The organism is Lyngbya sp. CCAP 1446/10 (assembly GCF_026130175.1).
Taxonomy (GTDB): domain Bacteria; phylum Cyanobacteriota; class Cyanobacteriia; order Cyanobacteriales; family Microcoleaceae; genus Microcoleus.
The window spans coordinates 1-47,069 of sequence record NZ_JAIGNI010000046.1; the positions used below are offsets into that span (position 1 = coordinate 1).

The 47,069-nt window shown below is 45.3% G+C and carries 47 protein-coding genes; 22 read left to right on the top strand and 25 right to left on the bottom strand.

Annotated elements, in window-relative coordinates; all coding sequences use genetic code 11:
• Positions 1–132 precede the first annotated feature (132 nt).
• From K4039_RS18785 to gmk, 5 genes are all read left to right on the top strand, one after another.
• Positions 133–2,235 carry a M3 family metallopeptidase gene (locus K4039_RS18785; RefSeq protein ID WP_265237396.1) on the top strand — a complete coding sequence of 701 codons (2,103 nt, stop codon included), beginning with the start codon at positions 133–135 and terminating at the stop codon, positions 2,233–2,235.
• Between the two features lie 131 nt (positions 2,236–2,366).
• Complete coding sequence (locus K4039_RS18790; protein WP_265237398.1) at positions 2,367–2,582, top strand: hypothetical protein; 216 nt, start codon at positions 2,367–2,369, stop codon at positions 2,580–2,582.
• A gap of 5 nt (positions 2,583–2,587) precedes the next feature.
• Complete coding sequence (locus K4039_RS18795; protein WP_265237400.1) at positions 2,588–2,923, top strand: type II toxin-antitoxin system PemK/MazF family toxin; 336 nt, start codon at positions 2,588–2,590, stop codon at positions 2,921–2,923.
• Positions 2,924–3,525: 602 nt separating this feature from the next.
• Positions 3,526–3,792, top strand: coding sequence for an extracellular matrix/biofilm regulator RemA (gene remA / locus K4039_RS18800; protein ID WP_265237402.1), 267 nt, complete (start codon positions 3,526–3,528; stop codon positions 3,790–3,792).
• 78 nt (positions 3,793–3,870) lie between these two features.
• Complete coding sequence (gene gmk / locus K4039_RS18805) at positions 3,871–4,434, top strand: guanylate kinase (RefSeq protein WP_265237404.1); 564 nt, start codon at positions 3,871–3,873, stop codon at positions 4,432–4,434.
• Positions 4,435–4,565: 131 nt separating this feature from the next.
• On the opposite strand, the gene K4039_RS18810 is transcribed toward gmk, so the two are convergent.
• Entirely contained in the window at positions 4,566–5,294 is a 729-nt protein-coding gene (locus K4039_RS18810) for a hypothetical protein (RefSeq protein WP_265237406.1), read from the bottom strand.
• 109 nt (positions 5,295–5,403) lie between these two features.
• Here K4039_RS18810 and xseA point away from each other — a divergent pair, with 109 nt between their 5' ends.
• Complete coding sequence (gene xseA, locus K4039_RS18815; RefSeq protein WP_265237408.1) at positions 5,404–6,564, top strand: exodeoxyribonuclease VII large subunit; 1,161 nt, start codon at positions 5,404–5,406, stop codon at positions 6,562–6,564.
• A gap of 5 nt (positions 6,565–6,569) precedes the next feature.
• A complete protein-coding gene (xseB, locus tag K4039_RS18820) occupies positions 6,570–6,797 on the top strand; it encodes an exodeoxyribonuclease VII small subunit (RefSeq protein ID WP_265237410.1) in 228 nt (75 codons plus the stop codon).
• Positions 6,798–7,403: 606 nt separating this feature from the next.
• On the opposite strand, the gene K4039_RS18825 is transcribed toward xseB, so the two are convergent.
• From K4039_RS18825 to K4039_RS18835, 3 genes are all read right to left on the bottom strand, one after another.
• Positions 7,404–11,657 carry a WD40 repeat domain-containing protein gene (locus tag K4039_RS18825; protein WP_265237412.1) on the bottom strand — a complete coding sequence of 1,418 codons (4,254 nt, stop codon included), beginning with the start codon at positions 11,655–11,657 and terminating at the stop codon, positions 7,404–7,406.
• Between the two features lie 107 nt (positions 11,658–11,764).
• Positions 11,765–11,974: a CsbD family protein gene (locus K4039_RS18830; protein ID WP_265237414.1), complete on the bottom strand. Its 210-nt coding sequence runs from the start codon at positions 11,972–11,974 to the stop codon at positions 11,765–11,767.
• 332 nt (positions 11,975–12,306) lie between these two features.
• Complete coding sequence (locus K4039_RS18835) at positions 12,307–13,143, bottom strand: PHP domain-containing protein (RefSeq protein WP_265237416.1); 837 nt, start codon at positions 13,141–13,143, stop codon at positions 12,307–12,309.
• A gap of 181 nt (positions 13,144–13,324) precedes the next feature.
• On the opposite strand from K4039_RS18835, the gene K4039_RS18840 reads away from it, so the two are divergent.
• Entirely contained in the window at positions 13,325–13,651 is a 327-nt protein-coding gene (locus tag K4039_RS18840) for a hypothetical protein (RefSeq protein ID WP_265237418.1), read from the top strand.
• A 121-nt stretch (positions 13,652–13,772) separates the two neighbouring features.
• The gene (locus K4039_RS18845) at positions 13,773–14,099 is read left to right on the top strand and encodes a hypothetical protein (protein WP_265237420.1); all 327 of its coding nucleotides are present in this window, start codon (positions 13,773–13,775) and stop codon (positions 14,097–14,099) included.
• Between the two features lie 319 nt (positions 14,100–14,418).
• Here the strand turns inward: K4039_RS18845 and K4039_RS18850 are convergent, their stop codons facing one another.
• The gene (locus K4039_RS18850) at positions 14,419–14,883 is read right to left on the bottom strand and encodes a hypothetical protein (protein ID WP_265237422.1); all 465 of its coding nucleotides are present in this window, start codon (positions 14,881–14,883) and stop codon (positions 14,419–14,421) included.
• Positions 14,884–14,938: 55 nt separating this feature from the next.
• Here K4039_RS18850 and K4039_RS18855 point away from each other — a divergent pair, with 55 nt between their 5' ends.
• Both K4039_RS18855 and K4039_RS18860 read left to right on the top strand, forming a co-directional pair.
• The gene (locus K4039_RS18855) at positions 14,939–15,559 is read left to right on the top strand and encodes a histidine phosphatase family protein (RefSeq protein WP_265237424.1); all 621 of its coding nucleotides are present in this window, start codon (positions 14,939–14,941) and stop codon (positions 15,557–15,559) included.
• A 55-nt stretch (positions 15,560–15,614) separates the two neighbouring features.
• Positions 15,615–15,998, top strand: coding sequence for a VOC family protein (locus tag K4039_RS18860; protein WP_265237425.1), 384 nt, complete (start codon positions 15,615–15,617; stop codon positions 15,996–15,998).
• 85 nt (positions 15,999–16,083) lie between these two features.
• Here the strand turns inward: K4039_RS18860 and K4039_RS18865 are convergent, their stop codons facing one another.
• A complete protein-coding gene (locus tag K4039_RS18865; protein WP_321161629.1) occupies positions 16,084–16,344 on the bottom strand; it encodes a hypothetical protein in 261 nt (86 codons plus the stop codon).
• 72 nt (positions 16,345–16,416) lie between these two features.
• A complete protein-coding gene (locus K4039_RS18870; RefSeq protein WP_265237427.1) occupies positions 16,417–17,088 on the bottom strand; it encodes a phosphoribosyltransferase in 672 nt (223 codons plus the stop codon).
• Between the two features lie 191 nt (positions 17,089–17,279).
• Here K4039_RS18870 and K4039_RS18875 point away from each other — a divergent pair, with 191 nt between their 5' ends.
• Both K4039_RS18875 and K4039_RS18880 read left to right on the top strand, forming a co-directional pair.
• Positions 17,280–17,966: a uracil-DNA glycosylase family protein gene (locus K4039_RS18875; protein ID WP_265237428.1), complete on the top strand. Its 687-nt coding sequence runs from the start codon at positions 17,280–17,282 to the stop codon at positions 17,964–17,966.
• Between the two features lie 135 nt (positions 17,967–18,101).
• Entirely contained in the window at positions 18,102–18,467 is a 366-nt protein-coding gene (locus tag K4039_RS18880) for a hypothetical protein (protein ID WP_265237429.1), read from the top strand.
• Here K4039_RS18880 and K4039_RS18885 read toward each other — a convergent pair.
• Genes K4039_RS18885 through tyrS form a run of 3 tightly spaced genes read right to left on the bottom strand, consistent with a single transcriptional unit; the run spans position 18,464 to position 21,054 of the window.
• Positions 18,464–19,066 (bottom strand): hypothetical protein, encoded by a 603-nt coding sequence (locus K4039_RS18885; protein ID WP_265237431.1) that lies wholly within the window; start codon positions 19,064–19,066, stop codon positions 18,464–18,466. The two genes, K4039_RS18880 and K4039_RS18885, sit on opposite strands and share 4 nt — an antisense overlap.
• A gap of 36 nt (positions 19,067–19,102) precedes the next feature.
• Positions 19,103–19,813 carry an orotidine-5'-phosphate decarboxylase gene (gene pyrF / locus K4039_RS18890; RefSeq protein ID WP_265237432.1) on the bottom strand — a complete coding sequence of 237 codons (711 nt, stop codon included), beginning with the start codon at positions 19,811–19,813 and terminating at the stop codon, positions 19,103–19,105.
• A gap of 29 nt (positions 19,814–19,842) precedes the next feature.
• Positions 19,843–21,054 (bottom strand): tyrosine--tRNA ligase, encoded by a 1,212-nt coding sequence (gene tyrS, locus K4039_RS18895; protein ID WP_265237433.1) that lies wholly within the window; start codon positions 21,052–21,054, stop codon positions 19,843–19,845.
• Positions 21,055–21,260: 206 nt separating this feature from the next.
• Here tyrS and K4039_RS18900 point away from each other — a divergent pair, with 206 nt between their 5' ends.
• Positions 21,261–23,180: a transglycosylase domain-containing protein gene (locus tag K4039_RS18900; protein WP_265237434.1), complete on the top strand. Its 1,920-nt coding sequence runs from the start codon at positions 21,261–21,263 to the stop codon at positions 23,178–23,180.
• A gap of 187 nt (positions 23,181–23,367) precedes the next feature.
• Here K4039_RS18900 and K4039_RS18905 read toward each other — a convergent pair whose 3' ends face one another.
• The 3 genes from K4039_RS18905 to K4039_RS18915 form a co-directional block, all read right to left on the bottom strand.
• Positions 23,368–23,691 (bottom strand): DUF1825 family protein, encoded by a 324-nt coding sequence (locus K4039_RS18905; RefSeq protein ID WP_265237435.1) that lies wholly within the window; start codon positions 23,689–23,691, stop codon positions 23,368–23,370.
• 317 nt (positions 23,692–24,008) lie between these two features.
• Positions 24,009–24,602, bottom strand: coding sequence for a signal peptidase I (gene lepB, locus K4039_RS18910; RefSeq protein WP_265237437.1), 594 nt, complete (start codon positions 24,600–24,602; stop codon positions 24,009–24,011).
• Positions 24,603–24,933: 331 nt separating this feature from the next.
• Complete coding sequence (locus tag K4039_RS18915; protein ID WP_265237439.1) at positions 24,934–27,411, bottom strand: ATP-dependent Clp protease ATP-binding subunit; 2,478 nt, start codon at positions 27,409–27,411, stop codon at positions 24,934–24,936.
• Between the two features lie 181 nt (positions 27,412–27,592).
• Here K4039_RS18915 and K4039_RS18920 point away from each other — a divergent pair, with 181 nt between their 5' ends.
• A complete protein-coding gene (locus K4039_RS18920) occupies positions 27,593–27,796 on the top strand; it encodes a hypothetical protein (RefSeq protein ID WP_265237441.1) in 204 nt (67 codons plus the stop codon).
• A gap of 930 nt (positions 27,797–28,726) precedes the next feature.
• Here K4039_RS18920 and rimI read toward each other — a convergent pair.
• The gene (gene rimI, locus K4039_RS18925; RefSeq protein WP_265237442.1) at positions 28,727–29,353 is read right to left on the bottom strand and encodes a ribosomal protein S18-alanine N-acetyltransferase; all 627 of its coding nucleotides are present in this window, start codon (positions 29,351–29,353) and stop codon (positions 28,727–28,729) included.
• Between the two features lie 163 nt (positions 29,354–29,516).
• Between rimI and lysA the strand changes: the two genes are divergently transcribed.
• The 3 genes from lysA to K4039_RS18940 all read left to right on the top strand — a co-directional run bounded on the left by lysA (position 29,517) and on the right by K4039_RS18940 (position 32,779).
• Positions 29,517–30,935 carry a diaminopimelate decarboxylase gene (lysA, locus tag K4039_RS18930; protein WP_265237444.1) on the top strand — a complete coding sequence of 473 codons (1,419 nt, stop codon included), beginning with the start codon at positions 29,517–29,519 and terminating at the stop codon, positions 30,933–30,935.
• A gap of 183 nt (positions 30,936–31,118) precedes the next feature.
• On the top strand, positions 31,119–32,012 hold the full coding sequence (gene cdaA / locus K4039_RS18935; protein WP_265237446.1) for a diadenylate cyclase CdaA: 894 nt from the start codon (positions 31,119–31,121) through the stop codon (positions 32,010–32,012).
• 20 nt (positions 32,013–32,032) lie between these two features.
• Entirely contained in the window at positions 32,033–32,779 is a 747-nt protein-coding gene (locus tag K4039_RS18940; protein WP_265237448.1) for an isoprenyl transferase, read from the top strand.
• Between the two features lie 112 nt (positions 32,780–32,891).
• On the opposite strand, the gene K4039_RS18945 is transcribed toward K4039_RS18940, so the two are convergent.
• Positions 32,892–33,098, bottom strand: coding sequence for a DUF3143 domain-containing protein (locus K4039_RS18945; protein WP_321161630.1), 207 nt, complete (start codon positions 33,096–33,098; stop codon positions 32,892–32,894).
• Here K4039_RS18945 and K4039_RS29830 point away from each other — a divergent pair.
• Positions 32,998–33,315 (top strand): hypothetical protein, encoded by a 318-nt coding sequence (locus K4039_RS29830; protein ID WP_321161631.1) that lies wholly within the window; start codon positions 32,998–33,000, stop codon positions 33,313–33,315. The two genes, K4039_RS18945 and K4039_RS29830, sit on opposite strands and share 101 nt — an antisense overlap.
• Here the strand turns inward: K4039_RS29830 and K4039_RS18950 are convergent.
• From K4039_RS18950 to K4039_RS18965, 4 genes are all read right to left on the bottom strand, one after another.
• Positions 33,312–33,791, bottom strand: a complete 480-nt coding sequence (locus K4039_RS18950) for a J domain-containing protein (protein ID WP_321161628.1) — start codon at positions 33,789–33,791, stop codon at positions 33,312–33,314. The genes K4039_RS29830 and K4039_RS18950 overlap by 4 nt on opposite strands.
• Positions 33,792–33,832: 41 nt before the next feature.
• Complete coding sequence (locus K4039_RS18955; protein WP_265237451.1) at positions 33,833–34,726, bottom strand: Rpn family recombination-promoting nuclease/putative transposase; 894 nt, start codon at positions 34,724–34,726, stop codon at positions 33,833–33,835.
• A gap of 69 nt (positions 34,727–34,795) precedes the next feature.
• Positions 34,796–36,370: a chloride channel protein gene (locus tag K4039_RS18960; protein ID WP_265237453.1), complete on the bottom strand. Its 1,575-nt coding sequence runs from the start codon at positions 36,368–36,370 to the stop codon at positions 34,796–34,798.
• 564 nt (positions 36,371–36,934) lie between these two features.
• Positions 36,935–38,302 carry a hypothetical protein gene (locus K4039_RS18965; RefSeq protein WP_265237455.1) on the bottom strand — a complete coding sequence of 456 codons (1,368 nt, stop codon included), beginning with the start codon at positions 38,300–38,302 and terminating at the stop codon, positions 36,935–36,937.
• 150 nt (positions 38,303–38,452) lie between these two features.
• On the opposite strand from K4039_RS18965, the gene K4039_RS18970 reads away from it, so the two are divergent.
• Positions 38,453–38,617: a hypothetical protein gene (locus K4039_RS18970; RefSeq protein WP_265237457.1), complete on the top strand. Its 165-nt coding sequence runs from the start codon at positions 38,453–38,455 to the stop codon at positions 38,615–38,617.
• 380 nt (positions 38,618–38,997) lie between these two features.
• Here K4039_RS18970 and K4039_RS18975 read toward each other — a convergent pair whose 3' ends face one another.
• From K4039_RS18975 to K4039_RS18990, 4 genes are all read right to left on the bottom strand, one after another.
• Positions 38,998–39,879, bottom strand: a complete 882-nt coding sequence (locus K4039_RS18975) for an SH3 domain-containing protein (protein WP_265237458.1) — start codon at positions 39,877–39,879, stop codon at positions 38,998–39,000.
• A 26-nt stretch (positions 39,880–39,905) separates the two neighbouring features.
• Positions 39,906–40,721: a M15 family metallopeptidase gene (locus K4039_RS18980; protein WP_265237460.1), complete on the bottom strand. Its 816-nt coding sequence runs from the start codon at positions 40,719–40,721 to the stop codon at positions 39,906–39,908.
• A 40-nt stretch (positions 40,722–40,761) separates the two neighbouring features.
• Complete coding sequence (locus tag K4039_RS18985) at positions 40,762–42,444, bottom strand: peptidoglycan-binding protein (protein WP_265237461.1); 1,683 nt, start codon at positions 42,442–42,444, stop codon at positions 40,762–40,764.
• Positions 42,445–42,568: 124 nt separating this feature from the next.
• Positions 42,569–43,312, bottom strand: a complete 744-nt coding sequence (locus tag K4039_RS18990; protein ID WP_265237463.1) for a hypothetical protein — start codon at positions 43,310–43,312, stop codon at positions 42,569–42,571.
• Between the two features lie 473 nt (positions 43,313–43,785).
• Between K4039_RS18990 and K4039_RS18995 the strand changes: the two genes are divergently transcribed.
• Positions 43,786–45,081 (top strand): NB-ARC domain-containing protein, encoded by a 1,296-nt coding sequence (locus tag K4039_RS18995; RefSeq protein WP_265237464.1) that lies wholly within the window; start codon positions 43,786–43,788, stop codon positions 45,079–45,081.
• Between the two features lie 5 nt (positions 45,082–45,086).
• Here the strand turns inward: K4039_RS18995 and K4039_RS19000 are convergent, their stop codons facing one another.
• Positions 45,087–45,605: an isoprenylcysteine carboxylmethyltransferase family protein gene (locus tag K4039_RS19000; RefSeq protein WP_265237466.1), complete on the bottom strand. Its 519-nt coding sequence runs from the start codon at positions 45,603–45,605 to the stop codon at positions 45,087–45,089.
• On the opposite strand from K4039_RS19000, the gene K4039_RS19005 reads away from it, so the two are divergent.
• Positions 45,597–45,773: a hypothetical protein gene (locus tag K4039_RS19005; protein WP_265237468.1), complete on the top strand. Its 177-nt coding sequence runs from the start codon at positions 45,597–45,599 to the stop codon at positions 45,771–45,773. The genes K4039_RS19000 and K4039_RS19005 overlap by 9 nt on opposite strands.
• A gap of 202 nt (positions 45,774–45,975) precedes the next feature.
• Here the strand turns inward: K4039_RS19005 and K4039_RS19010 are convergent, their stop codons facing one another.
• Positions 45,976–46,920: an aldo/keto reductase gene (locus tag K4039_RS19010; protein WP_265237469.1), complete on the bottom strand. Its 945-nt coding sequence runs from the start codon at positions 46,918–46,920 to the stop codon at positions 45,976–45,978.
• Between the last annotated feature and the right edge of the window lie 149 nt (positions 46,921–47,069).

Consider the following 47,069-nt stretch of genomic DNA (forward strand, 5'->3'; position numbering starts at 1 on the left):
CTTCTCCCCTTCTCCCCCTCTCCCCCTCTCTTCCTCTCCCGGCTGGAGTCCAATTTCTTGGACAACTGTGTTACAAATTGAAAAGGTAATCTGTCTAGTTCACCTGTTTTCAACCTGTTACAAGAAAATTAAATGACCGCAACCGTAACTGTTACTGATAACCCATTACTAATTGGCAAAGGATTGCCACCGTTTGACGCGATCGCATCCTCACACGTAGTCCCCGCCGTTACCCAACTGCTGACCGAACTAGAAGCCTCGCTAGCTAGCTTAGAAGCGTCTGTTGAGCCGACTTGGAGCGGCTTAGTAGAACCGCTGCAACTGCTCGGAGAGCGTTTAAATTGGACTTGGAGCATTGTCGGACATTTGATGGGTGTGAAAAATAGCCCGGAATTGCGATCGGCACACGAAACAGTGCAGCCGGAAGTAGTAAAATTTTGGAGCAAGCTCAGTCAAAGCAAACCGCTTTATGAAGCTTTTAAAGCGCTACGGGCTAACAAAAACTGGAACAGCTTAGACTCAGCTCAACAGCGAATTGTCGAAGCTGCCCTTCGAGATGCTGAACTTTCCGGCGTTGGTTTAGAAGGCGAGCAAAAAGAGCGTTTTAATGCCATTCAATTAGAAATGGCCGAAATTACTACGCAATTTTCCAATCACGTCCTCGACGCTACCAAAGCTTTCAGTATCACCCTCACAAACAAAGATGAAATTGATGGTTTACCGCCGAGTTTGTTGAGTTTAGCAGCTCAAGCCGCTCGCGCTGCGGGTGCAGAAAATGCGGATGCTGAAAACGGCCCTTGGCGGATTACTTTAGACTTTCCGAGTTACGGCCCTTTCATGCAGCACAGTACCCGCCGGGAGTTGCGCGAAAAGTTGTACAAAGCTTTGATTGGCAGAGCAAGTAGCGGAGAATTGAATAACTGGCCTTTGACCGATCGCATTTTAGCACTGCGCCACGAAAAAGCAGCTTTACTGGGATTTAGCAGTTATGCCGAATTGAGCTTGGCGAGCAAAATGGCTCCCGATGTTGCAGCAGTGGAAGCTTTGTTAGAAGAATTGCGCTTAGCTAGTTACAATGCTGCTGTCAAAGATTTAGAAGAATTGAAAGCTTTTGCTGCCGCCAAAGGCGCTGCGGAAGCTGGGGATTTGAAGCACTGGGATATTGGTTTTTGGTCGGAAAGGCAGCGGGAGGAAAAGTTTGCTTTTAGTGCCGAAGAATTGCGTCCTTATTTTGCTTTGCCGCAGGTATTGGACGGATTATTTGGATTGGTAAAGCGGTTGTTCGGCGTGAGAGTAACGGCGGCGGACGGTCAAGCTCCTGTCTGGCACGAAAGTGTGCGCTATTTCAGAATAGATGATGAAGCCGGAAATGCGATCGCCAATTTTTATTTAGACCCCTACAGCCGCCCGGAAGAAAAGCGCGGCGGTGCTTGGATGAATGAGTGTGTAGTACGCGCTAAATTTGTGGAAGCGGGAAAGACAACAACGCGGTTGCCGGTGGCTTATTTGGTGTGCAACCAAAGTCCTCCGGTTGACGACAAACCGAGTTTAATGACTTTCTTGGAAGTAGAAACTTTATTTCACGAATTCGGTCACGGTTTGCAGCATATGCTGACAACGGTAGACTATCCGGGAGCTTCTGGCATCAATAATGTTGAATGGGATGCAGTGGAATTGCCCAGTCAATTTATGGAGAATTGGTGTTATGACCGCGCGACGTTGTTCGGGATGGCAAAGCATTACCAAACTGGGGAAACTTTGCCGGAACACTATTACCAAAAACTGCTAGCAGCGCGCCACTACATGAGCGGTAGCGCCATGCTCAGGCAAGTACATCTTAGCAGTGTTGACATCGAATTGCACCACCGCTATCGATCGGGCGGCAGCGAAACTGTGGCGGATGTTCGCAAGCGCATCGCTAAAACTACGACTGTTTTGCCTCCTCTGGAAGGAGACGCATTTTTGTGCGCTTTTGGACACATTTTTGCGGGCGGTTATGCGGCGGGCTATTACAGTTATAAATGGGCGGAAGTCCTGAGTGCTGATGCTTTTGGGGCGTTTGAGGAGGCGGGTTTGGAAGATGAAAGTGCGATCGCCTCTACAGGTAAACGCTTCCGAGATACAGTGTTAGGATTGGGCGGCAGTTTGCACCCGATGGAAGTGTTTAAAACTTTCCGGGGACGCGAACCGAGCACTAAAGCTTTGTTGAGACACAGCGGTTTAGTTGCGGCTTAATTAATTGTGTAAAAATCGGGATTAATGCGGGTTAATTTATCTGCATTAATCCCTGTTTTTAGCTGAATTTACTTCGCCTCGCTGCACAAAACGGCTGATTCAGGTTAAGATAAGGGACAGGAGGTTGTACTATGCCAACGACTGCTCAAGAAATTTATACTGAAGTTGTCCGCAATCTGTCGCTGACGGAACGTTTGCGCTTAGCGAATCTTATACTCAACGATTTAGTTGAGAAAAATGTGTCGGTTATCGATCGAAGCGATACTTGGACTGAGGACGATCGAACCGATATAACAAGCTTCTCTTTACAGTACGCAGCTATGCTTTTCCCTGAAAGCCAGGATTAACAAGCGTGACATTCAATCCCGGTGAAGTAGTCACAGTAGATTTTCCCGGTGTGACGGGTATTAAACGCCGTCCTGCTGTGGTTCTCTCGTCAGCAACTTATCAAGCAACTCGTCCCGATGTCATAGTCGGACTTATAACCACTCAAACGATGGATCTAGGGGCTACAGACTGTACTATTCAGGATTGGGCCGCAGCAGGTTTACGGGTTGCATCCGTTTTCCGCAGCTTCATCGTCACTCTACCGCCGTCTGCTAACTTGGTTCGGATTGGGCATCTATCAGATCGTGATTGGAAAGATATTTGTGCGTGCGTAAAACTAGCTTTTGCAGAGTTGAATTAGCCTGATTCACCGTTTTTTCGGTAGCGTGAATTGCCTCAAGGATTCCGCCATCAAGTAACAGGATGGACTAATTGTAGAACATCATGCAAGAAACATCTGTAGTTTTACACATGATCCCCAATCTTTTTGTGCAAAATTGGGGATGATGTACGCGCGGCGTAGCTATCCCGTAGGCGATCGCCCGCCGGTTGTAGCTTAGGTTGAAGGCTCATCAAAGCAGCATCAGTGTTAATACTGTCAGTATAAACTGCCCTTTGCAAATATTTATGTAATTTATCAGTGATTATACTTAACTTTCACTCAACCAGGAATTAACTTTATATTTTGCAACATTTATGGGCTGTTTTTTCGATACAGTTAAGGCTTTTATTGGCAACTAAAAATCCCGGACTTTACCGAATCTTTAATATCAGCGGTCAACAGCGCTACTTTTTTAAAGTTTTGATAAAGACGGGCGGAATAGAACTCAAAAAATAGAAAAAAAGATAGTAAAAACCAAAAAATTGAGTTATGAATAATTTTCAATTTGTCAAAAAACCTTGATATATATGATAATAAGTAAGGATTGATAGTTACTCGTTCACCCAAAATTTAAAATTTTCATGGATATTCAATTAATTAATATCGGTTTTGGTAATATTGTGTCGGCTAACCGAGTGATTGCCATTGTCAGTCCTGAGTCAGCGCCAATTAAGCGTATAATTACTGATGCGCGGGAGCGGGGACAACTGGTTGATGCTACCTACGGCCGCCGCACGAGAGCGGTAATTATTACAGATTCGAGTCATGTCATCCTCTCGGCGATTCAGCCGGAAACGGTGGCTAATCGTTTTGTCATCAACAAAGACGGTCAAAGTCGGGATGATTGAGGTTTGTCAGTTGCAATTTGAGCACTTACAGTCTAGAGTAAGCGAAAACTTAAATTCTGACACGTTTCTCTTCTAAAAATGAAATCCGGTAAATTAATTGTTCTGACTGGGCCTAGCGGTGTGGGGAAAGGCACCCTAGTGCGATCGCTCCTCAACCGCCATCCCGAATTGGATATTTCGGTATCGGTGACAACTCGTGAACCCCGCGAGGGAGAAATTGAGGGACAACACTACTATTTTGTCAGCCGCAGCCGTTTTGAACAAATGGTTGAGGCTGACGAGTTAGCAGAATGGGCCGAGTTTGCCGGCAATCTTTACGGTACTCCATATTTTGCTCTCAAACAGGGCATCGGTGAGGGAAAATGGGTAATCCTAGAAATTGAACTCGAAGGAGCAAGGCAAATTAGAAATAAGTTTCCAGAGGCTTTGCGACTGTTTATTTTACCTCCATCTTGGGAAGAATTGGAGCGCAGGCTGCGGAGTAGGGGTCAAGATTCCGAAAGTGCGATCGCCCGTCGGTTACTGCGGGCTAAACAGGAAATTGAAGCTGCGGGCGAATTTGATTTCCAAGTTGTTAATGATGATTTGGAAGTTGCTTTGAAAGGACTAGAATCGGTATTGTTTGTTAGTTGTGGAAAATGAGGTGCTGACAATTTGACATTACCAACTACTAATTACCAGAAAGAATTGGTTGAAAGCCGGAACCATTTTAGGGGGAAATTAAAAAAACACTATTCATTAATCCAATCCTCTTAATTCCAAGTCAAGTGCTGTCAACTGTCAACTGTCAACTGAATCAACCATTTCTCGGTTCTGGCTAAAACCTCGGTACTTTTTTTAATAGCAACACAAGCTTTTAAATTCAATTCCAGAGTCTCCGACGCGGGGAAAGTTTTCCTCAACGGTTCGATTTCGCGAGCAGGACAGCCCAACATTTCCATATAAGCTAGCGTCCATCCAATAGCTGCAATGTCTCCTACATAGCCTGATCCGGCGCAAAGGTGACAACCCAATTCGCCATCTGATCCGCACTCAGGACAAACCCAATTGCTGAGTTGTAAATTGAGTTGATTTGTGCGGGATGCTGATGCAATTGTTAAGGCTTTAATATGGTTTTGAACTACTTGTTTAAAACTTTGGTTGTGGTTGCTGCGGTGGTAGGAATTGTTGGGCTGCCCGATCGCACTTCCTGGCGGTTGGGGCGAAGCATGAGATGCTGTTTTGTTCTCAATTTTGACTCCAGATTCGCCCAGATTCGCCGTTAGCTGAATACCATAGTCTTTGGGTTCCGTAGTCTGAGAGTGGTTGAGTGCGCTGTTAGAATCGGGATCTGAAGTTGTAAAGGATGATTCTATGTTATCAGCAAAATCTTGCATCGAGAGGTGATGTTCGATCGCCAAAGACCAAGTTCTTTTATGCCGAAGATCGCCATATTTTCTGGCTTCGGCATCAGTAATGCCGATCGCCGCAGCCTCTTGGCGCAGCATATTGATTGAAGTCATTGTATCTGATATCATTAGTTTGTTTGCAGTTAATATACGATCGCTCGCTCGACCTACAAATAAATTACCTTAAATATAGTAACCTAGGTTTCTGGAATTAGAAATATCAATGAATGCAATTTTTCCTGAGACAACGTTGTCGGTGGGCGGACTAACATCATACCTGCAAGAGTTGCTGGAGGGCGATCGCCAACTGCGATCGGTTTGGCTAATCGGCGAGGTGTCCAACGTTTCCCAACACGCCAGCGGCTGCTTTTTCACTCTCTGCGATCCCGACAAAAGCGCTGCGATTCGCTGCGTGGTGTGGAATTCTCAGCGGCAAAAATTGGTGCAAATGCCCGTAAAAGGTGAGCAATTGCTGGTTTTCGGAAGCATCCGGGTTTACAAAAATCGCGGCGAGTACCAGTTGACAGTTGTGCAATCGCTACCGGCTGGGGAAGGATTGGAGGCTTTGCGGTTGCAGCAATTGCGATCGCGCTTGGAAGCCGAGGGTTTCTTCGATCGCGCCAGAAAGCGCCCGATTCCCGCACACCCGCAAATTGTGGCCGTGGTGACATCGGATAGCGCTGCTGCGTGGGGGGATATTCAGCGCACGTTAGCGCAGAGATATCCCGGTTTGCGGGTGTTGCTGTCGCCGACTTTGGTGCAGGGAGATTTGGCTCCGGCTGCGATTGCTAGGGCGATCGCCCTGGTAGAATTGGACGGTAGGGCGGATGTGATCATTTTAGGGCGGGGCGGCGGTTCTGCGGAAGATTTGGCTTGTTTTAATGATGAAAGAGTGGTAAGGGCGATCGCCAATTGTGCAATTCCAATTATTACAGGAATCGGACACGAAAGAGACGAATCTCTCGCCGATTTAGTAGCAGATCAACGAGCCCACACTCCGACAGCCGCAGCGGCCCAAGCTGTACCAATTTTAGCAGAGATTTACTCGGAACACCAGCAAAGAATGCTAAATTTAGCAAGTGTTGTAAAAGCCAGATTTCAGACAGAATTAGAGCATTTGCAACAGTTACAAAACCGACTAAAACGGTTGCCTGCGACATCGCGAACTTTGCGGCAAACAACTGGTAAACTGGAAATATTGCAAGAAAAGTTAGCAGCCCTAAATCCGGCGGCGGTTTTGGAAAGGGGTTATGCGGCGGTAATGCAGGCTGACGGTAAGATTGTCCGCCAAACTGACGGTTTAGAGTTGGGAGACGAGTTAACTGTGAGGTTGAGTCGGGGCGTGCTGAAGGTTAAGATTGTGGAAGTTTTGGATGCAGAATAAATGCTATGGTTAAGTCGAAGTTGCGCCAGTCTGACTGGAATTATGAGGAAACGGTCGATCGCATTGAGGCGATTATCGATCGGGTGGAATCGGGAGAATTGCCACTAGAAGAGGTTTTTGAGCAGTTTGCGGTGGCTGTGGAGTGTTTGCAGGAGTGCGAAGGTTTTCTGGCGCGGGGGAAGGATCAGATGGATTTGGCGATCGGGCTTTTAGCCCAGACACCCGATTTTTAATCCTGCTAATTTTAATCGCAACCAACCCAGAAACCGGGTTTTTTCCACAACCTTCGCAACCAACCCAAAAAATCAAAAAACCCGGTTTCTTAGCCCCCACAACCAACCCAGAAACCGGGTTTTTCCCACAACCCTCGCAACCAACCCAAAAACCCCGAAAAAACCCGGTTTCTTATCCCCCACAACCACCCCAGAAACCGGGTTTTTTCCACAATCCTCGCAACCAACCCAAAAACTCCGAAAAAACCCGGTTTCTTATCCCCACCCACCAACTCAATGCAAACCCTGACAAATGAACCCCGACCAATAAATCAAATCAGCAAAAGTTCTATTGGTGCGGCTTAGATTATTAGCCCCAAGCTGCGCCGCAAAGCTTGGAATGTGGTAATTTGGATCGGCTGCATAGTTTGTGGGTGAGTGTCGGGTCTACTCATTGCCTCTCGCTATATTATCACATTAGTGATTAACTGTTTGCCAAGTATTTAAAATTAAACACCTTAGTTAGTTTACTCTGTTAATTATGGTATTTTATTCATCACTTAAAACTTATTCCTCCATTAGATACTAGAAAAAGTTCCTAGCATCCATCTAATTTCAAAAACCATATCAAAATACATCATTAATACTATAACCATCGTAGTAAAAAAGCTGGCTTCTGTAAAACCACTTCTCGATTTTATTAGGAAATTTATCGCAATCAAAATACTCTTGATAAAAATAATTACCTCTTATATCGATATCATTCTCATAAATATATTCAGCAAAATAATACTTAGAAAAATAATTATCTTTGAAGACATCATCATCAAAATCATCATCAAAATCATCATCAAAATCATCATCAAAATCATCATCAAAATCATCATCAAAATCATCATCAAAATCATCATCAAAATCATCATCCCGCTCAACTTTCTCTGTAGGTGCAGGTGCAGGATTGGGTAGAAGTGTTAATTTCTGATCCTCAACTACATTTATGAATGTAGAATCATAAATCTCTCCAACAATGACGCTTATTTTAACTTGACCGATACTTTTTCCAGCGATAAATTTACCATCTGAATTTATATTGCCACTTGTTGCACGCCAGATGATATTCCCAGGCACCATCACATCCCCTTGCTGATCAAATCCTCTAGCACGAAAAGTTAAATTCTGATTAGGCTTAAGTTGTACTTCTTTAGGGGACTTGCGTATAAATAAAATCCCAGCCATACAATTGTATTGTCGAAAGAGCAACCAAAGGATTGGTATAGTATTAAGCTGCAAGCCCCTAGGATAAATTTCTAATCGTCTCAATACAGGAACTACAATAACTTCAACAGAAGCACTAATCTTAGCTGCATTAATAAATAGTTGACCCGCAAAGTCGAGAATCCGAGCGACAATCTTAAAGATGTTTTTCTGTAACCACGTTTCTATATCAAAACCAAGGATCTCGGTTTCTTCATTTGTAAAATCTGTTTCTGTATTTTCTGCTTGTTCTGTTTGTTGACCCGTCGTAAAATTACTTTTTATAAGCTCGAAAGCCGACTTGAGGATGAAATTACTTGGGGTAGAATTAACAAATGAAAATACACGATATAAAAGCCTCATGTATATTCCCAAGATTAAGAGTTTAGCCCTTACCCCAGATTCCGATATTTCAGTAACATTAGCTGTTACCTTAAATGTACCTTTCGCATTATGATCGGCAGTAAAATTACCGTTTTGGTTGATTTTTCCACCTGTTGTTTCCCAAGAGATTTTTCCAGTATCTATTCGATTGCCATATTGGTCTAAGCCTAGTGCTGTAAATTTTTGGCATTCATCAGGCTTGAGCTTTACTACTTTTTGAGGAGAAATCTCTAATCGCCTTAAAACTGGGAGCAACGTAACTTTAACTGATTGACTAATGCCTTCGACCGTAGCATTAACCGTAACTTCACGCTTTTCATAACCTCCTATAAAAGTTCCATTGCCGTTAATTTTTCCCCCTTGAGTACATTGCCAATCTACTTGATAAATCTGTATTGGTTCATCTTGTTGATCAAATCCTATAACATCAAAAGTGAAACTTTCTTCAGGTTTAAGTGCTGCTTCATTGGGAAAAATAGATAATTCTCTCAATACAGCAATCACTGTAATATCAGCAAAGGTACTGATATTGTATTCCGTGGAAGTAGCAGTTACTCTAAACTTACCTTTAGCATTTATGTCAGCTATAAAATTGCCATTTTGGTCAATCGTACCACCTGTTGCTTGCCAAACTATCCGCCCAATTGCGATGTCACGATCCCACTCATCTAAACCCTGAAGCTGGAATTTTTGATTTTTTCCAGGCTCAATTTTTACTTCCTTTGGTGAAATTAATAATGTCGTTAGTTTTGGCGGTTCAACTACAGTGACATCGGCAGAAATGCTGATTTCACCCAGAGTGGCAGTAACAGTTATTTTCTCTTCTTGATAACTAGCGCGGAACATTCCATTATTCAGAATTGACCCGCCCGTTGTACTCCAGGTTACTTGTCCAATATTTATGTTGTCACCATACTGATCCAAACCTTTAACTTCAAACTGAAAATTTTGCCCAAACTCTAATTGAGCTATTGAGGATGTAATAATTAGTTCTGCTAGCTTCGGAGGTTCAATAATCGTAATTGGGATAACTCGACGAATTGAACTGACAGAAGCTATAATTTCAAAGTTATCTTGATTATTTCCAGCTACAAACTTGCCATTTTTGTCAATCGTTCCACCGCCACTACTTACTGACCAACTAATTTCTCCAGTTTGTATATTGTTACCATACTGATCGACTCCCTTAACTTGAAAATTAAATTTCTGACCAAACTCTAATTGAGGTATTGAAGATATAATAATTAGTTCTGCTAGTCTCGGAGGTTCAATAATCGTAATTGGAATAACTCGAATAATTGAACCGGCTGAAGCTATAATTTCAAATTTACCTTGCTTGCTTCCAGCTATAAAATTGCCATTTTGGTCAATACTTCCACCTCCGCTTACTTCCCATAATACAGTTTCCTGCATGGGATTACTGCGTTGATCTAAAACTTGTGCTGTGAATTTTTTCGTTTTACCAAACTCTAAATTAATACTAGAAGGAGTAATAGAAAGCTGAGTGATTATAGGATGCTCAATAATAGTAATATTGACAGAAGTATCAAAAATGCCTATCTTTGCTTTGACTTCAAATCTTCCTTCTCTTTGACCTGCTGTAAATAAACCATGTTCGATTTTGCCGCCAGTAGTTTCCCAGGTAATATCTTGCTCGTTCAGGTTCATCTCTCTATTATTCTGGTCTAAACCTTTAACAGTAAAATGCTGCTCTTGACCACAAAATAGTCTTTGGAAAATTTCAGAAATAACAATTTTGCTTAGTTTAGGATAAGAACATCCTTTAATAGCATGAAGTGGTTTTCCGGTTTCTGCCTCCAACAATGTTACCCAATCTTTACCTGCGACAGCAAGAGTTTTTCCATTAGAGATAAGTGCTACAGAGCTAATAAAACCAGACTCTTCTGGTAAAGTATAGATGATTTTATTATAATTATCTCGTAAATCAAATATTTTAATGTTTTTGGAAAAGCCTACTACAAGTATATTTTGATTTACATGATAAGCTAGAGAATTAATTGATTGATTGTGAGAGTAAGTATTGGTGCATTCTAAATTTAGAAGAGGTAACGTAGACAAATCTTTATTATCTAATGCGCCAACAATAACTCTACCTAAAACCCAAGCCCCTACAGCTATAGGCCCTCCTAATGAAAATCCCGCTACAGTAGCTGCTACATCTACTAAACCTTTCCCCAAAACAGAAGCTGATTGATTTGAAGACACTTCTTCAGTTTTGGATTGCCAAAATTTGATAACCCCATCACGACTTCCACTAATTAAGGTTGTGTTGCCTGAAGTAATACTTAAAGATTGAATCCAAGCGGAATGTCCTTCAATACTGCGTATGAGTTGACCGCTATCTAAATTCCATAATGTAATTTTATTATTAGTGCTTCCACAAGCGATGACTTTTCCATCATGGCTAATACATAAGCTCAAAACATAAGATAGTTCCTTTTCATTTTTTATGGTTTTACTTAGCTTACCTGTATTTAAGTCCCATATTTTGATGGTTTTATCTGCGCTGCCGCTAACAATCTTTTTTCCATCAGCAGGGATAGCAACAGCAGTAATCCAACTAGAATGACCATTGAGCGTGCGAATAGCCGACCCTGTTTTTAAATTCCATACCTTAATAGTTTTATCTGCACTTCCGCTAACCAAAGTATTTCCATCAGGACTAATAGCAACAGACAAAACCCAGTGCGAATGTCCTTCAATACTACGAATTATTCCCCCCGTTTGCAAATTCCATACCCAAATCTTTTTCCAACTCCCTCCTACTAAAATAGTATTATCTGGGCTTATTGCCAGAGAAGTAATAACATCTGTTGGGCAAGGTGTTAAACTTTCTGGTGTATTTGCCCTCAAACAATAATTATCAGCACGAAAAACGCTGTAGGCAAATTGTTTAACTCGATCGGATTTATCTTTGATTGATTGTTCAATCAATAGTTCTAAGCCTGGTTGACCATGATTGAGAGTTTTTGATAAAGCAGCGAGTCTTTCTTGCTCATTTTGACTAGATAACTGCTTCTTAACTTCTTCAAGTCCTTTAGACATTTTATTTTTCTCGAAATTATTAAATTTCTGCTTTTTTGGTCGATCGCACTCAACAACATTATCTATCATTGTTGGCTGTGCGCCGCCATCCCAGAGTCCAAACAACAATGTCATTACGAGCTCGCGAAACAATCCCAGAATCCCGGCGATTGCTTCACTAAGAGCTCGCAATGACATATCGGACATATCGGTTGGGTGGGGGCGGGTTTACAAAATTATTCATTTTTACCGTAAATTGTTGGTAAACCCGCCCCTACCGCAAATCGCGGTTTGATGTCCAGTTTCTACAATTTGTCGATCGCCTTTTTAGCCTTATCTGCGATATTTTTCACAGCATCTTTAGCATCTTCTGCTGCGTGGCGAGCGGCCGATTCCGCTTGTTTCGCCTTGCCTTCAGCCTGATCTTTTTTGTTCCCCGTGATGTTGCCGAAAATTTCCTGAGCCTTGCCTTCTACGTTTTTGCCGATCGCCTTTGCTCTGTCTTCTGTACTCATAATAAGCTCCGCCGAGTAGTTGAAATTTACTGCTATCCTAACATTAGCTCAACAGCAATTCCTCGCTAACTTCACATTAATTTATGTTTGGTTTGATTGCGAGCGGTTTTTAGTAGGGTGCGTCAGAATGAGTTAATTATTTCGATTTACTCTGATATAAACTGACGCACCCTACAGAACTATCCTGCAACCGCAGATGATGGCAGATACACACAGATGCACGCAGATAATTTTCAGATAGTTTTTGAGCTATCGCGATGTTTTGTAGGGTGCGTTAGAATGGCTTGATTGTTCCCATTTACTCGAATTAAAGCTGACGCACCCTACATTTATTACTTCAAACTCGCCGCCGCAACCTTAATCGGTTCCAGCAATTCTAACGGTATATGCAGCATATTCAATTGGGTACTTTCAACACCTTTCCTTTCATTCCTTTCAGGATCGGGGCCGTGATAATCGCTGCCACCAGTTACCAGCAAACCGTATTCAAGACACAAATCTTTCAACTTTTTAATTTGGCTGGAACTGTGGGTGGGATGGTATACTTCGACTCCCATTAAACCTGCATCTACTAATTCTTTTAAAACTTCCTCAACAGCGCCGCCGCGAAATAAATAAGGGTGCGCCCATACTGGTACTGCGCCGCAACTCTTGAGTAAATCTATGCCTTCGGCGATCGAGAATTTGTCGTAATGCACGTAGGCGGGGCCGTCCTCTCCCAGCCAGCGATCGAAGGCTTCCCGCGATGATTTGGCGTGACCAGCTTTTACAAGGGCAGAGGCAATGTGAGGCCTTCCCGGTGCCATTCCTGGGGATGTTGTTGGCAGTTCGATCGCATATCCCAACGCTGCTAATTTCTCTACCATTTCCTGCGATCGCCTCAATCTTCCTTCTATGCGATCGTTCAAAGGAACGCGCAACTTATTTGCATCGGGATAAAAACCTAAGATGTGCAAAGATCGACCGTTGTGCACTGTGCTGAGTTCGAGTCCGGGGACTATTTCGATACCGTACAAAGCAGCGGCGGCGAAGGCTTCATCCCAACCCGACATCGTATCGTGATCGGTGACGGCCAAGGCGCGAACCCCCGAAGATGCGGCGGCTGCTACGAGTTCGGCTGGGGTGAGAGTACCGTCGGAATAAGTTGTGTGACAGTGGAGTTCTAGCATTGTTTTTCTGATTAACTATTTATCTACTTTGCGAACTCTATTAATCGCACCTTCTCGCAATTTGGGAAGCACCAGCGATATTTAAATACTTGGGATGTTCAGCAAAATTGGCATGATATCAATTCCGGTTGTATCGGAATGATTTAACCGCAGAGAACGCAGAGGACACAGAGAGAGAAGAATGATGTATGATTCCGATGCTGACGGAATTGGCATGACTCAAGCTTTGTTTTGTTCGACTGTCTTGTCTATCTGCAACCTCTGTTCCTATAAATGCTATCACAAAAACTGTACGGAAACTCCCCAACCTACCAAGTATATAATTGCCAGTCGCGCTGTCTTCGCTGCTGAAAGTGCGATCGCCTTTGCCAGAAATCTTCGGGCGATTCCCCACGGGATAGCTTCGCTTCATGGGCTTTGTGCTGTGCTAGTTAGCAAATTGGCTCAAATCAGCCTCTCCAGCCGCTTCACCCCAAGCGCCATAAAGTCATACACCATCACGATTTGAGCGTTTTGGCGATCGAGCTTTTTTGAGGTTTAAGCTGTGGAGGTTACGATAGTGGCATTGTGCGATCGCTAGCGTTGATGATTTTTTTATAAATTAATAACATAACATTCAGGTACAGCGTATGAAATCCACACTTTGCTTTCCCGAAACCTCTGTTCAATCTCAGGTAGATACTTTTGATAATAGTGCTATTGAATCTTGTATCGTAGCCGCTTGGATTGACTTAGTAGGAGGAGATTTTGACAGTTTGGGAGGAGATGATTGGCTTAATTTGTGCGGCGACATTGACGACGGCGAAATTTACCGGGAATGGTTTTTGTGGCAAGACAGCGAAGTCACTCAAGAGTGGGAAGCTTACGATCCAATTACTAATTACCGAGTTGTGGCATCTAGCCGAGAAATGCTGGTTTCTAAAATCGACAAAATCGAAGATACCAGAAAAATTTAGCCTTTCGCGAGAATGTTACATCTTGATGTTAAAATTTAAGAATTCTGTCAAACTCGGTTTCTCCTCAATATTTTGGATCGAACGCGATACATCGTGAAACCGGGTTTTTCAGGCAAAAAATATAGGTTTTGTTTCGTTGAAATGGCTCAACCTACTAATTTAAAACTTGCGCGTCAATACCGAATAAACCGGATTTTTCACCCAGAGTTAAAGCCACAATCGAATATTTTGTTACTCGTTACCAGACTCTGCCTAGTAACGAGCAAAGCACAATTGAATATTTTCGTAAAAAACCCGGTTTCTGCGTAATTCCCGCAATTTATGTCGCTACAGCTTTTTGTTTTTCTCGTTCTAATTTGCGCTGCTTCAAAGCTGCAAGATTTTGTTTAATCGTGTCGATCGCACTTCCATTCCCCTGCTGTTGGTATAATTCGCTGGCACGGATCAAATCTGCCACAGCCTCCCCATCCGATCGCAAATTCGCAAAAATCAAACCGCGATTGTGGTAAGCTTCAGCCGTTGCCACCTGTTGTATGGCGCTAGTAAATTTATCTTGAGCTTTGCGGTAATTTCCCGATTGATAAGCCTCAATTCCTGCTTGAAAATAAACCGCAGCTTTGCTACCTGCGTCAGTATCGGGAAATTCTGGCGAGTTTAAAATTGGTTCTTTAAACAGTACAGAAATGCTGCCCTTGCCGAAGTAAGCCCAAGTCATTGTTCCGATGCCAATCCCCAGCGCAGCGACAACAATGACAGACAGAGCAATAAAATTTGTGAGTTCCATAGAGAAATATTTGTTGTATTACAATATGATAAGATAATTTCTAAGTTCTGGAACAATGGCAGCACAAATTTACTTCAACGGTCAATGGTTTTTCGGTTCCCTAGCTTTAGTATTGTCGATCGGCATAATTACTGCAACTACAAGTTCGGACGCAGCAACCAAGGCGCAAACTCAAGCAGGGTGGCAATTGTTGCAGCGGGATGAGACAGGGTTGGTGGTAGCAATGCGACACGCGATCGCCCCAGGCACCGGAGATCCTGCTAACTTTAAGTTAGGCGACTGTTCCACCCAGCGCAATTTATCAGCCCAGGGAAGAACCCAAGCCCAGCAAATCGGAGCCGAATTTCGCAACCGCAACATCAAAGTTGTTAGAGTTGTATCGAGTCAGTGGTGCCGGTGTTTGGAAACAGCAAAACTGATAAATTTAGGCAAAGTCGAGCCATTACCAGCCCTCAACTCGTTCTTTAGCGACAGCAGCCAAGAAGCCAGACAAACAGCAACAATTCGCAAATTAATTGTTGACAACCGCAACACAAAAGGCGCTATTATTATGGTAACGCATCAAGTCAATATTACAGCGATTACAGATATTTTTCCCCAAAGTGGCGAAGCTGTGATTCTCAAAGGCGATGCACGAGGTAAAATTAAAATAGTCGGACGAATTGGAGGATTTTAGCAATTTACCTGTTACCAATTTCCCTTGTTAATTACCAGTTATCTATCTAATTTACATGACTTTCCAATACAGCGCCGCCCTAGTAACTTTAGCAGACCTCGACAAAGAAGTTCTCGTTAAATTCTACACGAAATTTCTCGACATAGAACCGAATCCTTACATTCCCAATAGTTATGCTGAATTTCACCTCCCCGGCTTACGACTAGGCATATTCAAACCTAAAGATTCCCACAAATCGGAATTTGCAAATCGAGCAAAAACAGGCATGAGTTTGTGTTTAGAAGTCAGCGATATCGAAACTGCGATCGCCCGAATTTGGGCATTAGGTTATCCGCCAGCCGGAGAAATTATCAAAGCCTCACACGGCTTAGAAATCTATGCCTTCGATCCCGCCGGCAACCGCATAATTTTGCATCAATCCTATTACAATATAGGATAATCGCGAATAATTCACGAACTCTCAATCTTCTATTTTCTTCCTTCGCGTCCTTCGCGTCTTCGCGGTTCCTTCAAAATCCCCTCAACTATCTAATCAATTCAGCAAAGCTATAAAAACTGATAATTAATAATAGCAAAGCAGTGAAATGAGTCCACTGAAATTGAGGGCGAGGCCCGATATATTCTCGCACCAAAATTGAAAAAGACGAACCAATTATATAACTCAAAGACAGAGTTAAATACTGCCACTGCCATGTTACACTCCACAGCCCCAACAAAATCATCGCCAAAATCAACATCACCAACTCAACAAAGCGAGGCGGATTTTGCTGAGTAGACAAAATCACAGTGTTCAACCAATATTCCCAAGGTCTCATGTGTTAGCGATCGAGCTTTTGGATTTAGCCTTCCAGCTTAACCTACGATCGCCATTCAGTTTGTTGCAGCAAACACGCCAAAGCCTCCGCCGTCTCCACCTGCGGAAACTGCCCATAAAAGCGACTGACACTGTAAAAAGGGTGAGGAGTCTCCAGAATAATCGACTTATCGGCTATTTCCGCCAAAAAATCCATCAAATCTAGCGGGGCGACGGGCGCGCAAATCCACAAAGCCGCAGGTTGCTGCGACAGCAAAGCCTTCGCCGCCACAGCCACCGTCATCCCCGTAGCAATGCCATCGTCCACCAAAATCGCCAAAGCCCCCGCCGCGCTGACATTTGGTCGCCCCGAAGCCAAATCCGCTAACAGAGATTGAGCGCTATTTTCAGCCTGCTGGAGTGCTGATTTTTGCAAGCGTAAATTGTGCTGCTTTTGCTTTTGCCAGATCACCTGGCCATCAGCAGTTGCCGCCCCGATCGCGAATTCCAAATGATCTGGGCGAGTAATTTTCTTGGCGACAACCACATCCAAAGCACAACCCAAGCGGCGCGCGATCGGCACAGCAACCGGCAAACCCCCGCGTGGTAAGGCATAAACAATCGGTTTAATAGCTTCCTGTGCGCTTAAATTCAACTGACCGAGCTCGTCTTCAACTGCCTCGGCCAGTTTTTCGCCTGCATCGGCGCGATCGTCAAAAAACGGGTTAGACAACATATTCCTGCCTGTACGAGCTCAACCAAACAATTGGAGATTTGCGAGTGTTAATTTGGGATTGTGCGTAAAGCGTAGCTATCCCGTAGCGAATCCACAGCAGCGCATAGAAGCATCCAGTAAATCTCAGATCGCCCAGCGCCATCTAAACTATAAACTCTAGACTAAACAAAATCTCTCTAATTGTAAAATATATGTCCAGCGACTTGCAACTTAGCCTGTTTGACAGCAATCAAAGTGCCGCCTTCCAAAACGACTCAATCCCAGCAAATGCCAAAATTCCCATTCCCGCCGGCACTTATCAAAATATGGAACAAATCGGCGATCACTGCAACCGCTGTCACCGCTGCGAATTGGGTAACACCCGCACCCACGCCGTCATCGGGCGCGGCAATCCTCAAGCCTCAATTTTGATTGTGGGAGAAGCGCCCGGACAAAACGAAGATGAAACCGGATTACCATTCGTAGGGCGATCGGGCAAACTGTTAGATAAGATTTTAGAATCCGTAGAATTGAGTGCAGAAACCGACGTATTCATCGCCAACGTCATCAAATGTCGCCCACCCAAAAACCGCCCTCCCACAGCCAAAGAAATCGAAGCTTGCAAACCATACTTGCTCGAACAAATTCGCATTTTAGACCCCAAAATTATTTTATTAACCGGTGCAACAGCCCTCAAAGGATTGTTAAGCGACAAGCGGCCAATTAGTAAAATCCGAGGTCAATGGATAGAATGGGAAGGACGTTTGTGTATGCCAATTTTTCACCCATCATACTTATTGCGAAATCCCTCCCGCGAACCGGAGACACCAAAATGGTTTATGTGGCAAGATATGCAGGTAATCAAAGCTAAATTGGATGAATTTAAAACGGCAAGTTAATCAGTAATTACGCCTGATATCATTGCTGGTGAACCGCAACACTTGTAGGCGCGGGTTCACCAACAATCTCAGGCTGAAACGAATAATCTGATAAACCCGCCCCCACCCACGCGACAGAATTCTTGATATAAAACAGTGAATACTAGAGAAGTATTCACCAACAATATCAGGCTCAAACCAACAATTTATTACCGGATGGCAAATATGAACTCAATCAATCCCACAACCCAAGAAACACTCTCTGAACCAGAAATTGATTTAATAGTTGAAATCGAAGCTAACAATGACTCAGCGTGGGAAACTCCCATTATTGTTCAAAAACCACCGACTTCTTTATCCATTCCCTCTGAACTTGCGATCAAAGCAGCTTTTTTAGCGGGATTGCATCAAGAAACAGATGTTGAGGCGTGGATTATTCGCCTAATTCGAGAACGACTAGAACTAGAAGAAGCAGCATATTTGGAAATCAAACAGAATTTGGCTAGAGAATTCAGTAGTTAAAGCGCCGTCTTATTTTCTCCTTGTGCACGACAATCTCGCAACCACAAACGAATCGCCTCAGCAATTGCGCTTTTCTCACTTTCTGGCGGCGACAACGCACGAACATCCGCCACTGTACCAAACCGAGAAACAATTTTTACTAATTCCCAGCCCTTCTCCGTTTTAGCTAAAAACAGCCAGTGATATTGCTGAATTTCAACTCGTTTCCCCTCGCGATACTGCCGTTCTAATGTAGTAATAAAAACTTGACTGGCATTTTCAGGAAGTGCTTCTTCAAAATTTAAAGGTAGCGGTTCAAACTCCGGGCGACCTGCTAAAATTATTTGACGCTGCACGTAATCGATCGCTCTAGAATTGTTAGGAGCAAAGCCCGATCGCGCAATTACACGGTTAGCATAACTCGGCAAATCTTGCAACAGCCGATCGACTAAAGCTTCCAAATCTGCCGGACAGGGCGATCGGGCTAACAAACCATACCGACTTGCGTTTATACTGCGATCGGCATTTGTGACAACATTAACAGCCAGAGTCGGACTTGCAACCGCAGATATTAGCAGATAAACACAGATGTACGCCGATGGAAGTTTACCTGTATTCATCCGTGTTTACCTGCGGTTTAACAAACATTCAAATTGTTATCCCAACTCTTCACAAATGCGCGCAAAAGCCGCCACCGGATCGTCGGAAGCTGTAATCGGCCGCCCAATTACCAGATAATCTGCACCTGCTTTAAATGCCGCTTTTGGAGTCATCGATCGTTTTTGATCGCCCCCCTCGGCCCATTTCGGACGCACACCGGGACAAACCAACACAAAATCATCCCCGCAACTCATTCTTAACTGTTCCACTTCTTGCGGAGAACAAACAGCACCAGCTAAACCACTTTCCTTAGCCAACAATGCCATGTGCAAAGCATATTCTGGCAACTCTAAAGGTATTTTCAACTCAAAAGCTAACTGTCGCGAATTCAAACTCGTTAACAGCGTAATTGCAATCAATTTAGGAGTCGGTTTATCAACCGCCGCCGCCCCTTCTACCAAAGCTAACTGTGCCGCTTTCAGAGCATCTTTACCACAAGTAGAATGGATAGTCAATAAATCCACGTTGTACTTAGCCGCAGCCCGACAAGCACCAGCCACAGTATTGGGGATATCGTGAAATTTCAAATCGAGAAAAATCCGCTTTTCCCGCTGTTTTAAAATTTCCAAAATCCCCGGCCCGGAACTCACAAACAGTTCCAAACCCACTTTCCAGAAAGATACTTGCGGGAGTTTGTCAAGAAGTGCGATCGCCTCTTCTTGACTCGAAACATCCAAAGCCACAATAATTCGATTATCAGCGTTCATCAGCGTTCATCTGCGGTTAAAAAAGATATTCAAGACACCAATCGCACAAACTTATTTTTGCCCACTTGCAAAACCTTACCGAATAAATCAGCAGGTGATTCAAACGTAAGATTAACATCAGAAACTTTGTCGCCCTCCAACTTCACCCCACCGCCCTGCATCAACTTCCGTGCATCACCGCTGCTCTTACAAAGCCCGCTAGCACTCAGAATATAAAACAACTTAGCCGGAAACTGCACGTTTGCCAAAGAAAACTCCGCCACAGCATCAGCCTGTCCCGCCGCACCTTTGATTAGCGCGATCGCATCTTGTTGGGCGCGATCGCCCGCTGCTTTCCCCCAATACTGACTTACCACATCCACAGCTAAAAGTTTCTGCTTTTCGCGCGGATTTTCTGGCAAATCATCAAGGGGCAAATTTGTCAATAGTTCAAAATACTGGGCGATCGAACTATCGGCAATTTTCTCCAACTTAGAATACATCGTCAGCGGGTCATCGGACAAACCTACATAATTATGCAAAGACTTCGACATCTTCTGCACGCCGTCAGTCCCCAGCAAAATCGGCATCAGCAAACCAAACTGCGGTTTCATCCCAAAATGCCGCTGCAAATCCCTCCCCACCGCAATATTAAACTTTTGGTCAGTTCCCCCCAACTCCACATCCGCCTCCAAAGCCACCGAATCGTAACCTTGCATTAGCGGATACAAAAACTCGTGCAGGTAAATCGCATTTTCCTGCTGCATCCTGTTGTCAAATCCCTCTTTAGCGAGCATCTGCTGCACTGTCATCGTGCCTAGCAGTTCCAAAATCTTCGCCAAGTCCAATTTTGACAACCACTCGGAGTTATAGCGAATTTCCAAACGTCCGGGTGTGTCAAAATCTACAATCGGACGCACTTGGTTTAAATAAGTCTTGGCATTTTCTGCCACTTGTTCGGCTGTCAACTGGCTGCGCGTCTCCGATTTTCCTGTCGGATCGCCAATTCTTGCGGTAAAATCTCCGATGACCAGTACCGCCGTGTGACCGGCATCCTGAAAAGCTCTGAGCTTGCGGAAACAAATGCTATGTCCCAAGTGAATGTCAGTCCCTGTGGGATCAATTCCCAGTTTGACTCGCAACGGACGATCGACTTTTGCCAGCAGTTGGGCCAGATTTTCGTCAGGGTTGCTAGAATCAGGTCGATCGGGAAAAATCTCGCTGATGCCACGGTAAAGCGCTGAAAGGTTAGGAGTTATCATAGGGGAGCGATCGGAAACCATAAAACTCTAATATTTTGCCAAAGTGCAGCGGAATTAGTTAAACTCACTGATTGACACATAAACACACAACTATCAAGCTACCATAATCCCAAAGCTGACCGGCTTTCATTCGCTGAAAGCCTCCAGAGTTTCCATCTAAAATTAAAAGTCTTAAACCCCAAATCGAGTGAGGAAGTGAAATCCACGTGTCAACCAACGCAGTTCGCAAAAATACGGAAAACTCAGCCCCTGTATTCGAGTTTGTTCAGTCAGTCAGCAAAGTGACCGCCGGAACCATACTCAGCATGACAATGCTTGCCAGTTCCGTAGTCGCCGGCGGATTGGTTGGCTTAGCGATCAGCTTCCGCAATTTGCCAGATGTTCGCATCTTGCAAACCTACTCTCCCACCGAAACTACTCACATTTACGACATCAACGGCAAGCCCCTAGCCAGTATCCACGATGAAGCTAACCGGGATGTCGTACCTCTTGACAAAATCTCCCCGAACCTGAAACGGGCCGTAATGGCGATCGAAGATAGCAACTTCTTCACCCACAAAGGCATCAACCCCGGCGGGATAGCCAGAGCTCTTATAGTCAACCTAGAGAAAGGTAGAACCGTTGAAGGCGGCTCGACTATGACAATGCAGCTAGTCAAGAACCTGTTTCTATCTCCCCAGTCAAAATTTAGTCGCAAGATAGCTGAAGCGGTAATGTCTATCCGCTTGGAGCAAATTCTCAACAAAGACCAAATTCTGCAACTGTACCTGAATCAAATCTACTTAGGGCACAACTTGTACGGCGTAGAGACAGCCTCTCGAAGCTATTTCAACAAGTCAGCAGATAGTTTGAGCCTTGCGGAAGCAGCCATGCTCGCCGGCTTAATTTCCGCCCCCGAAGAATACAGTCCTTTTGTCAATTACAAATTGGCAAAAGAGCGGCAGGAAACTGTTTTAACCCGGATGAAGGATCTCAAATGGATTACGCCGGCGGAAGCGGATACCGCCCGATCGCAAAAAATTAAGCTTGGCAAAATCACCTCTTTTGGTGGCTCCCAAGTTCCTTACGTCACACAAGCCGTAGTCCAGGAACTGACACGGCGTTTTGGGCGAGATGCCGTACTCAAGGGAGGAATGCGCGTTCAAACGACGATCGACCTTAAAATGCAGCGCATAGCCGAAGAAACCGTCAAAACGTGGCACAATCGACTTTACAACCAAGGACTTTTTTACGATCGCGACCAAGGACAAATTGCCCTAGCAGCCGTCGATCCCCGCACCCACTTCGTCAAAGCAATGGTTGGCGGAGTCGATTACCAAAAGAGTGAATTCAACCGTGCCATTCAAGCACGCCGCCAGCCCGGATCTTCTTTTAAACCTTTTGTCTACTACGCTGCCTTTGCTAGCGGCAAATACACCCCCGACTCAATTGTCTACGACTCCCCAGTCGGCTACCGCGACGGCGACGGCTACTACTACCCTCAAAACTACGGCGGCGGATTCTCCGGCGCTGTCAGCATCCGCAGAGCCTTGGAATCATCCCTCAACGTTCCCGCCGTCAAACTCGGCCAAGAAGTCGGATTGAATAAAGTCATTGAAATTTGCCGGACACTCGGCATCAGAAGTCCGATGGAACCCGTGATTTCTTTGCCATTAGGTGCCGTTGACTTGACACCTTTAGAAATGGCCGGAGCTTTTGCTACCTTCGCCAACAACGGCTGGCATTCTGACACCACGTTTATCGTCCAAGTCACCGACAGCAGCGGCAACGTCTTGCTCGACAATACGCCCAAACCAAAACCAGTTCTCAACGCCTGGGCCGCAGCATCCGTCAACAGCGCCCTGCAAGGGGTAGTTAACAACGGAACGGCAAGGGCGGCCCAACTCGGCCGGCCGGCTGCTGGGAAAACAGGTACAACTTCCTCAGAACGCGATATTTGGTTTGTCGGTTACGTGCCGCAGTTGTCGGTTGCTGTCTGGATGGGCAACGACAATTACGCACCGATGAGCTACGGTGCTACCGGCGGTGGGATTGTTGCCCCTGTTTGGCGAGATTTTATGAGCCAAGCTTTGGAGGGCGTTCCCGTAGAAAGTTTTAAACCTGCGTCAGCTTTTGAGCGGCCTTAATTATTAGTCATTAGTCATTAGTCATGAGTCATTAGTCATGAGTCATTAGTCATTAGTCATTGGTCATTGGTCATTAGTTGAATTTTGACTGTTGACTAATGACTCAAAAACTAGGTCTATAAGCATTCTTCCTTCTTCCTTCTTCCTTCTTCCTTCTTCCTTCTTCCTTCTTCCTTCTTCCTTCTTCCTATGATTGTTTTTCCAGTTCAGATTTCATCCGTTCCAGCGTTGAGTTCATTTGCTCAAACATCTGCTGGGGCGTGATGCCAAATTGATTGAGCTGTGTTTTTAACTGCTCTACAGTCATCTGAGCCATGAAGTCCTCAGACAGCTCGAAGCGCTTCATAAAAATCCGGTAGCGGTCCATCATGGATTCCATCTGAGCGATGAACATTTTCTTGCCTTCGCGATCGAATTTGCCGTAATTGCCGCCTAGTGTGACGAGAGATTGATAGTCTTCAAACAACAGCTTGGCTTCTTGCTGAACAATTTCTGAATCAAAAAATCCCATAACTTTCCTACCTAATTTTTTAATATTGAATTGATTTTGATCTAGGCCGGCAATCCCGCTGCCTTTGGTAGTATTTTATCATTTGCCGGAGGAAGTCCCTACCCCTCAAGGCGCAAGAATCAGTAGAAATTTCCGTACAGGATAGTCGGAGAGGCGGAGAATGGGAGATGGGGAGATGGAGCATCTCATTTTTGCAAAAAGCATTTTTTGACAGTGGGAGCGTCCCTGCTCAGGAACTTTTTATCCGTCGCGAGCTTTGTAAATGACTAATGACTAATGACTAATGACTAATGACTAATGACTAATGACTAATGACTTCAAACTTGCCCAATACGTTCTAGTGGCCAAAACCTGACTACAGCACGGCCGATGATATTTTTCTTAGGTAAAAATCCCCACCTGCTGGAGTCGTTGCTATTGTTGCGGTTGTCTCCCATCACGAAGTATTGATTTTCCGGGACGACATAAGGCCCCCACTGATATTTAGGAGGTTCGGCAATATATTTTTCGACGATGGGTTTGTCGTTGAGGTAGACTAGACCTTTTTTAACAGCAACGGTTTGACCAGGCAAGCCAATTACCCGTTTGATAAATGCTTGGTCGGCGGTAAAGCCTTGTTCTTGCAACTGTTCCGGCGGGGCGAATACTACGATATCGCCAGTTTTTGGGGTTTCGAGGTAGTAGGAGATTTTTTCGACTACGACGCGATCGCCCACGCGCAAAGTTGGTATCATAGAATCTGAGGGTATGAAACGCGGTTCTGCCACCAACGCTCGAATCACTATTGCTAAACCCAAAGCAATAATTACTATCTGAATATTTTCTCGCTGCGACTTCCAGGCTTTCATCCACCAGGTTTCAGCCGGAATTTCTACTACTTCTGTACCCAAATTCTTTTTTTCAGATGTCATGAAAGTCCTCGCTATATAGTTGCCACTAATTATCTAATTGCCATTGAAGTAAGTCGCTCTAATTAAACGTAAAACTTTGTTTGGCTATTCAGAAACCCGTCAGGGAAGAGACGGGGATGCTACCCTACAGAAACCGAGTTGATCTGTCTTAGGTTTTTTTGAGACGAAAATACTTAGAAAAGTTGAGTGCATTCTGTTAATATTAACTCATAAAAAAGGTAGAGAATTTTAATTCTCTACCTTTTTTTATGTAAGGATTGTGAGTTATTTGCGATCGCGAGATTAGTTATTTCACAACTTTACTCCCGATGCGATCGCACGCCACTCAACCTTACTCAGCACCTTGGGGCAGCAATTCCCGCTTTTGACCTTGCAGCACCTTCACAACACCGGCTTCATCCACATCCACAACAGCGGTGTCACCGTCTTTGATGCGGCCAGAAAGGATTTCCTCAGCCAAACTGTCTTCCAACAACCGCATGATAGCGCGGCGCAGGGGTCGAGCTCCGTAGCTGGGGTTGTAGCCTTCTTCTACCAGCCTTTCTTTGAATTTCTCGGTCACTTCCATCGTGATTCCCTGTTCTGTCAAGCGGCCGAACACTTCTTTGAGCATGATGACGGCAATTTCCTTGACTTCTTCCTTATTCAACTGACGGAAGACGATAATTTCGTCAAGTCGGTTGAGGAATTCTGGGCGGAAGTAGTTCTTGAGTTCTTCGTTAACCAAAGAGCGAATGCGGTTGTAAGTAGCATCGGCTTGGTTGTCGCTGAACTCGAAGCCGAGGCCACCGCCACCTTTTTCAATCACCTTAGAACCGATGTTGGAAGTCATAATCAGCAGCGTATTTTTGAAATCTACGGTGCGACCTTTGGCATCGGTTAAGCGGCCGTCTTCCAATATTTGCAGGAGCATATTGAAGACATCGGGGTGGGCTTTTTCGATTTCGTCGAACAATACGACGGTGTAAGGACGGCGGCGGACTGCTTCTGTGAGTTGTCCGCCTTCGTTGTAGCCGACGTAGCCTGGAGGGGAACCGATTAGTTTGGAGACGGTGTGACGTTCCATGTATTCGGACATATCCAGTCGAATCATCGCGTCTTCGGAACCGAAGAAGTAGCCGGCTAGGGCTTTGGTCAATTCGGTTTTACCGACACCGGTGGGCCCGGAGAAGATGAAACTGGCGATCGGGCGATTGGGATTTTTCAACCCAACGCGAGCGCGACGAATGGCACGGGAAACGGCTTTCACTGCTTCTTCTTGGCCGATCAAACGCTGGTGCAAGGTATCTTCCATGTGCAGCAGCTTTTCGGACTCAGATTCAGTTAGTTTGTTAACCGGTACGCCCGTCCAGCTTGCGACGATTTGAGCGATATCTTCTTCGGTAACTACTGGCGATGGATCGGTGTCGCCACGGGCCGCCGAGTCGGTTTTTTTTGCTTGGGAAATCGCGCGAATTTCGGCTTTGATCGTCATTTCTCGATCGCGCAATTCGCCTGCTTTGTCAAAGTCTTGAGAACGCACCGCTTCGTCTTTATCTTTGAGGACTTTGCGGAGTTCTTTATCAAGTTCTTTGGCTGCGGGGGGAAGTTGGGAGTTGATCAAGCGGACTCTGGAACCAGCTTCATCTACCAAGTCAATAGCTTTGTCTGGGAGGAAGCGATCGGAGATGTAGCGGTGAGAGAGTTTGGCTGCGGCTTCCAAGGCCGTATCCAAGATTTTCAGCTTGTGGTGCTGTTCGTAGCGTTCCCGCAGACCGAACAGAATCTCGATCGTCTCATCAACGGTGGGTTCGCCGACCATCACGGGCTGGAAGCGTCGCTCTAGGGCGGCATCGCGCTCGATGTGCTTGCGGTACTCATCAAGGGTTGTAGCACCGATACACTGGAGTTCGCCTCTAGCCAAAGCTGGCTTGAGAATGTTGGCTGCGTCGATCGCGCCTTCCGCCGCACCAGCACCGATCAAAGTGTGCACTTCGTCAATCACCAAAATCACGTTACCCGCCGTGCGGATTTCGTCCATGATTTTTTTCAGGCGCTCTTCAAATTCGCCCCGGTATTTCGTACCAGCGACGAGCAGGCCGATGTCGAGGGTGACGACGCGCTTGTCTTCGAGGATGTCTGGGATGTCGTTGTTAGCGATGCGCTGGGCCAGGCCTTCGGCGATCGCAGTTTTACCGACTCCGGGTTCGCCGATCAGTACCGGGTTATTTTTGGTACGGCGACCGAGGATTTGAATTACCCGTTCGATTTCTTTTTGCCGACCGACTACGGGGTCAAGCTTACCATCGACCGCCATTTGAGTCAGGTTGGCTCCAAATTCGTCCAGGGTTGGGGTTTTGGTGCGAGCGCCGCCGCCAGTGGCTGCGACTTCTGCGGTTTCTCCCAGCATCCGAATCACTTGGGTGCGGACTTTCGACAAGTCTACTCCCAGATTTTCCAGGACTCTGGCCGCTACTCCTTCACCTTCGCGAATCAGGCCGAGCAGCAGGTGTTCGGTGCCGATATAGTTGTGTCCGAGTTGGCGAGCTTCTTCGAGGGACAGTTCTAGAACCCGCTTGGCGCGAGGGGTGAACGGAATTTCGACTGCTACGAAGCCCGAACCGCGCCCGATGATTTTTTCGACCTCAATCCGAGCATCTTTGAGGTTGACCCCCATTGATTTGAGGACTTTAGCCGCAACTCCGGTTCCTTCCCCGATCAGACCCAGGAGGATCTGTTCTGTCCCTACGAAGTTGTGACCCAGGCGGCGAGCTTCTTCCTGGGCCAGCATGATTACTTTTATTGCTTTTTCTGTGAAGCGTTCAAACATGATTTATTCCCACCTGCTATATGCCCGTTTTGAGGTCACGCTCGCACAACGAGCGTTTTTGTTCGAGTTTTAACTCGTGATGCTAATTCTAGCGCGACACTCCCACCGCTCTGCCGCACTCGGCTGCGGTTGCAGATTCCAGGCTCATGTTGCAGGGTGGCTTTCAACTGGGAAGACCCAAATGGTGGCTGACCTACAACCTCCCCTAGACTGCCAGAAGATTGCTCTTCTCGGCCTGTGCCCAACCTACGACTACGTATTGATGGATTCTAGCACAATGTTTTTTGCGATCGAGCGCGATCGTAAATTCATACATCTGAAAGTGTGTGGAGGTTGCTTCACAAAACTTATGTGTTACGGGCGCGATCGAGCTTTTCGATGTTAATCCATTGCGCGATCGCAGGGGAGGTCAAAAACCAGGTTTTTGCAGAAAATCTTCGCTGTAGCCATCAAATTAATTGAAAAACCCGGTTTCTTTGGTCAGGAGTGCGTCCGGTGTAATTGTCACGCGCTTGGCTTAGCTCTCAAGTAGCATTCCTCAACTTTGAGGATTTAAAATTCACAGCGGTCTCTACAAAACCGCAGAAAAGTCAAGCCTAAAAGATCCTTGTCGGGAAGTCTAGTTCCGAAGCCCAGAGACTCCACAAATGAGCTGAACTCAAGCCCAAAAAAGCCAACAATGAGGCGAAGGGGGAGGCGTTCTATTGTACAGGAGGAGATTCGTTGGTTGTTTCTAAAGTAGACCTCTTGCAAAAATCCGAAAATACCCTGAAACCATCTGCGTCAATCTGTGTTTATCTGCCCGATATCTGCGGTTGCTCTATGACTTGAAGATTTTTGCAAGAGGTCTAGTCACAACCCCATCGCCTCCAATAGTTCCATTTCGCAAGAATAAAAAAAATGCCTTGGGATCTGCGAACATAAATCCGTCATTTCCAGAAATAACTTGGAAACCAAATTGAGTGGGAATTCCGTTCTCGAAAGCCAAAACAGGAGCGTCAGGGAATTCGTCAAGATCACTGGCCGTATAGGTAACAGGAGTTAAACCTGGGGAGCATCTCAGTTTTGCATTTCTAGTGCGAGCGTCCCCGCTCGCTCCTACCTACAATACGCGAGCGGGGACGCTCGCACTATAATAAAAAAATGCTTTTTGCAAAACTGAGATGCTCCCCATTCTGCGGACTAAAGTCCACACTACGAACCAATCTTATTGCGATCAATCGACCGGACACGAGATCGCGTTTGATTGACTGGACTTGAGGTTAAAAGCTGCACAAAATCATATTCAAAACGGCCAAAGGTCGATCGCCCGCTATCATTTATTCCGCCGCAGCCGATCGCAAATTTGCACTTTCTCAACCGCCAAATATTGCTGAAAATCCGGTTTTTCCATGCCACTGCGCCACATCACCAGAGCATCTTCTCCCGTGTCTTCGTAGTATCGTTTGCGCCTTCCTGCTTCTTGAAATCCAAATTTTTCGTACAGCGCCACTGCTGCTAAATTGGACGATCGCACTTCTAAAGTTGCCCGTTCTAATTGTCTGTCACAAGCCGATTTGAGCAAGGCCCAAAGCAGAGCTTGTCCCAAGCCCCGACCTTGAAAGCGCGGATCGATCGCCAAAATGGTAATGTGAGCTTCTTCTAAAATTGCCCACAAGCAACCCAAGCCGATCAGCGTTTGGGTTGCTTGTAGGGGCGGTGCCCCGGTGTTCGCCCGGTTTTGAGGGGAGAAAATATCAAAAGGATCGAGTTCGCTATCCAATTTTTCTGAGGCGCAGTCTGCTGTTTCCCATGTCCACAAACCCAATAAATCGCTGTTAGGACTGCCTAACTCGCGCCTGTAGCCTTCGAGCGTCCAAAGTCCGCCAAAACAAAGGCGATCGAGCTCGACCGCACTGTTGAGGTGTTCGGCGGCGATCTGTTTAATTTCTAGAAAACGCACGGCAGTAAATTGTACACTAGAAAATAAAGTAGCGATTAGTTTTTTTTGCTATTGTCGAGTAATTGCTAATCAGTCTCTAAACATTAGTCTACAGCAGCGACTGTTCGCTGCCGGCTAAGGACTTCTGAAAAATGAATAATCACCAAGGATAGTTATTGCGCCGATGGTATCAACTCAATCTCTCAGGGTGGAATCTGGACTTCAGTACCTGTCTGAGTCTCAAGAGGCTCTCTCAAGTCGATCGCCCAATCAAGAACTTTTACCGCTGACAGCCCGCGTTAACAGCCGAGATCGGCTAGAAATCGGAGGCTGCGAAGTGACAGCTTTGGTGGAGCAATTTGGCTCGCCGCTGTACATTTTAGATGAAGAAACGCTGCGGGCGGCTTGCACGCAGTACCGGGATGCTTTTGCACGTTACTATCCGGGCGAAACTCAAGTGCTCTATGCTTCTAAGGCTTGGAGTTGTTTGGCGGTTTGCGCGATCGCAGCTTCCGAAGGTTTAGGCAGCGATGTCGTATCTGCCGGCGAAATCCATACTGCACTGCAAGCTGGCGTTACCCCTGACAAAATCTATTTCCACGGTAACAACAAGTCCCGCGAGGAACTACAGCTAGCTGTCGAAAGCGGCTGCACTACCGTAGCTGACAATTGGCAGGATTTAGAGACTCTTTCTGAGTTGGGAAAATTGGGTGTCACCAGTAAAAAAGGTGGGCCGACACGAGTGATGGTGCGGTTTACTCCGGGAATTGAGTGTCACACCCACGAGTATATTCAAACCGGCCAAATCGATAGTAAATTTGGCTTTGATCCCAATTCGCTCGATCGAGTATTTAAGTTCATCAGCGAACAGCCGTCATTATATTGTGTGGGAGTGCACGCTCACATCGGCTCTCAGATTTTTGAACTGCAACCCCACGACGACTTAGCCGAGGTCATAATTCAGGCCTTGACAAAAGCACAAAGTTATGATTTGCCTGCCACAGAAATTAATATTGGCGGTGGGTTGGGCATTCGCTATACTGAGACGGACGATCCTCCTAGCATTGACGATTGGGCTCGGACAATTTGCACCGCAGTGGTAGCAGCTTGCGAGCGGCAGCAATTGCCATTACCGAAATTGCTTTGCGAACCGGGGCGATCGCTCGTGGGTACAGCCTGCGTCACCGCTTACACCGTAGGCTCTAAAAAAGTAATTCCGGGAATGCGGACGTATTTAGCTGTGGATGGGGGAATGTCGGACAATCCGCGTCCTATTACCTATCAATCAGTGTATCGAATCCTCGCAGCCGGCAAAATGCGCGATCCCTTAACGGAAACAGTGACAATTGCTGGGAAACACTGCGAGTCAGGCGATGTTCTGATTAAAGATGCTAAATTGCCAGAGTGTCAGGCGGGAGATATTCTCGCCGTTACGGCTACAGGAGCATACAATTACAGTATGTCTTCTAACTACAACCGAGTACCCCGACCGGCAGCGGTTTTAGTGAAAAATGGGGAAGTTAACACGATTTTACAGCGGGAAACTTACCAGGATTTGCTGAGGCTCGATCGCCTTCCGGCACGACTCGGAACTCAAAAGTAAGAAGTAAAAAATAAAAAGTAAAGAGTAAAAAGTAAGATAATTCATTTTGATTTCTTGATGATTGTCTTTTAACTTTTTACTTTTGGCTTGTTTAGTCACGCGATTGGAATAACAACTGTTCATGGTTCACTGGTTCGAGTGCATCACGGTTCGCGGTTCACAGGCGGTAGCGTTCGATGAACCATGAACAATCAACAATCTGGCTATAACTTTGGCCTCGTTGAGTCCTTATTGGTTCAGGCGATCGATATTGGACTGGTATTTACGCTTGCGTATTTGGTGCTCGTCATCGTCGGGGAGCGCCGGACGCTGTGGATGGTACGGGGATTTATTATTTTGATGCTGGCGACGGCACTGAGCAACTGGGCTGGATTGAGGCTGTTACACGTTGCCCTCAACAGCTTGGTGACAGGTTCTGCTGTGGCAATGGCGGTAATATTGCAGTCGGAGTTTCGCCGATTTCTGGAACAATTAGGGCGGGGGGAATTTAGACAATTGTTTGGACGCGATCGCCGACCAACTCCCGCACCGGACAGCGTAATAGATGAAATTGTGGACGCAGTAAAAGAACTTTCGCAAAACCGCACGGGCGCTTTATTAATTGTAGAAACAGATTCTCCGATCGACGATCGGGATTTTTCAGTGCCGGGAGTCAAGCTAAATGCTGAAATCTCTAAGGAATTGTTGCAGACAATCTTTCAGCCGCAAACTTTGCTACACGATGGTGCCGTTTTGATTCGAGCTTCGCGGATCGTGTCGGCGGGGGTAATTTTGCCTTTGTCCGATCGCAGCGCGTCGCGACAGTTGGGAACCCGCCACCGGGCGGCGATGGGGATTACCGAACGGGTGCAAGCTTGCGTGTGCGTCGTGGTGTCTGAGGAAACGGGTTCGATTTCTCTGGCGCATATGGGAATGTTAAATCGACCTTTGACTAGCAGCAAACTTAAGGAATTGCTGGAAGCAAAGCTGTTTCCGTCGGAGGGAGAAAGAGTTGTCGCTCCAATTCCGATCGGCAATTTCGGACGGCAGATAGGATTGAAGGGAGTGACACTGTTAAAGCGGATACTGCGCCGTTAGTCGGGTAATCGGGAGAAACCATGAGTCAAGGAATTTGCTTGGAAAAGCTGCCTGCGGATCTACAAAAAGAACTACTGCCTAAGCACATAGCAGTGATTATGGATGGCAATGGGCGCTGGGCTAAGAATAAGGGGTTGCCGCGGATTGCGGGACACCGCCGGGGGGCTAGCGCCCTGAAAGAATTGTTGCGCTGCTGCAAAGATTGGGGGATTCCAGCTTTAACGGCCTATGCTTTTTCGACGGAGAATTGGGGGCGGCCGGCCGGAGAGGTGGATTTTTTGATGAGTTTGTTTGAGGGGAAGCTGCGACAAGAATTGCGGGAGATGGTGGACGAGGACGTGCAAATTCAATTTATGGGGAATTTGGAAGCTTTGCCGAAGTCTTTGCAGGCGGAAATCGAGCGTTCTGTGACGGCAACTAAGCACAATCGGGGGATTTTGTTTCGGGTGGCGACGAATTATGGCGGCCGCCAGGAGATTGTACAGGCTTGTCGGGCGATCGCCACTCAGGTACAAGAAGGCAAGTTGCAGCCGGAGGAGATTGATGAGGTTTTATTTAAACGCTATTTGTATACTGCTGATGTTTGCGATCCGGATTTGCTGATTCGGACGAGTGGGGAAATGCGGTTGAGCAATTTCTTGCTGTGGCAAATGGCTTATGCGGAAATTTACATTACTGAGACGCTGTGGCCGGATTTTGATCGATCGGAGTTTCACCGCGCTTTGTCTGATTACCAGCAACGCACCCGCAGATTTGGCAAAGTCTAACGATTTTGGATTTTGGATTTTGGATTTTAGATTAATTTTTCAGTTGCCAATTAGGTTGATTCTGAACTGTATTCCTCAATCTAAAATCTAAAATCGCCAATCTAAAATCAAATTAGGGGCCTGAGAAAACGGCATCTTCAATGTCGTGACGCGAGAGAGAGTATTTGAAGGCTCGCTGAATGTCTTTACCGTCGCCCCCCCCGTCAATGTAGCGGACGGTGATTTGGTCGATATCGAGTAAGAGTTCTGCTTTCCAGGTAGGTCGATCGATCTGCCAGCAGTGGAGTTCTTGCCGGTCTTGCTCGCAGCCGCGACTGATTAGCCACTGCTCGATTTCCGGGAGTGGATGGCTGTATAAAGGAGTATCAGCGGAAGGAAGAGTCATAGGATTTTATAGAAGAAGGAAGAAGGAAGAAGGAAGAAGGAAGAAGGAAGAAGGAAGAAGGAAGAGGGAAGTATATGTGGGGCGATGCACACCGCACCCAGAGGCTTATGAGTGCGTCGTCAAACCAATTTTTGCAGTCAACACTGTTTAATTGCCGCGAATTAAGCCGATCGCGATCGCCAGTACCAAACATCCGACTAAAGTAGTTCCCATGATAAACAGGGCGAATATTTCTCCTGGGGAAAGAGGGCGATCCGTGGGGTCTAGGTAAACCGAGTTAGAAATTTTTTCACGCGATCGAGAAACCGGAGTGTTGAAGCCTGGGGGCGACTGAATCACGTTCACGCGAGAGTAGCCTATTTTGAGGTCGTAGGCGAGGCGGCGTTCTGGGTTGCTGAGAGTGGCGTAGGCGTTGTTTAGCTGCTGAAATTTGGCCGTGGCGACGGAGGGCGGCAGGTCGGTGGTATCGGGATGGTAGAGTTTGCTCAGTTCCCGGTACGATCGCCGAATTTCGATCGCGGAGGCTGAAGGATGGAGCCCTAACAAGCCGTAATGACCGGAACCCAAGGGGGTTTTTCCTGAGATTTTTTGACTTTTGTTTTTCGCAGTTACCTGGTTAGGATTCACCTCAGCGCCTCTAGGCTTGTTATGAATATTTTTCGATCATTTTAGCCTAAATTTGGGGGCAACGCCTGTGTCGATCGCAAATTCCGCACATCCTCCAGCGTCAGCCCTGTGGTTTGGCTGATGGTTTCGTCATCGAGGCGTGAAAGTAGCTGTCGGGCGATCGTCAGCTTCTGTTCTCGCTTTCCTTCCTCTCGTCCTTCCTCTATTCCTGCTTCCCTTCCTTCCTCAGTTGCTTTCATAATCGCCCCCTGTTGGTCATAAATAAACTGTTCTCTTCTGTCCAAATCTGCCACTTCCTCGCGGCTTAACTTGGATTGATTCGCAATATTAAAAGCTTCCTGTATTTCGGGTATGCTATCCATTGCTTCTGGGATTGATGTGAGACTTCTGGCATTTTTCATGAAATAAATCCATTTATCTGCTAAGGTTTCAAGTTCCTCCTCTCCTTTAGTAAACTTGGGCAACTCTACAAACACTAAATCCAGGTCATTTTCGGGATAAGTAAAGTTTTTATTGACTTCCTTGAATACAAATCTCGAAATCCATTCTTCGCTGTTAGCAAACATTTCAAAATCCGTAATTGTTAAAGCAATCACTGGCTTCAGCAATCGATATCCTTGTGCTGCTTCCAATTGAAAAGCATAGGTTTTTGCTGCATTGTACAAAACTCGTTTGCCAAAAGACTGGACGTTGAGCACTTGCATTTCAATGATGACTAAAGTGCCGTCTTTGAGTTTGGCTTTCACATCCAGATAACTATCTTTTAAGCCTTCAAGTTTGGGCGGCAGATTTGGGTTGATAATTTCTAAGTCTTCGATGGTAGAATTGCCTTCATAAATTAAGGCGTTGAGAAAGCTAATCAGAATATCTTTGCTTTCTGATGAACCGAAGATTTTTTTGAAGGCGTAATCGGTTTTTGGGTTGATAAATATCATGGCTGTATATTTAGGTTTTTGGCTATTAGTTTTGTGACGGAGTAGGGGATTTGAGAGCTGTCAAACTGCTTATTTTGTTTCCGACAAAGGCTTGACATCTTGTGGCAAATGTGCATTAGCGATCGCCAATTCAGACTCTTCGCTGCTCTGTTCGCCGTCAATGGGAAGCTGGCAAGAAATTAGTTCTGTGACAATCCGATCGCCCAGAACATCTTCCCAATCCTGCAACTGCTCTCTGGCTGCGAGCGGGGAATTGACAGCGACATCTACGCCCATTTGGTGCAGGTTAAGGCTGTGAGTGGTCGATCGGCGGTTGACAAACTCCACCAACCAAACGCTCAATCCGACTGCAGCCATCAAAGGCAACACAATCCTGTAATCGCGGGTTAATTCAAACATCAACAAAATGGCTGTCAGCGGTGCTTTGGCGCTACCGGCGAGGATGGCGGCCATTCCCACCATTGCGTAGGCAGCAGGGCCTGCAACTCGATCGCTCAATGCCGGGATCATTTCCAAAAAGATGCCGTAAGCCGAACCCAGACAAGCTCCCAAAAACATCGCCGGAGCGAATATCCCCCCCACCAAACCGCTGCCGAGGCTGATTGCTGTCACCGCTAATTTGACCAATAGCAGCAACAACAGCAAAGGTAAGGAAAATTTCACATCTTGCAGCATCGCTTCAACTGTTTCGTAGCCTACGCCCAAAACTTGAGGAAATTGCAGGGCGACTAAGCCGACAATCGCGCCGCCGAGGATCGGATGAAACGGGCGGGGCAGTCGTCCGAGCCAACCAAATCCTCGGATTTTTCCTTGAAAACAGCGATCGGTAAATTGAATTGCTTCTGTATAAGCTAGGCACACAAAGCTCGCCAAAAGTCCCAATCCCATGTACAGCGGCAGTTCTAGCGGGCTGCGGACATCGTAGACAGGCAAAGCAAAGGCCGGCTGAGCTCCCAAACAAATTTGAGCGATCAGCGCCGAAACTACCGCAGAGAGCAAGACAACGCTGACTGACGAAGTGGCGAAAGTGCTAGCGAGCACGACTTCTAGGGCAAAAAACACTCCGGCGATGGGAGAGTTAAACCCGGCGGATAAACCTGCTGCTGCTCCCGCGCCGAGGAGCAAGCGCTGCCGTTCTGGGGAGAGCTGCAAGACTTGAGCTAGCAGCATTCCGAAGTTGGCACCGATTTCGACACTGGGAGCTTCCGGGCCGAGGGATGCGCCGGTGCCGAGGGATACTGAGGCGGCCACCATTTTGGTGATGGGTTTGAGGGGGGAGAGTTCTTGCAGGCCGCGGGTGGCTGCAATTAACGATGACATATTCGGGCCAAAATCCCGAAACCGCCAGCGCATCAGCCCGATGATGACTCCGCCTAGGGTTGGAATGCAGGCTAGCGTCCAAGGGCCTTTCGAGGCGATCGCGCCCATGAAGTCTTCCAGCATCAGGCTGTGGATGAAGTGGATGAGATAGTGAAAGGTGACGACGCCTGCGCCCGTAACTCCCCCTATGACTAGGGAGAGGATGAGCAAGAGGGTTTCTGGGCTAGGGTGCAGGCGGTTGAGTACCGGGCTGAGGCGGGAGGCTTCGGGAGTTTCTGCGGTTGGCTCAGGTGGCGGCAGATCCACAGGAGGGGTGGCTGTCATTTAACGGTTAATTCTTCTTTGAGAAGTTAGATAAATATTACATTTTATTTCTTATTCTCATTTTGAGTGATTTTAGGGGAATTGACAAGTTATGCGATTTTAGATACTTCGGCTTCGCTCAGTACAAGTTTGGGATTTTAGATTAAAGAATTGAAGAATTGGAAATTAATGATGAATCTGGTGCTTGAGAGCGCGAGCATATAGTTATATTTTTTTTGTCAAATCATGTTAATTAAGGTGTATTTTATGGCGGATTGTTTGAAACAGAGGCGGGGCTTAAATGACAGATTCGGAAACTCAGCAGATTCGATATTATTGTATGCTCACTCGATTTAAAAATTGAAGAATTTTAGATTTATTCCACTGATGAATCTTGGAGTTTGAACTAAGGTTTAAATTGTTTTTCCACGAAAAGAGTACCTTGCCGTGCTTCCAAATTTACACGGAAAACCGCAGATTTTGGGGGATGAACGGGGATTAACGCAGATGCAATTCCAGATGTTTTGGATTTTTGCAAGATGTTTCTGGCATTAGAATCTAAAATCTAAAATCTAAAATCTAAAATCACTTGATTGGTTGTTGGGCGGCCGGGATTCTGGGTCTGGGTTTGGCGATCGACATTAGCGGATCGCCGATGGTGGCGACTTTCCAGGGAGGGGATTCTAGCTGGCGGGCTGCGATTAAAAAGGGCGCACCTCGTGTTAGGCGATCGACCATTATTTTAGGTGGAAGAAATGCAGCCAAAAAAGGTTCGTTAACGCTACCAATATAGGCGTAAGCGCCATTTTCTAACCACCTGCCGGCAACGGTATTTGGATCATCTGGAGTTGATGCTGACCAACTATGAATCATGTGGATTGCTGCGGGAAATTGCAGTTTTGGTATGTCGTCAACTGGCGCATCTCCGTTACCGACTTGAAATGATTTTGGATAGCCTTTGGAATTCATCAATATTAAGTCAAATGTCCACGGTTTTGATGCTAAACTACGCCACTTTTGCAGGCTAGCTTCTGGTTGCTGCACTAATTCGACATTCAAGCCTATGCTTTTTAGTTCGCTAGCGGCTGACTCCATTTCATATTTTGCCCAATTTCCTTCTTTGGGGTAACTGTCATAAAGCATGGCTGTTTCGCTATCGAGAAATATGGCACACATGGCTTGATAGATCGATCGCACTTCTTCGCCATAAATCCAGCCGGCGGCGGCCCACCGTTCGCCGTTGGGATGCCTTCCCAAACCGTCGGTAACAGCCCATTGTTCGTCTTTGTTTTTGGGGGATTGATATTTTACTGCTAGTTGGCGTACAATGGTGATTGTGTCGATCGGGTCTCCGAGTTGAGAGTAAAAATATCCGGTGGATTCGACGGCTTTTGTAACCGCTGCTTGCAGATTTTTCCACTGTGCATCATTGAGGTTATCGTTGGGTTTTCCGAAGTTACCTTCGAGAAATACTAAAGGTTGGCCGCGGGCGGCTGCTAAGGCAACTGCTGCTGTACGTGCGGGGTCGTTTTCTGATGTGATTACTACTCCTGGGGGCTCCCAGCCAAGCTCAGTCCATTTTGCTTTTAAGGTTTGAGTATTCGTGGCATTCCAGGCTGCTGCTGCACTGTTGAGCATTAATTCTTGGAGTTTTTGACCTTTTGAGAGTTGCTGTTTGATGCTGGGTAAACGGACGATTTCTTCTGGTTGGAAGCGCTGCAAAAACATCGGCGCATATTTTTTATCTTCGATGAGAATGGGCCAGTTTCCTTGGAGATTCCATTTTTGGATTGCTGCTAAGAATGTGGCTTCATCTGGTACTAAAACTATGCGGTTGACGGTTGGTATCGCGGAGGATGTTGACTCGGAGGCCTGTTTGTACTGGCCAGGGTTCTTGTTTGGCTGAGGCGGGGAGTTGAAAGGTTTTTTTGAAAAGGCGATCGCACCCGACACCGATTATTGCTAAGCTTGCAATCAGGGCGATCGTCAGGAATTTAAGTTTTAAGTTTTTTTTCATAAGGCAAAAGAAGATCGGGACAAAACTCGATCGCCAACACTAGAAATTATGCGTATATTTTTATACAAATAGCAGATTTTAGAGCTATGACACAAGGAAAGATTGTCAGTGCGATCGGGATTATGACTGTTTGGGCGATCGGCTTAGCAACTACAAGTTTAATAATTTTCGCAGCCAATGGTTCCTCAGTCAAGCATCAAGTCCGACAATTGCTTGTAGCGAGAGAATGCCGGGGGTGCAATGGTCATTAGTCATTGGTCATCAGTCATTAGTCAGAGGAAAGGGCGATCGCGCCTGCAACCTTCATTTCCCGTTATCTGGTGAGGAAATGAAGGCGTGAGGTGCGATCGCCATTTTAATCGCTAGCAGTTTGGGCTACGAAGGGCGATCGGGCTGATGGAGTCAATAAGGGCGATCGTTGAGAGAGATGGTAACTCAAATATAGAGACTTTCGAGTTGTGGCAACAGCAGATGTTATAAGCGCGTCGGCTGCTGTCAAGGTTTAGCAGCCTAACGGACTGCGCTTCACGGGACGGTCATAGTGTTTGCATTATAAACCATAGCGTAAATCTCCGTTCCGTGTGCAAGCGCTTGTTAGACCGCAACGGCACAACTCTGTATACTCCAAGACTCAAGGTACTGATTTGGCAAGCTGTAAGTATTCCCAGATGTATTCACCATAATATTTGCCAGTGTCGTCACGAAATCCTTGTTTACATTTACGAGAAAAATCCACACTGCCTCGATTATAAGCAATAGCAACATAGAGTCTTTCTTTATCCGTTAAGGTGCTTTTACCGCTGCCATAAGCGCGTCTTAGTGCTGCATTAAGTTCGATAACGCACTGGTTTAGGCATTCATCAAAATCATACCACTTTTTTTGAAGAAAATAATTGGGCTTGTCCTTAAAAAATTGTAAGTCAAGTTGAAAGATGCCATAGCCACGACAGAATTTGTTGGGAAAAGAATCCGCAACCTTCTTAAACGATGGAACAACCTCGCCTACAGCTTCTAATGATGCACGGGCGATCTTAAACATTTCATCTCCCTTTGCCTGCTTTAACAAATCTGATTTGTTTTGTGGAAAAGCAGAGCGTCTAGGGGCATCTAGAGTATCACCCGTACAAAGTTTCAAGATTTCATCAATTGATCGTGTATTGTACAAATTCCCCCAAATATAATAAGTTTCTTGCATTGCGATCGCAGCCAGAAGATCCAAGCTAAATGGAGTTCCCGAAATAGCAGCGTTAACCTTGTCTCGAAATTGTTCTTTAAACCAGCCAATTGCCTGAATTCGTTTAGGTGCAGGATCTAAAAAATGACTTGCGACAAATCCTTCTAAGCGTTGCCCATCTTTGATTGTTAAGATATTCCACCAGTCACCATCTTCAGCAACACTAAGCTTAGAGATAACCTGATTTTGAGGAACAGATGTAATCTTATTGCTCTCCTCAACCTTGGGCGATGAGCGGATATTAAGGCTTGTTGCTTTGACAATGTAGAGATTGACCATTTTTAACTCCTGAAGATTGGATGGGTTTAGATACCGTATTTGCGATTCATATTTTGCAACTCTGCTGAACTGAGGATTTTAGCAACTTCAAAATGCATTCCATCTTTACGGCCATTGAAGTGACCACCCCAGTAGAAACCATACTCATTTGCAATTGGCACTAATGGTCGGACAGAACCTTTTTGTCCAACTAAGGCTGGAGTGTGTCCTAAAGGATTCCATGCGACGTTAATATCCAACGCAGAACCAAAAGCATGGTTGCTCAGCACAGTACGGCTTCCTCGAATGAACCTAGGAACAAAGCTTCCACCAAAAGTCAGTATCAGAGGGAGTAAGTCTTGCACTTGCCACACTTTCCACAACCCCTCTAGTTGAAGTGCTGCCAAACGATGAAATGTCATTTTGCCACTACTCGGTGCACCTGTAATAGTTTGGAAAATTGGTAGTTCAACTTTGATGATATTGTCACTTTCCCAAGTTCCAAGAATATCTATCGCTTCAGGATTATCAGGTCTTGGATTAGCTCGGTAATCGAACTTACCAAAAATAGCCTGACGATCGCGAGTGCTAACTAAAGGCAGAAAATTAGGCTTCGGCGGAAAATCAGGATCGATTGATACTCCATCAAAGCCGTCCTCCAGTGCTTTAGCATAAGTCTTTGGCCCCACACGACCATCTGGAGTCAAGCCTTTTAAGCGCTGATAGGCTTTAGTTGCATCTTCTGTATTCTCTCCAAACCGTCCGTCTGCTACATCCTTTAGAATATCTTGCCCAATGAGAAAGTTTTGCCAACGTTCGACAGCTTCGCCGATGCTGCCACGTTCTAACAATGAAAGAACCATGTTCAACTCCTAAAAATCAATAAAATGTGTAATCAATCAGTCAGCTATTAAGAAAATCCTCGGTTACGATTCGCCGAATGATTTCTGTCACAGCGGTAGCTATAGCTGTATCCACTTGAATTGCTACAGCATTCCCCGGACCCGGCTGGCTGCTACGCAAAGTTAAAGCAAAAAATCTGAATTTTGGCTCACTTGGATTCTGTCGATCAATGAATTGAGCAAACGCAGTGTAAACTAACTCTGTTACATTACGTTTTTCCGAGAACCCAAAGCCCAGTTTAGAAAGAACGACAAGCGAATCTACTACATTTTCAAGTCCAAGCGTCGAAATTGCTGTATCCACATATCGTGCGGTGTCTGTACCTAACGCAATAACTGCTTGCTCGATGCCTCTATCCGAAATGCCAGGTAATTTCTGTGTATTAGATAGTAGTCCGTGCCACCCGACAAAGGAAATAAATCTTGTTAAGTCATAAGCAGAAATTAAATTCCCTCCAGTAGCAGTCGATTGAAAACTTAAGATTTGGCTGCCGCTGGAGCGATCTCGAATTTCTGGGACTCCAATTGTTGCTGCAATCCCATATTTTCCACCAAACTCAATTGATTTAGTATTACCAGTTTGATTTTTGATCCATTGTTCTCGATTACTTTCAAAAGCATTCAAAGTTGCAGATAAAGCATTAGAGTGAGGAACATCTATTCTATAAGAACAGATATCAATTAGTGCGATAGGAAGTTCAAACTGTCGTCCCGCACTGCCTGTATTCTTCAGAATCAAGTCACTTGGGTTGCCAGGAATTCTATTTCCAACTTTAGATAGAACGTTCAGAATGGGAATGATTTTACTAGCGCTCCAACACTCAACAATATCAAGTGCTTTTTTGCCCAACCAACTTGTAGTTAGCTGTCCCCCATCAAAATGCCCTAGACAAATACAGGCTTCTGTAATGTCAGATCCTAAGAAATTTAAACTGCTAGTGCTAATCGTTGGTTTAGTTCCAATATTCGGATAATTAGAAAAACTGATTGATCCGGGCGAGCTACTCTTAATTCCTGCTGAGTTTGTTGCTGCCAAAAAATCTTTACCACGATAGATTGTTTCCTTGAATGGAGACTGTTGTGCACCCATATCTAGAAATCCTAGCTTGGCATCAGTAGCACCAACAGCCTTCTGAAAATCGTTATATTTCGTTGAAATACGACCTGGTTTGCTTGCATCATTCAAGACAGAGGGGATTTGCTGAGTGATTAATAACTTATCTGCGATTGGGGGAGTAAGTTGCAAAGGTGTAGTAACTGAAATAACGACTCCATTACAAAAATCTTTGAGTGCTCCTTCACTGCGTGAACCAAAATCACCATCAATCAACTTCCCGCCTGGATATAAGCCCAACCCTCTCAACCGCCTCTGAATTGCTAAACTTAATATTCGCTTGCTCCTGAGAGATGTCATATCTAGGGAAATAGAACCAGATGCAAATGCTTTCAAGGCATCTTGTCCATCTAATATTGAAAGGGAATCATCAATCTCGCCCAACGTCATAGGCCCAGCAACACCATCAGTCAGTAACCACGGGCGCTGAGTTTGAAAACGTTTAACTGCGGATTCTGTTGTTGCATCAAAACTTCCTGATGCTGTTGAACTGAAAAAACCTAATTTAATTAGTTTTTCCTGTAACTTACTAACTTCTGCACCGGATGAACCAAGAGAAAGAAGTGCCACTGATTTAACTCCTATTAAAATAACTAAAAAATAATCTAAGCTTTGCTATTTTAATTTTGTAAACAAAACTTAAAATTCACAAATTAAAGCCCACAAAAGCTTATTACAGCATCCCCATAAATATCTACTGTGGTTGAGGGGAAATGATATCAATATGCACATGATTATCATGACTAGGCGCATTTTTACAGAGTCCTTCAGCGGTAAGTGAAAGATCATTAAAGAAAATGCGTCTGATTTTATACTTGTCCTGATCGTGGATAGCTTTAAGCATTGCTCTCATTGCATCCCGATCAAATTGAGCATCCCTGAATGTAATACCACCGGCCTGACCATCTTTGCGAGGTAGCCGAAGATCACACGATAAACCAGTCTGATGGGTGGCATGGACTGGTGTAATACCTCCCTTTGGCTTACTTAAGTCATTAGTTTGAATTAAGGCTGCTGTTGGATGGCTAGAAAGATATACCGTCAGATAAATTTGAGCCGCAGCCTGAATGGTTTCAACCATCCAGTTTGTACCGAAATCATGATTATCTCCCTGACGTTCATCATGGTTGATAAAACCTTCAGAAGCAGAACCCTTCGGCATTTCTAACCATTGAGGTGCATTTGCTGCTTGTAAAAATTTGAGCGTAGGACCATTTAAGTCAATTCTGCCATCTCCAACAATTGTTGTTTCTCCTTTGATAATCGATTGAAATAGTTTAATTATGTCAATTATTTCAGAGTTTACGATCGAGTCTCGTGTTACTATAAAACCTAAATCAGCTAATCGATTTTTGACAGCAAGAACATCGTGAGATTGATTCTTACCACCTTGTCCTACACTACCATTTAGATTCAAACTTACTGAAAGTGATGCCATAGACTTTCACTCCTACCTTGAATAAATAAGCTGTCATCCCGCAGTTGCAATACAAGACTCTTCCCGATCGACTATCCCGCACATCTGCGGTTTAATCTTGAACAGTCTGAACAGCTTGTTCTCTGCCTTAATTCAAAGAATAAACCACTCAGATCGCCCTGCCGGTGAGAAAAAGTGACAGGCTTTTGTAAACTTACGTAAATTCCCTTAATCGATTTGAGATTTGAGATACTTCGGCTTCGCTCAGCACAAGTTTTAGATTGTGAAATTAACCTCATCCCAAATCCTGATTAAATACCCCCCTTATTTCTTAGTAGGTTAAGGTCGAATTCGTTTGTATAAATGCGGTTTCAACCGCCGAGTATAAAAGGGACTACCTTGCGGTTAATTTAATAAATTTGTTTTCTATCCTGAAAAACAACCCCCATTCAGAATATTCGGTAAATATACTGAATAAATCAACCTGACAATTTATGAAAGGACAAGAGGCGATCGCCCTAGTAGACATTTTGTTACAATCCGCAAATAAAAAGCAAAAACTCAATGACGTTCAATCCCTCGTCTTTCTGGAAACTTGGGAAGGACATTCTTATCAAGAGATAGCCGATCGCTTGCTTTACGAACACGATTATATTAAACAAGTCGGTTCGCATTTGTGGCAAAATCTCTCTCAAATCATCGGTGAAAAAGTCTCAAAACAAAATCTTCAAGCAGTCTTGCGCCGCTACCAGCATCGCAGCGTACCAGATAACTGCATCCAAGATTGGGGAGAAGCGATCGATATTTCTTCTTTTTACAACCGCCAACAGGAACTCGAAACATTAGAAACTTGGATTAGCGGCAATTCTACCCGTGCGATCGGTATTTTTGGCATTGGCGGTATCGGCAAAACTTCTTTGTCTGTCAAACTCGCTCAGCAAATTCAATCTCAATTTGAATTTGTGATTTGGCGCAGTTTGCAGCAAGCACCAACCTTAGATGTTATTCTCAGCAATATTTTACCGATTTTAACTAATTCATCGGCGACAACAAATAACTCTATTTCTGCTCTAATGGAACAGTTGCGGCAAAAACGCTGTTTGTTAATTCTCGACAATTTCGAGTCGATTTTGCAAGGGGGAAATCGCAGCGGACAATACCAACAAGGCTATGAAGATTACGGACTGTTAATTGCGCGCATTGCTGACGAATCGCACCAAAGTTGTTTGATTTTAACGGGGCGAGAACAACCGGGCGGGTTCGCTGTGCGATCGGGCGAAAATTTGCCCGTGCGATCGCTCAAACTCTTCGGCCTTTCACCGCCTGTATGCCAGCAAATCCTCGCCGATAAAGGATTAAACGCAACGCTACTACAAAGTAGAGATATTGTCAACTACTTTGGCGGCAATCCCCTGGCTATAAAACTTGCAGCAACGACTATTCAAACACTTTTTGGCGGTGATATTCAGGCATTTTTATTGCAAGGAAATACTGTTTTTAGCGATTTGTGGGATTTGCTCGATCGCCAGTTCGATCGCCTGTCCCCCCTGCAACAACAAATCATGTACTGGTTGGCCATGAATCAAGAAGCAGCGACTCCTGCGAGGCTAAAAGCTGAAATTTTGCCCAAAGTTTCAGGACGCGACCTGATGGAAGCATTGGAGGCGCTGGCGGGGCGATCGCTCATCGAAGATCGGCGATCGCTCAATGACAGCGCACCAACAACTTTAATGCTACAGCCGGCGATCGTCGAGTATATCACAGAACGCTTGATTCAAACCGCAATCTAAAACTTTTAATAAATTCCGGGAATTAGTTTTTTTACTCGCTGGCGATAGTCTGAATAGTCGGGATATTTTTCACTCAACCAGGTTTCTTCACGATTGGCTTTGATATCAAAAAATATCAGTAAAATTGCAGTAGCTATTAAGTGCGATATGCTCATCTGAAAAATTGTCCAACCAAAAGCTGCTAAAATTAAGCCGCTATATAATGGATGCCGCACTATGCTGTAAATTCCTGTTTGGATTAATTCTCCGTTTTCTATGGGATAGGGTAAAGGTGTGAGGTTTTTTCCTAAGTCGATCAATCCTTTGACGATTAAAATTAATGCACCCAAACCGAGCATGGCTGCCAGAAACCAGGTAAGATAAATTAATTGAGTTGATTGTATTTTGAATCCCGGCAGTTGATAAACTGGTAAGATGGCAAATCCTGCTAGTAATGCTCCTTGCAGCAATACTAAATATTCGCCACGGCTGTTGTGGCGCAAGCCTTCGCGGGTGAAACCCCAGTCAGTTAATAGTTGTTTCATAGTAAGAAGAAGGAAGAAGGAAGAAGGAAGAGGGAAGAAGGAAGAAGGAAGAAGGAAGAAGGAAGAAGGAAGAGGGAAGAAGGAAGAAGGAAGAAGGAAGAAGGAAGAAGGAAGAACAGGAATCAATACGGTTTAGCTAGTTGTTTTGACGCAAGCTTTCACGGGTGAAACCCCAATCAGTTAAGATTTTCATGGTAATAGGAAAGTTCGGCAACGGATTGTTTAGCGGATTTAACGGATAGATTTTGAGGTTCGAGGGAAATGAATTTTAGGTTGGGTAGACTGAAGTAATACCCAACCTAGGGCGAACAATGAACAGTCAACAATGAACAGTCAACAGTCAACAGTCAACAGTCAACAGTCAACAAATCTATTCTAGCCAGGGACGTGTCATTAGTTCTAGTTGGTTGACTTCATCTTGGCTTAAAGTCCAGCCTAATGCGCCTGCGTTTTCTTCGGCTTGTTTTGCGGTTTTGGCGCCGGGAATGGGGATGACTCCGTTTTGGGCTATTAACCAGTTTAGGGCAACTTGGGCGGGCGTGCGATCGCGCTTTCTCCCCATTTTCCGCAAGGTGGACATGACTAATTCGATTTTCTCAATCCCGGCTTTACTGAAGCGGGAGTCCATTTTGCGGGCTCCTGTCGGTTGTTCTTGGGTTGTGTATTTGCCTGTCAGCAATCCTTGGGCTAAGGGGCTGTAGGCTAAAATCGTTACTCCCAATTCGCGGGCTGCACGCACAATTCCTTGTTTTTCTACTTGCCGCGATAGCAATGAGTAACGGACTTGATTTGTTGCTAGGGGAACTCCTCTGGCTGCTAATGTTTTGTGGGCTTCGCGCATCTGTTCTTCTGAATAGTTGCTGACTCCTACTGCTTGAATTCTGCCTTGCTTGACTTCATCTGCTAAGGCGTTCATCAAGGTTTCTTGACTTAGTAAAAAACTGAATGGCCAGTGTACTTGATAGAGGGTTATTTGTTCTACTTGCAAGCGTTTTAAGCTGGCACTCAAGGCGTCGGAAACTGATTTTCCGGTAATCCGCCAAGGTACGGGGCCGAATTTGGTGGCTATTTGTACGGGTTGGCTGGTTTTTTTGATAAATTGTCCCAGCAATTCTTCTGACAAGCCGTTACCGTAGACTTCGGCTGTGTCGAAAAAGTTGACTCCGCTGTCTAGGGATGTTTTGAATGCTGCTTCTACTTCGGCGGGGCCGTAATTGCTGCCGTAGTTCCAAAATAGTTTGTCGCCCCACGCCCAAGTTCCGACGCACAGGGGAATGACGGCTGGGCCGTTTTGTCCTAGGGTAATGGTTGTCACGGTTTGTAAATCCACAATTCTTTATTGTCTATTATTTTTATAGGAATAATCGCTTTTGAGCTTCTAGCTGGAGGAGGAAAAGCGGCTGGTGGCGATATAAGCTGTTGTGCATCCCTATTCTGTATGGTGATTGAGGGGGAGAGGGGGAG

Bases quoted from the DNA above. Each gene is read 5' to 3' on its own strand.
- K4039_RS18785 (WP_265237396.1), top strand. From the start codon at position 133: ATGACCGCAACCGTAACTGTTACTGATAACCCATTACTAATTGGCAAA.
- K4039_RS18790 (WP_265237398.1), top strand. From the start codon at position 2,367: ATGCCAACGACTGCTCAAGAAATTTATACTGAAGTTGTCCGCAATCTG.
- remA (WP_265237402.1), top strand. From the start codon at position 3,526: ATGGATATTCAATTAATTAATATCGGTTTTGGTAATATTGTGTCGGCT.
- gmk (WP_265237404.1), top strand. From the start codon at position 3,871: ATGAAATCCGGTAAATTAATTGTTCTGACTGGGCCTAGCGGTGTGGGG.
- K4039_RS18810 (WP_265237406.1), bottom strand. From the start codon at position 5,294: ATGACTTCAATCAATATGCTGCGCCAAGAGGCTGCGGCGATCGGCATT.
- xseA (WP_265237408.1), top strand. From the start codon at position 5,404: ATGAATGCAATTTTTCCTGAGACAACGTTGTCGGTGGGCGGACTAACA.
- xseB (WP_265237410.1), top strand. From the start codon at position 6,570: ATGGTTAAGTCGAAGTTGCGCCAGTCTGACTGGAATTATGAGGAAACG.
- K4039_RS18825 (WP_265237412.1), bottom strand. From the start codon at position 11,657: ATGTCATTGCGAGCTCTTAGTGAAGCAATCGCCGGGATTCTGGGATTG.
- K4039_RS18830 (WP_265237414.1), bottom strand. From the start codon at position 11,974: ATGAGTACAGAAGACAGAGCAAAGGCGATCGGCAAAAACGTAGAAGGC.
- K4039_RS18835 (WP_265237416.1), bottom strand. From the start codon at position 13,143: ATGCTAGAACTCCACTGTCACACAACTTATTCCGACGGTACTCTCACC.
- K4039_RS18840 (WP_265237418.1), top strand. From the start codon at position 13,325: ATGATGTATGATTCCGATGCTGACGGAATTGGCATGACTCAAGCTTTG.
- K4039_RS18845 (WP_265237420.1), top strand. From the start codon at position 13,773: ATGAAATCCACACTTTGCTTTCCCGAAACCTCTGTTCAATCTCAGGTA.
- K4039_RS18850 (WP_265237422.1), bottom strand. From the start codon at position 14,883: ATGGAACTCACAAATTTTATTGCTCTGTCTGTCATTGTTGTCGCTGCG.
- K4039_RS18855 (WP_265237424.1), top strand. From the start codon at position 14,939: ATGGCAGCACAAATTTACTTCAACGGTCAATGGTTTTTCGGTTCCCTA.
- K4039_RS18860 (WP_265237425.1), top strand. From the start codon at position 15,615: ATGACTTTCCAATACAGCGCCGCCCTAGTAACTTTAGCAGACCTCGAC.
- K4039_RS18870 (WP_265237427.1), bottom strand. From the start codon at position 17,088: ATGTTGTCTAACCCGTTTTTTGACGATCGCGCCGATGCAGGCGAAAAA.
- K4039_RS18875 (WP_265237428.1), top strand. From the start codon at position 17,280: ATGTCCAGCGACTTGCAACTTAGCCTGTTTGACAGCAATCAAAGTGCC.
- K4039_RS18885 (WP_265237431.1), bottom strand. From the start codon at position 19,066: ATGAATACAGGTAAACTTCCATCGGCGTACATCTGTGTTTATCTGCTA.
- pyrF (WP_265237432.1), bottom strand. From the start codon at position 19,813: ATGAACGCTGATAATCGAATTATTGTGGCTTTGGATGTTTCGAGTCAA.
- tyrS (WP_265237433.1), bottom strand. From the start codon at position 21,054: ATGATAACTCCTAACCTTTCAGCGCTTTACCGTGGCATCAGCGAGATT.
- K4039_RS18905 (WP_265237435.1), bottom strand. From the start codon at position 23,691: ATGGGATTTTTTGATTCAGAAATTGTTCAGCAAGAAGCCAAGCTGTTG.
- lepB (WP_265237437.1), bottom strand. From the start codon at position 24,602: ATGACATCTGAAAAAAAGAATTTGGGTACAGAAGTAGTAGAAATTCCG.
- K4039_RS18915 (WP_265237439.1), bottom strand. From the start codon at position 27,411: ATGTTTGAACGCTTCACAGAAAAAGCAATAAAAGTAATCATGCTGGCC.
- K4039_RS18920 (WP_265237441.1), top strand. From the start codon at position 27,593: ATGGTGGCTGACCTACAACCTCCCCTAGACTGCCAGAAGATTGCTCTT.
- lysA (WP_265237444.1), top strand. From the start codon at position 29,517: ATGGTATCAACTCAATCTCTCAGGGTGGAATCTGGACTTCAGTACCTG.
- cdaA (WP_265237446.1), top strand. From the start codon at position 31,119: ATGAACAATCAACAATCTGGCTATAACTTTGGCCTCGTTGAGTCCTTA.
- K4039_RS18940 (WP_265237448.1), top strand. From the start codon at position 32,033: ATGAGTCAAGGAATTTGCTTGGAAAAGCTGCCTGCGGATCTACAAAAA.
- K4039_RS18955 (WP_265237451.1), bottom strand. From the start codon at position 34,726: ATGATATTTATCAACCCAAAAACCGATTACGCCTTCAAAAAAATCTTC.
- K4039_RS18960 (WP_265237453.1), bottom strand. From the start codon at position 36,370: ATGACAGCCACCCCTCCTGTGGATCTGCCGCCACCTGAGCCAACCGCA.
- K4039_RS18970 (WP_265237457.1), top strand. From the start codon at position 38,453: ATGACACAAGGAAAGATTGTCAGTGCGATCGGGATTATGACTGTTTGG.
- K4039_RS18975 (WP_265237458.1), bottom strand. From the start codon at position 39,879: ATGGTCAATCTCTACATTGTCAAAGCAACAAGCCTTAATATCCGCTCA.
- K4039_RS18980 (WP_265237460.1), bottom strand. From the start codon at position 40,721: ATGGTTCTTTCATTGTTAGAACGTGGCAGCATCGGCGAAGCTGTCGAA.
- K4039_RS18990 (WP_265237463.1), bottom strand. From the start codon at position 43,312: ATGGCATCACTTTCAGTAAGTTTGAATCTAAATGGTAGTGTAGGACAA.
- K4039_RS18995 (WP_265237464.1), top strand. From the start codon at position 43,786: ATGAAAGGACAAGAGGCGATCGCCCTAGTAGACATTTTGTTACAATCC.
- K4039_RS19000 (WP_265237466.1), bottom strand. From the start codon at position 45,605: ATGAAACAACTATTAACTGACTGGGGTTTCACCCGCGAAGGCTTGCGC.